The organism is Streptomyces iakyrus (assembly GCF_000717055.1).
In the GTDB taxonomy this organism is placed as follows: Bacteria; Actinomycetota; Actinomycetes; order Streptomycetales; family Streptomycetaceae; genus Streptomyces; species Streptomyces iakyrus.
Genome location: NZ_JNXI01000020.1, coordinates 222,504 through 276,479, shown reverse-complemented (window position 1 = coordinate 276,479; position 53,976 = coordinate 222,504). Strand labels below are relative to the sequence as shown.

The window sequence follows — 53,976 nt, the reverse complement described above, 5'->3', positions numbered from 1 at the left end:
CGGCGGCGCCACCGATCCGTTCGCGGCGGCCGAGGTGCTGCTCGGGACGCGGACGGCGGCGTACGTGGGCAGGACGGAGGTCGCGGGCACCGGAGTGCGGCACTACCGGGGGACGGCGGACCTCGGGGACGCGGCCCGGCGCGCCTCGGACGGGAACGAGGACTCCCTGAGGGCGGCGGCCGACGGGTTCGCCACCGCCGCGGTGCCGTTCGACGCCTACCTCGACGACGAGGGGCGCATCCGCAAGGTCAGGCACCGCTTCAGCTTCCTGAACGGGCAGCAGAAGAGCCCGGTGGCCGTCGCCTCGACCACGCTGCTCTACGATTTCGGGGCCCCGGCGCGCGTACGGCTGCCCGCGGCCGACGACATCTACGCGGGCAAGATCGCCGAGGAGTGACCGGCGTGAACTAGCCCGTCCGTGCCATGCGCGGTGTGTAGGCCGCTCCCTACTCTAGGAAGCCGGTGACGGCAGAGACGAGGTGATGCACGTGGCTCCGGTCGGCGGTACGGCAGTTCAGGACCACGTGGCCCTCGCCGAGATCGAGCTGTGCGGAGAGCTGATCATCGCGGCCTCGGCCGCCCAGGAGCGGCTCAGCCTGGAAAGCATCGACGAGGTGCTGAAAGTCGCCGAGGAGCGGGACTCCTCCAGGCGCTGATCACCGGCTCGGGGGACCGGTTCACGTCCGCAGCATGCGGGCGATCGCCTGGGTGGCCTCCTTCACCTTCGCGTCGATCTCGTCACCGCCCTTGAGGGCCGCGTCGGCGACGCAGTGCCGCAGGTGCTCCTCCAGGAGCTGGAGCGCGAAGGACTGCAGGGCCTTGGTGGAGGCGGAGACCTGCGTGAGTATGTCGATGCAGTAGACGTCCTCGTCGACCATGCGCTGCAGGCCGCGGATCTGGCCCTCGATGCGGCGCAGGCGCTTGCGGTGTTCGTCTTTCTGCTGGTGGTACCCGTGCACGCCGTGGTCGTGATCGGCCGCCACGTCCGCCCCGGCGGTGTCGGCGGTGCCGGGGGTGACATGTGCGACATCTGTCGTGTCGGTCACGTCCGTCATCGCTTCCTCCTGGTGGACAGTGGGTGAACTGATACCCCTGGTGGGTATATGGTACCGAACTTTGCCGGGTATACGGCCCTGGGAACCGCCCCCGTGCTCATCACTGTGCCCGATGGGCGACACTGGTGGGCGGCCCGATAGCCGTGGCCGGATGATGCGCCTAGCATCAGCCTGACCGAAGCCGAAACACCCCGAGGACCCCACGTGCGCTTTCGTCTGACCCCCAGGGAGACGAGCTTCTACGACATGTTCGCCGCCTCCGCGGACAACATCGTCACGGGCTCGAAGCTCCTGATGGAACTGCTCGGGGCGGACACCGCCGGCCGGGCCGAGATCGCAGAGCGTATGCGGGCAGCGGAACACGCAGGTGACGACGCCACGCACGCGATCTTCCACCAGCTGAACTCCTCCTTCATCACGCCGTTCGACCGCGAGGACATCTACTCCCTCGCCTCGTCCCTTGACGACATCATGGACTTCATGGAGGAGGCCGTCGACCTGGTCGTCCTCTACAACGTCGAGGAACTGCCCAAGGGCGTCGACCAGCAGATCGAGGTGCTGGCGCGCGCGGCCGAGCTCACGGCCGAGGCCATGCCGCACCTGCGGACGATGGAGAACCTCACCGAGTACTGGATCGAGGTCAACCGGCTGGAGAACCAGGCCGACCAGATCCACCGCAAGCTGCTCGCGCACCTCTTCAACGGCAAGTACGACGCCATGGACGTCCTGAAGCTGAAGCAGATCGTGGACGTGCTGGAGGAAGCGGCGGACGCGTTCGAGCACGTGGCGAACACGGTGGAGACCATCGCCGTCAAGGAGTCCTGAGCCCTTCATGGACACCTTTGCTCTGGTCGTGACCATCGCGGTCGCGCTCTTCTTCACGTACACCAACGGTTTTCACGACTCGGCGAACGCGATCGCCACGTCCGTCTCGACGCGGGCGCTGACGCCGAAGGCCGCGCTGGCCATGGCGGCGGTGATGAACCTCGCCGGTGCCTTCATGGGCTCCGGGGTCGCCAAGACCGTCAGTGAGGGGCTGATCCAGACGCCGACCGGGTCGAAGGGGATGGGCATCCTCTTCGCCGCGCTGGTGGGCGCGATCGTCTGGAACCTCATCACCTGGTACTTCGGGCTGCCGTCCTCCTCCTCGCACGCGCTGTTCGGCGGCATGGTCGGGGCGGCGCTGGCCGGGGGGACGACGGTCTACTGGCACGGCGTGCTGGAGAAGGTCGTCATCCCGATGTTCGTGTCTCCGGTGGTCGGGATGCTGGCCGGCTACCTCGTGATGACCGCGATCCTGTGGATATTCAGGAAGGCGAACCCGCACAAGGCCAAGCGCGGGTTCCGCATCGCGCAGACCGTCTCGGCGGCCGGCATGGCGCTGGGGCACGGTCTGCAGGACGCGCAGAAGACCATGGGCATCGTGGTGATGGCGCTCGTCATCGCCGATGTCGAGGACTACGGCGATCCGATTCCGATCTGGGTCAAGGTCGCCTGTGCGGTGATGCTGTCGCTGGGGACGTACGCCGGCGGCTGGCGGATCATGCGCACGCTGGGGCGGAAGATCATCGAGCTGGACCCGCCGCAGGGATTCGCGGCGGAGACGACGGGTGCGTCGATCATGTTCACCACGGCGTTCCTGTTCAAGGCGCCGATCTCCACGACGCATGTGATCACCTCGGCGATCATGGGCGTGGGGGCGACCAAGCGCGTGAACGCGGTGCGCTGGGGTGTCGCCAAGAACATCATCCTGGGGTGGTTCATCACGATGCCGGCCGCGGCGCTGGTGGCTGCGGCTTCGTTCGGGATCGTGAATCTGGCGTTTCTGTAGACCGGCAAGAACCGCCGCACGCGAAAAGGCCCGCCCCTGGGAGAGGGGCGGGCCCTTTTTCGGCCTCGCGGTGGCACCGCCATGCAGCACCGCGAGGAGTCGGCGGGGTCCGGCTCAGCCGAAGCGGCCGGAGATGTAGTCCTCCGTGGCCTGGACCGACGGGTTGGAGAAGATCCGCTCCGTGTCGTCGATCTCGATGAGCTTGCCGGGCTGGCCGACCGCCGCGAGGTTGAAGAACGCCGTGCGGTCGGAGACGCGGGCCGCCTGCTGCATGTTGTGCGTCACGATGACGATCGTGAAGCGCTCCTTGAGCTCGCCGATCAGGTCCTCGATCGCGAGCGTGGAGATCGGGTCGAGCGCCGAGCAGGGCTCGTCCATGAGCAGGACGTTCGGCTCCACCGCGATCGCCCGCGCGATGCACAGACGCTGCTGCTGGCCGCCGGAGAGGCCCGAGCCGGGCTTGTTCAGCCGGTCCTTGACCTCGTTCCAGAGGTTCGCGCCCTTGAGGGAGCGCTCGACGATGTCCGCCAGCTCGCTCTTCTTGTAGTCGCCGTTCAGCCGCAGGCCCGCCGCCACGTTGTCGAAGATCGACATCGTGGGGAAGGGGTTCGGCCGCTGGAACACCATGCCGACCTCACGGCGGACCGACACCGGGTCGATGCCCGTGCCGTAGAGGTCCTCGTCGTCGAGGAGCACCTTGCCCTCGACCCGGCCGCCCGAGGTCACCTCGTGCATCCGGTTCAGCGTGCGCAGGAACGTCGACTTGCCGCAGCCGGACGGACCGATGAACGCCGTCACCGAGCGCGGCTCGACGGTCATCGAGATGTCCTCGATCGCCTTGTGGGAGCCGTAGTAGGCGGTCAGTCCGCTTACGTCGATTCGCTTGGCCATGATTACTTCACTTCCAGACAGTCAGATCAGTCGCTGTGGCCGCGTCAGCGACCGGTCTTCGGGGCCTTCCAGCGGGCGATGCCGCGGGCCACCAGGTTCAGGAGCATCACGAAGGCGATCAGCGTCAGGGACGCCGCCCACGCACGGTCGTACGCTGTGACCTCGCCCGATCCGTACTGCTGGTAGATGTACAGCGGGAGCGACGCCTGCGCACCCTCGAAGGGGTTGGCGTTGATGAACTTGCTGCCGAACACCAGCAGCAGCACGGGCGCGGTCTCACCGGCGATACGGGCGATGGACAGCATGATGCCGGTCGTGATGCCGCCGATGGAGGTCGGCAGGACCACCTTCAGGATGGTGCGCCACTTCGGGACGCCCAGTGCCAGCGAGGCCTCGCGCAGCTCGTTCGGGACGAGCTTGAGCATCTCCTCCGTGGAGCGGACGACGACCGGCATCATCAGGATCGCGAGGGCGAGCGAGCCGGCGAAACCGAACGGCTCCATCTCGAACATCAGCATGAGGCTGAGGATGAACAGGCCGGCGACGATCGACGGGATGCCGGTCATGACGTCGACGAAGAAGGTGACGGCCCTGGCGAGGTTGCCGCGCCCGTACTCCACCAGGTAGATCGCGGTGAGCACGCCGACCGGCGCTGCGATCAGCGTGGCGAGGCCGACCTGCTCCAGCGTGCCGAGGATGGCGTGGTAGATGCCACCGCCCGTCTCCGAGTCGGCGACCACTCCCATCGAGTGGGTCAGGAAGTAGACGTCGAGGACCTTCACGCCGCGTTGGACGGTCGACCAGACCAGCGAGGCCAGTGGCACCACGGCGAGCAGGAACGCGACCCACACCAGCGAGGTGACCACGCGGTCCTTGGCCTGGCGGCGGTTCTCGACCTTGGCTGCGATGACATACGTGCCGAGGACGTGCAGGATCGCGGCGATCAGGGCCCACTGGATGCTGCTGTGCAGGCCGGCGGCGGCGCTGATGCCGATGCCGAGGGCGACGGATCCGGCGGCGATGGCCCACGGGGCCCACTTGGGCAACTGGCCGCCGCGCAGGGTGCTGGGGCGCTTCGGGGTGACGGTTGCGGTGCTCATGCGTTGGCCCCCGAGTACTCCTTGCGGCGGGCGATGATCGCGCGGGCCGCTCCGTTGACCAGCAGGGTGATGACGAACAGGACCAGACCGGAGGCGATCAGCGCGTCACGGCCGAATTCGGTGGCCTCGCTGAACTTGCTGGCGATGTTCTGGGCGAAGGTACCGCCGCCCGGGTCGAGCAGGCTGCTGTGGATCAGGAAGTCGGGGGAGAGCACGGTGGCGACGGCCATCGTCTCGCCGAGGGCGCGGCCGAGGCCGAGCATCGAGGCGGAGATGACGCCGGAGCGGCCGAAGGGGATGACCGCCATGCGGATCACTTCCCAGCGGGTGGCGCCGAGCGCCAGGGCCGCCTCCTCGTGCATCTGCGGGACCTGGCGGAAGACCTCGCGGCTCACGTTGGTGATGATCGGCAGGATCATGATCGCGAGCAGGATGCCCACGGTGAGCATGGAGCGGGCGGCGCCGCCCTGCCAGGAGAAGATGCCGGTCCAGCCGAGGTAGTCGTTGAGCCAGCCGAAGAGGCCGTTCATGTGCGGCACGAGGACCAGGGCGCCCCACAGGCCGTACACGATGGACGGCACGGCGGCGAGCAGGTCGATCACATAGGCGATCGGGCCGCGCAGCCGGCGGGGGGCGTAGTGGGTGAGGAACAGCGCGATGGCGACCGATACCGGGACCGCGATGATCATGGCGATGATCGAGGAGACGATCGTGCCGTAGGCCAGGACCGCGATGCCGAAGACCGGCGGGGTGACGCCGGTGTTCCATTCGAAGGTGGTGAGGAAGTTGCCCTCGTCCTCACTGATGGCGAGGACCGCGCGGTAGGTGAGGAAGCCCGCGATCGCGGCCATGATCACCAGCAGCAGGATGCCCGAACCACGGGAGAGACCGAGGAAGATCCGGTCTCCGGGCCGGGTGGCCCCGCGCGCGGCGCGCTTGTCGATGGCCGGCTGCGGAGCGGGTGGTGGTGTGTCGGTTATCTGTGTGGGTGTGCCCATCAGGTTCTCCGGTCTGCGGAGCCGTACGTGAGGTACGGCCACTGGCGGCGGTGCACCGGACGGTGCGGTCCGGTCTCCCTGGGGAGGCCGGACCGCACTCGGGTCAGCTCAGGCTCTCGACGGTCGTGCGGACCTTGGCGATGATGTCCTCGGGCATGGGCGCGTAGTCGTTCTCGGCGAGGATCTTCTGACCGTCCTCCGAGGCCGCGTAGCGCAGGAACGCCTTGACCGCGGGCAGGGTCTCGGCCTTGTTGCCCTTGTCGCAGACGATCTCGTACGTCACCAGGACCATCGGGTAGGCGCCGTCGGCCTTGGTCTCGTAGTTCAGCTTCAGCGCGAGGTCCTTGCCGGTGCCGACGACCTTGGCGTCCGCGATGGCCTTGGTGGCGTTCTCGACAGTCGCCTCGACGGGCTCGGCGGCACCGGTGTCGATGGCGACGGTCTTGATGCCGTCCTTGGCGTACGACAGCTCGAAGTAGCCGATCGCGCCGGCGGTCTGCTTGACCTGCGCGGCGACGCCCGAGGACTGCGGAGCGGACTGGCCGCCCTTGGCCTGCCAGGCCTTGCCGCCCTCGTACGGGAAGTCCTTCTTCGCGGTGGCGATCAGGTACTTGGTGAAGTTGTCCGTGGTGCCGGACTCGTCCGAGCGGTGGAACGCCTGGATCTTGAGGTTGGGCAGCTTCGCGTCGGGGTTCAGCTTCGCGATCGCGGGGTCGTTCCAGTTGGTGATCTTGCTGTCGAAGATCTTGGCGATCGTCGCGGAGTCCAGGACGAGCTTGTCGACCCCCGGCACGTTGTAGCCGACGGCGATCGGGCCGCCGACCATCGGCAGGTCGATGCCCTGGCCGCCGGAGCAGACCTTCTTGGAAGCCTCGACCTCTTCGGGCTTCAGGGCCGAGTCGGAACCGGCCCAGGGGACCTGGCCCTGCGTGAACGCGGTGACACCGGCGCCGGAACCGCCGGCCTTGTAGTTGATCTCCACCTTGCAGGCGGCGGAGAACTGCTTGACCCAGGCGTCGACCGCGTTCTTCTGAGCGGAGGAGCCGTCGGCGAGTACCTGGCCCGAAGCGTCGTCGCACTTGACGTTGCTCGGCGCGGCGGCGTTGGAGGAACCGCCGTTGGCGCCGCCGCCGGTGTCGTCGGAGCCGCACGCCGTGAGGGCCAGGGCGCCGGAGACGGCGAGAGCACCGAGAGCGAGGGCCCGCCGGTTCATGCGCTGAAGCTTCACTTGAGTTCCTTCCAGGAGCCGCCGTCCTGATCGGCGGCGTGCGAAGTCTGAGTGATGCGGACGCGGTCGCCCTCAGTGGGCGCGGCTCGCGTCGGTAAGGCCGAAATTAGGCAGATCAGGTGAAGCCGCCGATGGCCGCAAATGAACGCGGGGTGAACCCCTGCCTAAGGCCTGGTTAGGTCACGGAATGCTCACGGGGAGAGCACGTCGGCATTCCGCTTTTGCTGACGAAAGGGGATCTTCCGGTCAGCCGGCCGTCCGGGGCAGGCGCAGGACGGCGAGCAGCTCGTCCACCAGGGGCCGGTCGTGGGCCTGGGTGAGGCGCTCCCGGGCGGCGGCGGGAGTCAGCCACAGGACCCGGTCCACCTCGGATGTCGGGGAGAACGCGCAGGACACGGCCTCGGCCGCCCAGTAGCGGACCTTCTTGGGTCGGCCGTTGGCCCGATAGCGCTGGGTGGACAGCTCGGGGCCGGGAACCGCCCGGCAGCCCGTCTCCTCCGCCACCTCGCGCAGCGCGCCCGCGAGTGCCTCCTCGCCGCGCTTCAGTTTCCCCTTCGGCCACGACCAGTCGTCGTATTTCGGCCGATGGATGAGGCAGAGCTCCGGCTCGCCGGTGGCGCGGGGGCGGCGCCACAGCACGCAGCCCGCCGCCTGAACCGTGGTGTCCTTGGGGGTGCTCACCGGTTTCACCGCCTCCTGGTGCCGGGCCCGGTCATGACGCGCCGACGGTCTCCTTCTGCCAGGCCTGCTGGAACGCGAAACGCGCCGCCTCCACCTCGTGCCGCTGGTCGGCGTGGAGCACGCCGAGGGCGTAGGCCGTGGCCGGGGCGATGCGCGGGGTGCGGGCGGCCTGGGCCGCCGACGCCGACGCCTCCGAGGCGTCGCGGTGCCGGTTCAGGGCCTGGCCGGCGGCGAGCAGCCGCAGGTCGACCACGGTGTTGCCCTGGGGGCCGCTGACCGCCTCGCGGGCGTAGCGGTGCAGGCGCAGCAGCAGGCGGACCTGGTGCCACGGGGCGTCCTGCGGGTGCGGGACGGTGTCCGGGGACAGGCCGTGGACCAGGGCCGCGGCGTTGTACGGGTGCCCCGCGACGACGAGGGGCAGCGCGGTCACGGCGTCGGCGAGACGGTCCTGGGCCGCGATGGAGAGGGGGCGCAGGTCGGTGGTGCCGGCGGTCTTGGCGAGCGGGACCTCGCTGGCCAGCACCGCGACCTTGTCCGCGACGGCGTGGAAGCGGCTGCTCCCGAGGGCCTGCAGGGCCGTGGAGTGGGCCCGGGTGCGGGCGAGTGTCAGCTGCCGGTCGAGCAGGGCACCCGCCTTGGCCGCTCCCACCGTCAGGTTGCCGCGTTCCTGGGCGGGCGCGCCGGCCTTGGGAGACGGTGCCGCCGTCGCCCGGGCACCGCTCTGGGGCGGGAACGCCGCCGAGCCCGACAGCCGGTGCAGGGCGGCCAGCAGGCGTTCCAGGCGTGCCGTGTACGCGTGCTCCATCGCCAGCGTCCCCGACACCCACGCCAGTTCGGGGCGCATCGCCTCGCACCAGTCCGAGTCCAGGAGGGGCTGGAAGGTGTGCAGGCTGGCGCTGATGCGGCGGGCCGAGCGGCGCAGGGCGCGGGCCGCCTCGGCGGAGCTCTCCGAGCCGTTCGCCCCGGACCCCGTCTCCCGGTGCAGGCGCAGTGCCCGGAGGAACTCCGTGGCCTGGGCCCGCAGATAGCCCGCGAGGGCGTCACCGGTGGGGACGGGCCCGGCGTGCCTGGACCGGGGATCGGTCGGGTCAAGGTGTTGCTGTGCCACGCCGGCGCCTCCGGGCGTCTATGAGCATCTCCTGGACGTTGCGCAGGGGCTGTCCGTCCGCGTCGGTCGCATGCCGGGTCCAGTCGCCGTCCGGGCCGAGGTGCCAGGAGGCGGTGGAGTCGGACATGCCGGTCTCCAGCAGCCGGTTCAGGGCCGCCCGGTGGGCCGGGTCGGTGACCCGGACGAGGGCCTCTATCCGGCGGTCGAGGTTGCGGTGCATCATGTCGGCGCTGCCGAACCACACCTCGGGCTCGCCGCCGTTGCCGAAGGCGAACACCCGGGAGTGCTCCAGGAAACGGCCGAGGATCGAGCGGACCCGGATGTTCTCCGACAGGCCGGCCACGCCCGGGCGCACCGCGCAGATGCCGCGCACCCAGATGTCCACCGGCACGCCCGCCTGGGCCGCGCGGTAGCAGGCGTCGATGACGGCCTCGTCGACCATCGAGTTGACCTTGATGCGGACGTAGGCGGGCCGCCCCGCGCGGTGGTGCTGGATCTCCTTGGTGATCCGCGAGACCAGGCCGTCGCGCAGCGACTTGGGCGCCACGAGCAGCCGGCGGTAGGTCTCCCGGCGCGAGTAGCCGGACAGGCGGTTGAAGAGGTCCGAGAGGTCCGCGCCGACCTGCGGGTCGGCCGTGAGCAGGCCGAGGTCCTCGTAGAGGCGGGCCGTCTTCGGGTGGTAGTTGCCGGTGCCGACGTGGCTGTAGCGGCGGAGCGTCTCGCCCTCCTGGCGGACCACCAGCGACAGCTTGCAGTGGGTCTTCAGCCCGACCAGGCCGTAGACCACGTGGCAGCCGGCCTCCTCCAGCTTGCGCGCCCACTTGATGTTGGCGTGCTCGTCGAAGCGGGCCTTGATCTCGACCAGGACCAGGACCTGCTTGCCGGTCTCGGCGGCCTCGATGAGCGCGTCGACTATCGGGGAGTCGCCCGAAGTGCGGTACAGGGTCTGCTTGATGGCGAGGACGGCCGGGTCGCCGGCCGCCTGCTCCAGGAAGGCCTGGACGGAGGTGGAGAACGAGTCGTACGGGTGGTGCAGCAGGACGTCCCGCTCGCGCAGCGCGGCGAAGATGTCCGGCGGGGACGCCGACTCGACCTCGGCGAGGTCGCGGTGGGTACCGGCGACGAATTTGCGGTACTTGAGCTCCGGCCGGTCCAGGGAGGCGATCCGGAACAGGCCCGTCAGGTCCAGCGGCCCGGGCAGCGGGTAGACCTCGGCCTCGCTGATCTTCAGCTCGCGCACCAGCAGGTCCAGGACCTCGCGGTCGATGGACTCCTCGACCTCCAGGCGCACCGGCGGCCCGAAGCGGCGCCGCATGAGCTCCTTCTCCAGGGCCTGGAGGAGGTTCTCCGCGTCGTCCTCCTCGACCTCCAGGTCCTCGTTGCGGGTGAGGCGGAAGGCGTGGTGCTCCAGCACCTCCATGCCCGGGAACAGCTCCTCCAGGTGGGCGGCGATGACGTCCTCGATGGGGACGTAGCGGCCCGGGGAGCTCTCCAGGAAGCGGGACAGCAGCGGCGGCACCTTGACCCGGGCGAAGTGCTTGTGGCCGGTGACCGGGTTGCGCACGACGACGGCCAGGTTCAGCGACAGGCCGGAGATGTACGGGAAGGGGTGCGCCGGGTCGACCGCCAGCGGGGTCAGCACGGGGAAGATCTGGTGCCGGAACAGGGTGAACAGGCGGGCCTGCTCCTTCTCCTGGAGCTCGTTCCAGCGGACCAGGTGGATGCCCTCCTCCGCGAGGGCGGGGGCGACGTCCTCGTGGTAGCAGGCGGCGTGCCGGGCCATCAGCTCACGGGAGCGGGCCCAGATCATCTCCAGCACCTCGCGGGGCTGGAGGCCGGAGGCGGAGCGGGTGGCCACGCCGGTGGCGATGCGGCGCTTCAGACCGGCCACCCGGACCATGAAGAACTCGTCCAGGTTGCTGGCGAAGATCGCGAGGAAGTTGGCCCGCTCCAGCAGGGGCGTGTTCGGGTCCTCGGCGAGTTCGAGCACGCGCTCGTTGAACGCGAGCCAACTGCGCTCCCGGTCGAGGAAACGGCCCTGCGGCAGCTCGGGCCCGTCGTACGGCGACTCCTCGTACGCGTCGAGGTCGGCGTCGATGTCCGGTTCCAGATCGGAGACCACCGCCGCCACCGTGTGGGGGCGGTGGGCTGCGATGGAGCCCACGGAGGGCTGCGCGTGCTGGACCTGTGCCTGGGTGTTCGGCTGGCTCATGGACCCATTCTTCCGCGCCGCGAGCATCACGGGCGCGTCGGACAGCGCGGGCGGGAGCTGAGGTGTCACATGAGTGCTCCCGTTTCCCTCGGGACCCTCACGGGGCGGGGAAGGCTCTGGCACGGCGGGATTCATTGGCCGAGCTTCGCAAGCTCGTCTGAATCAATGGTTACGGCGACATGACGTGCGGGACACCGGGGGGCGGCTCGCGAGGGGTCCGGGGGAGGGTCCGCGCGTCCATCCCCCCGTGGAAGGACGCACGGACCGGGTTCAGGGGAGGCGGCGGGCCAGCAGGACGAAGGCGGCGGCCGTCGCGGTGGCGGCCACGGCCAGGAGCAGCCCGGTCTCCACGTATTGCAGGGGCCAGAAGTGGGACTCGGGGTGGAAGGTCGCGCGAGTGACCGGGACGCCGTTCACGGGGGAGTCGGCCCAGGCGACCTGGAGGGCCGAGCGCGGCAGTTCGAAGCTGCCGGCCTCGGTGCGGGTGACGGACGGCCAGAGGTCCTCGCGGTGGCGTTCCAGGAGGCTGTGCAGGAGCAGGGAGGCCGCGAGGGCCACTCCTGCGGCGGGCAGGGCCCGGCGCCACACCAGTCCGGCCAGGGCTCCGAGGGCAAGACCCGCCAGGGCGTAGGCCACGGCCACCGGGCCGGTCGACACGAACACGTCCGGGTAGTACCAGTCGCCGGCCAGGTTGGGATTGCTGTCCCCGCGCGCCCAGACGTTCACCAGGACCAGCCCGCCCGTGCCGGCGGTGAGCAGCGCGGCGGGGGCGGCCAGCTTGGCGGCCAGCCAGCGCAGTGGGCCGACCGACTGCGTCCAGGCGAGCTGGGCGGTGCCGCTCTCCAGCTCGCGGCCGACCAGGGCGCCGCCCGCCCAGGCCGCCACCGGGAACATCACCCAGGACAGCACCGTGGCGATCACCGCGAGGCCGCTCGCGTACGTCTCGTCGACGGTGATCGCCTCAACGGCCGCGCAGGACGGCAGCCCGTCGGTCGGGGGCGTGGCGCAGGCGCGGTTTCCTGCCCGGGCCTCGTCCCCGAGGGAGTGCAGCCAGGCCAGCGCCGCCGTCGCGGTGGCCAGGACCAGGAGGGTCAGCACGAGGGCCGTGCGGTGCGTCCGCGCGACCGTACGGACCAGGCCGCCCGGAGGGACCGCGGGTGCCGTCGCCGTGCCGAGGGCGGTCATACGGCCGCTCCCGTCCGGCGGCGCAGCAGGACGAAGGCGGTCGCGGCGGCCAGGGCGGCGACGGCGAGGAGGAGGCCGGTCTCCATGAGCTGGAGGGGCCAGAAGTGGGAGGCCGGGTGGTAGTCGGCGTAGTAGTGGGTGATGCCGGTCCTGGCGTCGCAGCCGGGCTCACCCGAGCACGACGGGATCGGGACGCGGGCACCGGAAGCGGTCATGGCGCCGGTCTCGACGATCATGCTGTCGATGCCGGGGGTGCCGTCGTCCAGGCTCGTCACGACCGTCTTCACCGGCCACAGGTACGGGCGCAGGGCGTCGAGGACGTAGACGAGTGACATGACGGTCAGGACCGCGACGCCGAGGGCGGGCAGCGTCCGGCGCAGCAGCATCCCCGCCAGGACGCCGAGGGCCAGGGCGGCGAGGGCCTCGGCGGCGGCGATGGTGCCGTTGACCTCGAAGACGCCGGTGTCGTGCCACGCGCGCCAGCCCATGACATTGATCGCGGCCCCCCGGTCCGCCGACCACAGCATGCGGTGCAGCAGCGTCAGTGTGAGCGTGCCCGTCACGAGCAGCAGGGCCGGGACCGCGAGCTTGGCGGCCAGCCAGCGGGCCGGGCCGACCGACTGGGTCCAGGCGAGCTGGGCGGTGCCGTTCTCCAGCTCGCGACCGATGAGGGCGCCGCCCGCCCAGGCCCCGGTGAGCAGCGGCAGGAGCCTGACGAGGCCGATGGCGACCGTCACGGCCGTCTGGTACCGGCTGTTCGCGGGGCCGGGGGAGTCGCAGCCCAGGTTCGGGGCGGCCTGGTCGCAGCCCAGGTCCGTGTACTCGGCCCAGGCGGCGTCCGCGCCCGGGCCCATCGCCCACAGGAGCGCCCCAGCGGCCACCACCACCAGCCCCAGCCAGAACAGCAGCGCCGTGCGGTGCAGCCGGAGCATGGCCAGGACCAGGCCGCGCGACGGCGAGGTGTGCCGGGTGACGGCCGGTGCCGTCACGGTGTCGAGGGCGGTCATACGGCGGCCCCCCGCCGGTCGAGCAGGAGCGGCGGGGCGTCGGGGGAGCGCAGGTGGGCCAGGACGACTTCTTCCAGGGACGGGCGGTCGCTCTGGAATCCGTCGCCGAGGGGACCCGCGGGCCGGACCAGGGCGGTCAGCTGGCGGCCGGTGGCGCGCGACTCGACCACCGTGTGCGGGTCGAGGGCCTTGCCCGCCCGGCCGGTGACCAGGGTGTGCGCGGCGAGCAGGTCGTCGAGCGGCCCGGCGAGCCGGACGCGGCCCGAGCCGAGGAGCAGCAGGTGGTCGCAGGAGCCCTCCAGCTCCGCGACGACGTGCGAGGACATGACAACCGTGGTGCCGTGGTCGGCGGCGTCGGCCATGAGCGTGGCCGTCAGCTGGTGCCGGGCGAGCGGGTCGAGGTCGGCCATCGGCTCGTCCAGCAGCAGCAGTTCGGGGCGCTTGCCGAGGGCGAGGGCGAGCGCGACGCGGGTGCGCTGGCCGCCGGAGAGCGCCCGGATTTTCGTGTCGGGGTCGAGGCCGCCCTCCGCGACGATCCGCTCGGCGACCCGGGCGTCCCAGCGCCGGGGGTTGAGGTCACGGCCCAGCCGCAGGGTCCCGGCGATGGTCAGCTGCGGGTGCAGGGGCTTGTGCTGGGCGACGTAGGCGAGGCGCTCACGGGCCGCGGCCGGGGTCGTGCCGAGCACCGTGATGCCGCCCTCGGTGGGGCGGAGCAGCCCGGCCGCCAGGGCGAGCAGGGTGGACTTGCCGGCGCCGTTGGGGCCGGTGAGCGCGCAGACGCGGCCCGCGGGGAGCCGGAAGGTACAGCCGTCCAGGGCCGGAGCGCGGCGTCGCCCGAACCTCCTGCCCAGTCCGGCCGCCTCGATGGCGGTGTCGGTCATGCGTCCCCCTTGAAGTCAGCGAAATGCGCGTCGAGTACGGAAGTGAAGAGGGCGGCCACGTCCTCGCGTTCCAACCCGGCCTCGCGGGCCCGGGCCGCCCAGGCGTCCAGGTCGGCGCGCAGCGGGGAGTCGGCGGGGGCGGTGCTCAGGGCTTTGCGGACGAACGTGCCCAGTCCGCGGCGGGCCTCGACCAGGCCCTCGCGCTCCAGCTCCCGGTAGGCCTTGAGGACCGTGTTGGGGTTGATGGCGGTGGCCTCCACCACCTCACGGGCCGTCGGGAGCTTGTCGCCCGGCTCCAGCAGGCCCAGGCGCAGGGCCTGCTTGGTCTGCTGGACGATCTGGACGTAGGTGGCCACGCCGCTGCGCCGGTCGATGCGGTACTCGACCATTGCTTGAACCACCCTTTCACTAATTGAGTAGTGAAAGGGTGGTGGAACGGGCCGGCAAAGTCAAGCGTGCTTTCGTGAACCGTTCGGGCCGGGCCGTCCGATGAGGAGACGTGAGCGATACGAGAAGCGACGGGGAGCTGCTGCGGGCCATAGCCGCGGACGCCGACCGGCATGCCTTCGAGGAGCTGTACCGGCGCTACGCGCCCTGGCTCCGGGCCCGGTTGCGGGGACGGTGCGCCGACCTCGGGGTCGTCGACGACGTCGTGCAGGAGACGTTCCTCGCGGTGTGGCGGGGCAAGGCCCGCCACCGGGAGGAGGCCGGTTCCGCGGACGCGGCCGGGTGGCTGTGGCGCATCGCGTCGCGGCGGCTGGTGGACGCGCTGCGCGGCGACGGGGCGCGGGGGCGGCTGCGGCAGGCCCTGGCGCGGCTGCGGCACCGGGACGAGGCGTCGGCGGAGGAACGCGTGCTCGCGGGGGTGGAGCACGGGGACCTCGCCGGAGCGCTGGTCCGGCTGTCGCCGGAGCTGCGGGCGGTGCTCCAGGCGACCGTCATCGACGGGCTGACCACGCGTGAGGCGGCGGTGCTGCTCGGGATACCGCCCGGGACGGTCAAGACACGGGCGATGCGGGCCCGCAAGCAGTTGAGGGAGGCGTTGGCATGAGCTGGCACGTGCCGGAAGAGGACCTGCGGGCCTACGTCCGAGGGGAGCTGGCGGCTCCCGCGCTCTGGTCCGCCGACGCGCATCTGACCTCCTGCGCCCGGTGCCGCGGGGCACTGGCCGAGGTCGGCGACCCGGTCGCTCTCGACGCCGGGTGGGAACGGCTCGACGCAGAGCTGGACGCGCCCCGGACGGGGCTTCTGGAGAAGCTGCTCGTGCGGATGGGCGTGGCCGGGCACACCGCGCGGCTGCTGGCGGCGACGCCGGTGCTGCGGCGGTCCTGGCTGGGGGCCGTCGTCGCCGTGCTGCTCCTGAGCGTGGCGGCCGGGCACTCGGTGCGCACCGGGGAGTTCCCGACGCTGTTCCTGGCCCTGGCGCCGCTGCTGCCGCTGGCGGGCGTGGCGCTGTCGTACGGGCCCGCGCTGGACCCGACGTACGAGATGGCCGTCGTTGCGCCGATGCACGGGTTCCGGCTGCTGATGATCCGGACGGTGGCCGTGCTCGCCGTCGTGCTCGCGCTGAACGGTCTTGCGACCCTCGCCCTGCCCGCCTACGGGCTGCGGGCGCTGGCCTGGCTGCTGCCCGGGCTGGCGCTGACGGCGACCGGGCTCGCGCTGATGCCCCGGCTGGGGCCGGTGCTCGCGCCGTCCCTGGTGGGCGGGGCGTGGGCCGGGCTGCTGCTGGCGGCCGATGTGCTGCGGGCGGGGGCGGACGTGCCGCTCGCGCCGTTCACCGTGGCCGGGCAGGGCGTGGCGGCGGTGGTCGCCGCGCTCGCCGCCGGGCTGCTCTTCCTGCTCCGTGACCGATTCGACCTCTTCCAGGGACGTGCCGTATGACCCCGACCGTGTCCGCCTCCGGGCTGAGCCTCCGCTACGGCGGCACCCGGGCCCTCGACGAGGTGTCGCTGCGGCTGACCGCCGGCGTGACCGGGCTGCTCGGGCCCAACGGCGCCGGCAAGACCACGCTGCTGCGGGTGCTCGCCACGGCCCTGCCCGCCGACCAGGGCGCCTTCACCGTGCTCGGGCACGACCCCGCCACCGCCCGCGGCCGGCAGGAGGTGCGGCGGCGGCTGGGCTATCTGCCGCAGACGCCGGGCTTCCACCCGGACTTCACCGCCTTCGAGTTCGTCGACTACGTGGCGATCCTCAAGGAGATCACCGACCGGGGCGCCCGGCACCGGGAGGTGCGGCGGGTGCTCGACGAGGTAGGCCTGGCGGACGTGCGGGGCAAGCGCATCCGCAAGCTGTCCGGCGGCATGCGGCAGCGCGTGGCCCTGGCGGCCGCCCTGGCCGGGGACCCCGGATTCCTGGTCCTCGACGAGCCGACCGTGGGCCTGGACCCCGAACAGCGCATGCGGTTCCGGGAGATGATCGCAGGGGCGGGGGAGGGGCGGACGGTCCTGCTGTCCACCCACCAGACGGAGGACGTGGCGATGCTCTGCCACCGCGTGATCGTCATGGCCGGTGGCCGGGTGCGCTTCGAGGGCACTCCGGCCGAGCTGACCGCGCGGGCCGCGGGGCGGGTGTGGAGCAGTACCGAGCGGGACTCCGGCGCGAGGGCGGGGTGGCGCACGGGCACCGGCTCCTTCCGGAACGTCGGCGATCCGCCGGCCGGGGCCGATCTCCTCGAACCCACCCTGGAGGACGGCTACCTGCTCACGCTCGACGACGCCGGAGCGGAGGTGACGGCATGACCACGCTCGTGGAGAAGCCGGCCGTGTCCGGGACACGGAACGAGCCCGGCGGGGCCTTCAAGGCCGTGCTCGCCCTGACCCTGTTCGAGTCCCGCCGCCTGCTGACCCGGATCCCGGTGCTCCTCGCCTTCACCGTGTACATCGGCTGGACCGTGTGGCGCGCCGGCAGGGCCTGGGGCGACTACCCGGCCCTCCAGGACGCCGACCGGGCCACCCAGGGCGCGCCGATGCTCGTCGGCCTCGCGGTCCTGCTGTCCGTCAACCAGGCCGCGCTGCGCTCCCGACGGCACGGCACCGAGCGGCACTTCGCGGTGCTGGTGCTCCCGCACTGGTGCCGTACGGTCGCCCACGCCCTGTCGGTCGCGGCCGCGGCCCTGGTCACCGCCGTGTGCGTGGCCGGGCAGTTCGGCCGGGAAGCGATGCGCCCCGGGGCGATCGGGCAGGGCTCGGTGGCCGAACTGCTCGTCGGCCCGCTGACGGTGCTGCTGTTCGGCCTGGCCGGACTGCTCGTGGCGGGGCTGGTGCGGTCCGCTCTCGTGGCGCCGCTGCTGGTGGTGCTCTTCCTGTTCCTGTTCCTGTTCTTCTCGGGCCTGGACTACGGGGGGAGGTGGCTGCTGCCGGCGGTCGAGGAGGCGACCTCCAACACCCTGCCGTCGGACCTGATGGGCCGGCCGGCCGCCTGGCACGCCCTGTACCTCGCCGGACTGGCCCTGCTCCTGGGCCTGGTGGCGGTCCTGGTCGCCGGTGGCCGCAAGCCGGCCGTCTTCGCCGGTGCCGCCGGGGCGCTGGCCCTGACGCTGGTGGGCGGAGTGGCCCAGTCGGCGGGCGACTCCCCCGAGCTGGTCAAGGCGCGCGAGCGCGCCACCGTGCACCCCGAGCAGGTGCAGTCCTGTGTGCGCCGGGACGGCTCCACCTACTGCGCGTTCCCCGAGTGGGGGCCGCGGGTCGGGGACTGGGCCGCGGTGGTGGACCGGGTCCGCTCCTTGGCCGGCGGTAGCGCCCATGAGCAGGACGTCGTCGTACGGCAGCGGGTCGACGCGCGCTACGGCCTCTCCGGTGACGCCGCTCTGGACCCCCTGAAACGCCCGCACGAAGTGACGGTGGGCACCCAGTGGGGCGGCAACCGCGTCCCCGAGTTCTCGGCCGCCGTGGCCGGTGTGCTCATCGCGGGCGACGAGAAGGCCGCCACCTCGATCTGCGACGGCCGCATCGTGCCTCTCATGTGGCTGGCCGTGGGCTGGGAGTCCGACCCGCTCGACGCGCTGCGCAGGGTCCGCCTCAACGACACCGTCACCGGCTCCGACTCCGTGCTCCAGCCCACGAACGGGCTGTACATGACCGAGGCCCAGACCGAGGTGCTGCGCGCGTTGCTCGACCTGCCCCGCGCCGAGGCCGGCGCACGGGTCGAGGACCGGTGGGACGAACTCACCGCACCGAAGATCACCGCGGCCCGGGCGGCCGGGCTGCTGGGCCTGCCCGCGCCCGAGGGGGAGGACAAGTGCCTCTCATGACCCGGCAGCTGGTGCTCCCCGTCCACCGGACGGTGCCGTGGGGCACGGTCGGCGCGGCCGGGGCGGCGGGACTGCTGCTCGCCGCGCTGACCCGGGCCGGCGAGACGGCGGAAGGACTCTCCCTGTACCTGCTGCGGGCCGCGGTCCTCGCCTTCGCGGTGGGCCTGGCCTTCCTCCTGGACGACCCCGCCCGGCACACCACGGCCGCCGTGCCGACCCCGCGCCCGGTGCGTATCGGCCTGCGCGTCGCGCTGGCAGTCCCGGCCGCGGCGGCCTGGTGGACGGTGGCCCTGCTGCTCGTGCCGCCGGGCGTGCGGCCCCCGGTCGGCGACATCACGCTGGAGGCCGCGGCCGCCGTCGTCCTGGCGGTGACCGGCGCGGCGGCCGCGGTGCGCTTCAGCGAGGTCACCCGGCCCGGACTGCCGGTCGCGGTCGGCCTGTTGGCCACGGCCGTCCTGGCCCTGCTGTTCTGGCCCGGCCGCTGGGCCCTGTTCGTGCCGGTGGAGGACGAGCGGTGGGCCGCGGCACACGACCGGTGGGCCGTGCTGCTGGCCGGGGCGGTGGTCCTCGGCGTGGTGTGCGCGGTGGAACCGGTGCGGCGGCGGATCCGGCTCTAGTACTCCGAGTGGTTGTGCAAGGAGGGTGGATTAAGCTTCCTCATGGGATTAGCCGGTCCCTCCGACAGCCACCCGTTGTGGCTACGCTGCCCCTCGTGGACCTCAAAGCCGTACGGGCCTTCGTCGCGATCGCCGACTCCGGGCAGTTCCAGAAGGCCGCCGTGGATCTGGGCCTCACTCAGCAGGCCGTGTCCAAGCGGATCGCCGCGCTGGAGAAGGACCTCGGGGTGCGGCTGCTGCTCCGGACGCCGCGCGGGGCGGAACTCACCATCGACGGGCAGGCCCTGCTGCCGCACGCCCGGGTCCTGCTCCGGGCCGAGGAGCGGGCGACGGCCGCCGTCCGGCCCGGGGACCGGGCGCTGCGGGTGGACGTCGTGGGACGCCGGGCCGCCACCGGCGGACTGGTGCAGCACTTCCACCGGGCCCACCCGGAGACCGCGCTGGACGTCGTCACGCTGTTCGACGTCGAGACGGCCGTGGTGGCCGTGCGGGACGGGGCCGTCGACGCCACCTTCCGGGCCGTCACCATGCCCGGGCAGCGGCTCCCCGAAGGCATCACGGCCACCCCGGTCCTCGACGAGCCGCTGCGGCTGTGCGTCGGCCCCGGCCATCCGTTCGCCCGGGCCGACAAGGTGACGACCGCGCAGCTCGCCGGACACCGGATCTGGATGCCGGGCAACGTGCCGGGGACCGAGTGGCACGCCTACTACGAGGAACTGGCCGCCGTCTTCGGGCCGGCCATCGACACCATCGGGCCCAACTTCGGTCTGGAGGCGCTCCTCGACACGATCGCCGGTTCCCCGACCGTGGCGACCTTCCTCAGCGAACGCACCCCGCACGTCTGGCCGGTCGGCCACGACCTGCGGCTCGTCCCGCTCGTGGATCCGGTCCCGGTCTACCCGCACTCGCTGCTGTGGCGGACGGACAACCCGCATCCCGGCCTGGCGGCCCTGCGCGACCACCTGGTGGCGACCCGGCCGCGACCGCCGGAGGGCGAGCTCTGGCGGCCGTCTTGGGCGCAACTCCCACCTAGCGGAGCCGCTTCTCCATCAGCGTGAAGGACTTGGGCGGCCCGCCCGGCTGCGGCTTGCCCGCCTTGTGTCCCACGACGCGGTAACCGGCGTCGGCGTAGTAGGCGTTGAGCTGCGCGTTGCCCGCGAGGCAGTCCAGGCGCACCCGGGTGCGCCCCGCCCCGGCCACCCGGCGCTCGGCGGCGTCCAGCAGCAGCCGGCCCGTACCGGGTGCGGTGACGGTCCGGTCCACCATCAGGCGGTGCACGTACCCGGCCACGGGCGGCTGCGGGCCCCAGGCGTCCTCGTCCTCCCACCACAGCTCCCAGGCACCCGCGAGGCGCCCGCCGGCCTCCGCGAGCCAGACCTCGCCGTGCGCCATGACCCGGCGGAAGTGGTCCTCGTCCAGCTCACCCGGCCGCCACTGCCCGGTGACACCACGGGCCAGCATCCACCGGGCGGCGTCGTCGCGCAGGCGCACGAGGTCGGTCAGGTCGGTCTCGGCGGCGGGGCGGACGCGCAGGTCACGGACCGGGAGCAAGCCTCAGGTCTCCGTCCGGTACATGAGGTCCACCTCGTGCGTGGTGAATCCCAGCCGCTCGTACACCGACACCGCCGCCTTGTTGTCGGCGTCGACGTACAGCATCGCCGTCGGCAGTCCCTGCCGCGCCAGGTGCCGCAGCCCGATCGTGGTCAGGGTCTTGCCGAGGCCGCCGCCCTGCGCGCCCGGCCCCACACCGAGGACGTACACCTCGCCCAGGCCCTCCTCGGCGTGCACCTTGGTCCAGTGGAAGCCCACGAGTTCGTCGCCGCGGAAGGCCAGGAAGAACCCCGCCGGGTCGAACCACGGCTCGGCCTTGCGGTCGTCGAGGTCGCGCTGGGTGAGGGAGCCCTGCTCGGGGTGGTGGGCGAAGGCGGCGGCGTTCACCGCGAGCCAGGCCGCGTCGTCGCGGCCCGGCTCGAAGGTCCGCACGGTGACACCCTCGGGAAGCACCGGCTCGGGTGCGTCGAAGTCGGTCAACGGCCGTCGCATCTGACGCAGTTCACGGAACAGCGTCAGGCCCAGGACCTGCGCGAGATGCCGGGCGGCGGAGTGCCCGCCGTGCGCCCACACCCGCAGCCGCTTGCCCGACGCGGCCAGCAGGGCCGAGCCGAGCGCGCGTCCGTGCCCGTGCCCGCGATGCCCGGGATGCACCACCAGCTCGGCGGCCGGCGGCTCCACCGGGTCCGTGTCCTCCAACTGGGCATAACCGACAAGTTCCCCGCCGGCGGTGAGCAGCAGATGGGACACGCCCTCGCGCTCGCCGCCCCGCAGCTGCAACCGGCCCTGTTCGGACACCGCCTGCTGCCCGTCGGTCCGGGCCGCCTCGTCGAGCAGCCCGAGAACGGCCTCGGTCTGCTCCGCGGAGAGCGCGGCAAGGGTCTCGATCGAGCGGGGGTGGCCTGGCCGTACGGTGTCGTCGCTGGTCATGCGTACGAGGGTACGGGGCGCCACCGGCAAAACGGCGGCAAAGAAGCAACCAGGTCGTAACCCGGAAAGGCCTGTCGCGCTACGCGCGTTGACTCTAGGCTGCGCCGGACGACATCACTGTCCCAGCAGACCCACAGGGGGGCGTATGCCAGCCACTTCACCGGCGCATCCGGAGCGCCGGAGACGTCGTACGAACCGTTTCGCCGCTCTCGCCGCCGGTGTCGTCACCGTCGGCGCGCTGGCCGCCGCCGGGCTGCCGGGTTCGGCGACGGCCGGCGAGGACCACCGTGAGGGCGGGCACTGGCCCGGCCGCTACCAGGACGTGCAGCTGCTGTCCTTCAATGACCTGCACGGCAACCTGGAGCCGCCGGCGGGCTCGTCCGGCCGGGTCACCGAGCACCAGCACGACGGCACGACGAAGACCATCGACGCCGGTGGTGTCGAGTACCTCGCCACGCACCTGCGCCAGGCCCGCAAGGGCGAGAAGTACTCCATCACGGCCGCCGGCGGCGACATGGTCGGGGCGTCCCCGCTGATCTCCGGGCTGTTCCACGACGAGCCGACCATCGAGGCGCTGAACAAGCTCGACCTCGACGTCACCTCGGTCGGCAACCACGAGTTCGACGAGGGCGCCAAGGAGCTGGCCCGCCTCCAGAACGGCGGTTGCCACCCGAAGGACGGCTGCTACACGGACCAGAAGTTCCAGGGCGCGGACTTCCCCTACCTCGCGGCCAACGTCCTCGACGAGAAGACGAGGAAGCCGATCCTCAAGCCCTACTGGGTGTGGAAGAAGAACGGCGTCAAGGTCGGCTTCATCGGCGTGACCCTGGAGGGCACCCCGGACATCGTCTCGGCCGAGGGCGTCAAGGGCCTGTCCTTCAAGGACGAGACCGAGACGATCAACAAGTACGCCAAGGTGCTCCAGAAGCAGGGCGTGAAGTCGATCGTCGCGCTCATCCACGAGGGCGGTTTCCCGGCGTCGACGTCGTACAACTACGACTGTGACGCGCCGGGTGCGGGGGACGGCATCTCCGGCCCGATCGTCGACATCGCCAAGAACGTCACGCCTCAGGTGGACGCGCTCGTCACCGGCCACACCCACAACGCGTACGTGTGCAGCATCGCCGACCCGGCGGGCAAGCCCCGCATGGTCACCTCGGCCGCGTCCTTCGGCCGCCTCTACACCGACACCACGCTGACCTACGACCGCAGGACCGGCGACATCGCCCGTACGGCGGTGAAGTCCGCGAACCGCGTGGTCACCCGGGACGTCCCCAAGGCGCCCGACATGACCGAGCTGATCAGCAAGTGGAACACGCTGGCCGCGCCCATCGGCAACAAGCCGATCGGCTACATCTCCGGCGACATCGGCAACACCGGCACCGAGTCGCCGCTCGGCGACCTCATCGCCGACGCCCAGCTCGCCCACGGCAAGAAGCTCGACCCGGAGACCGACCTGGCGCTGATGAACCCGGGTGGTATCCGGGCGCCCCTGACCTACGCGGCCAAGGCCGCCGAGGGCGACGGCGTCGTCACCTACGCCGAGGGCTTCACCGTCCAGCCGTTCGCGAACACCGTGAACCTCCAGGACTTCACGGGCGCGCAGCTGATCCAGGTGCTCAAGGAGCAGGTGACCGGCCCCAACGCGGCGGCCCCGAAGGTCCTCCAGGTCTCGTCCGGCCTGACCTACACGCTGGACCTCACCAAGTCCGGTGCCGACCGGGTGGTCACGGACAGCATCAGGCTGAACGGCTCGGCCATCGACCCGGCGGCCACCTACCGCGTCGCGACGAACAGCTTCCTCGCGGGCGGCGGCGACGGCTTCCCGACCCTCGGCCAGGGCACGAACGACGTCGTCGGCTCCGACGACCTGACCGCGCTGGAGCAGTACCTGACGGCCAACTCCTCGGCCGCGAACCCGATCGCACCGCCGAAGGCGGACCGCATCACGATCGTGAAGTAAGTCGCATACCGCGGGTTCGAGTTGCGGGACGGGGCGGTGCGCATGGTCGGATGAGACGATGCGCACCCCCCACCGCATGGACACGCATCATCCCGACGACCGCTCCGAGCAGCCCCGCAACCCCTACGAGGAACTCGGCGCACTCGACGACGGGCCTCTGGAGGCGACCCCTCTGGAGGACTTTCTCGGCGATGACGCCGAGCAGCGGCACGAGCCGGAGCCGGAGTGGTCGCCGCCCGACCACCGCCGCGGCGGCCGACGTCGAAAGAATCGTTTCGCCGGGCTGCCGCTCGCCGTGAAGGCGGTGGTCGGCCTGGTCGTCCTCGCCTCGTTCGCCGCCCTCGGCGACCGCTGGGCCGTGCTGTACGCCGAGCACCGGGCCGCGGACACCCTCAAGGACCGCCTGGACCTGGCCGCCGCGCCCGAGGTGGAGATCGGCGGCTTCCCCTTCCTCACCCAGCTCGCCGACAAGCGGCTGGAGTCGGTGAAGGTGACCGTCCCGGACGTCGCGGCCGACCGGGTCTCGCTGGCCAAGGTGTCGGCCACGGCCCACGACGTGACGCTCAACGCCGACGGCCTGACCTCCGTGCGCGGCGCCGACGTCCCGCGCTTCGACGGGGACGTCATGCTGTCCTTCGCGGACCTCAACCGCGAACTCGGCGCGTCCCAGGTGACGTTCAGCGGTGAGGGCCGGGACCGGGTGCGGGCGCGCGGCACCCTGCCGGTCGCCGGGCACAACCTGAAGCTGCGGGCCGAGGCCCGGATCCAGCGGCAGGGGGAGCGGGGCATCGCCACGGAGATCGGCGGCATGCGCCTGGACATCGGGAACCTGGCCACCTACCGCCCCGGCAAGCGCGCCTCGGAAGGCCTGCACCTGACGCCCGAGGCCTCCGCCGGCCTGGCCCGGGAGACCCGCAAGGCCAAGGCGCTGCTGTCGGTCCCGGCCATCGTGCAGCGCATGGGCGTGCCCGAGGCGACCGTGGACCAGGCTCTGGCCGACGACGGCAAGCTCGCCGAGCTGACCGGCTCCCCGCGCTTCGCCCGCCAGGCCCAGCGCCTGAACCTCATCGACCTCGCCCTGGACAACCCCGAGGTGCTCAGGCGCCTGGGACTCGACCCCGACCTCCTCGGCGAGCTCTCGGGCCTGACCCGCCCGGTCCTGGCCGACCGGCTGGCCCTGGCGTTCGAACTGCCGAAGCCGGAGCAGGGGGACGTGAAGCTGGAGGACGTACGGGTGGAGGAGGACGGCATCCGGGTGCGGCTGTCGGGCTCGGGGCTGACGGTGGGCGGCTGAGGAACGGCCCGGCCGGGAGCCCTGGGTGAAACTTTGTGTGCTGATGTGTTGACCTCTGTTCGAGTCTCCTTCTAGTTTCGTGCTCCACTGGGCGGTCCGTCTGTGGGCTGCTCACCTTCGCACATGCTCAGAAGGGGATGTCGTGTCTCACAAGACCCATCGCGGAACAGCGTGCGTGGGGGCGCTGCTGGCCTGCGTCACGGCATTCGGTGGAGCGCTCGCCTCCCCCGCCGCCGCCTCTCCCGCCCACCGCCCCGCCACTCCGCCGCCCGTCAGCGACTTCAAGGGCGTCAACTGGGCCGACCCGCGCGACAACTACGCCGACGACGCGGTCGTGCCCTCGGGCCTGTCCACCTCCGACAGCTACGCCACCACCTACGCCAAGTCCAAGGCGATCATCGGCGGGTTCTCCAAGCTCGGCGCCAACACCGTCCGCCTCCCGGTCAACCCGACCTCGGTCAACGGCCCGTTCTGGAAGTCGTACCGGGGCGCGATCGACGCCGCCACCGCCAAGGGCTTCAAGGTCATCCTGGGGTACTGGGAGGCCGACAACGCCAAGGACGGCAAGATCGACGACCAGGCGTCCTGGGACCGGATGTGGGCGCGGATCACCTCCGCCTACGCCGGCAACTCCAAGGTGTACTTCGAGCCGATGAACGAACCGTTCGGCTACACCGCGCAGGAGTGGACGGACATCGCGGCGAAGTGGGTGAGCACGCACCGCTTCATACCCCGCGACCGCATCCTGATCGGCGGCTACAAGTACAGCGAGGACGTCAAGCCGGTCTGCGCCGACCCGCGCCTGAAGGGCACGCGCCTGGCCCTGCACAACTACGGCTTCTGGCACACCGACTGGACCAGCGTCGACCAGTGGAAGGCCGACTTCAAGAGCCGCATCGGCGACTGCGCCTCCCGCACGATCCTCGACGAGTTCGGCGCCTCGATGACCACCGGCCTGGACTACAACGGCCCGGTGGGCACCTCCAACGAGATCGCCTACATCCAGGCCGCGACCGACACCATCCGGGAACTGGGCCTCGGCTCAGTCTACTGGCCGGGCCTGCGCAACGGTGACACCTACTCCCTCACCACGCTCCAGGGCACGGGCACGAACCTCAGCCTGACGGTGAACAACCAGAGCGGCCTGGACCGGCTGCACTACGCCTGGAAGCGGTAAGCACCCCTCAGGTGGTGGCCCTTCCGGGTCCGGCGCCGCTCGTCAGCCGGACCCGGAAGGGAGCCGTTCAGGACGCCGAAGGCGTCCAGCCCGCGAGCCAGTCCGCGACTTCCTGGTTCGCGGCCTGCGCGTCGCTCAGGTGGGGGCGGTCGGTGCTCGCCGACCCCGCACCCGCGCCGGAGTTCTTGTACTCGGCGAACCGGTCGTCCTTCCAGGAGAACCCGCTCATGTCGGTCCACGGGGTGGACTTGATCGCGTTGCTCAGGTTGGTGTTGCGGACGGTGGTCTGCGGATCGAGGGACGCGTCCCCGCCCGCATGCCAGGGCCGGCCGAGGTGGAAGCTCCCGGCCGAGACGTCGCCGTTCACGGTGGAGTTGGCGATCAGGATGCCCTTGCGGTTCGCCGCGGTGCTCGGTGCGGTGATGTACCCGGCCGAGGTGCCGTTCCAGCGCTTCTTCAGCGTGATGACGGACTTGTCGACCACGGCCGTGGCCCGGCCGAAGATGAAGTCGACGTTGCCGATCACGTAGGAGTTGCTGACGTAGACCCGGCCGAGGCGGTCCTTCGAGGCGGTGTCGAGCAGCAGCGTGTCCTGGTCCCCGCTGACGATGATCCCGTCCAGCAACACCTTGTCGGCGGCGGTCCGCAGGGCGACGGCCTGCTGGTCCTTGATGTTCTGGTTGGCCTTCTCGTCGAAGTCGTTGGAGATGGTCAGGTTGCGCGCCTGGAAGTCGTCGGCCTCGACGGCGACGGTCGCGCTGCCGCCGGTGCCGTACGTCCCGCCGCCGGGCTTCGGCGTGCCCGAGGCGTTGTTGTAGACGATCGTCGTGTCCTTGCGGCTGCCACCGGTCCCCTGGATGGTGACGTGCGGTTTGTTGGCGGCCACCTTCACCAGTTCCCGGTACGTCCCCGGCTTCACGGCGATCACGACGCGCGCGGGGTTGTTCGCCGGTACGGCGTTCACGGCGGCCTGCACGGTGCGGTACTGGCCGCTGCCGTCCTGGGCGACGGTGAGGGTGGTGGCGGCCGCGGCCTTGGTGGCGGCGGCGGTCGTCCCGATGGAGGCGCGGGGACCGGCACCGGCCTTGAGGACCGCCGGGAGGTCGGCGGCCTTGTCCAGGGTGTAGGGGTAGTACGACTTCGGGTCGAAGGCGGTCCCGCCGCTCTCGTTGCGACCGCTGGTGCCGGAGAAGGAGTTGCCGCGCTGGACGACGGCGGCCCCGCTGTCCTTGATGACGGGGTTCTTGACGCCCCGGAAGAGGGAGTTCTCCAGCACCATCCTCGTACCGCCGCGCGAGTAGTTCCCGTACGCGGACGTGATGGCGGTGCCCGGGGCGTCCTCCAGGAAGTTGTTGTAGAGGTGCGCGTGGGCGGCGTTGTCGGTGGACGGGTTGCGCTGCTCGGTCTCGCGGATCCAGTTGTGGTGGATCGTGATGTCGGTCTTGACGTTCTCGGTCCAGCCGATGCCGAAGGTCTTGTTGTTGTCGCTCAGCTTGTTCCAGGAGACGGTGACGTTCGTCGAGTCCTTGCGGACGTCGATGAGCCCGTCGGCCATGTGCCGCAGATCGTTGTGGTCGATCCACACGTGATGGGCGCCGTCCAGCTGGATCGCGTCGAAGTCGTGGTCCTTGTCGTTCCAGATCCCCTGGTACGCGTCCCGGATGGTCAGGTTCCGGATGATCACGTTGTGCACGCCCTGGCCGAGGAAGAACCCGCCGCCGACGATGTGCCCGGCGGTCCCCTGCCCCACGATGGTCTTGTCGGACTTGACCTTGATCTCTTTGCCGACGGGGTTCATCGTGATGGTGCCGGCGACGACGATGACGTAGGGCTCGGCCGCGGTCGCGTACTTCTCCAGATCGGCGAGCGTCTTGACGGTGACGGTCTTCCCGCCCCGCCCGCCGTACGTCCCGTTCTGCCCGAGGGAGTTGACGGAGGCGAAACCGTCGGCGGTGTCGGCCGCCCAGGCGGGTGCGGCGGCGGAGGCCTCCTGGACACTGCTGCCGAGGACACCGAGGTCGGCGCCGTAGGTGAAGGTGCCGGCGGCGGCCAGGGCCAGGGGGACCCCGACCGCCAGGGCGGTGCGGCTTCTGCGGCGACGGTGCTGGGCCTTGCTGCGCGGCTCACTCATACGGCGATCCGTTCCGTGTGGGGGAATGACCGCTGATCAGTCGCCGCCCCACACGGAAAGGTTGCCGCTCCAGGCGCCCTACTGGATGCAGGACTTGGGGTCGAGCTTCTCCTCGATCTTGTCCTCACGGCCGTCGGGCTGACCGCTGGGCAGGAGCTTGTCGGAGATGCCGTCGATGTAGTACCCGTGCGAGTAGATCGTCTCGTACCCGCGGTCACGCCAACTGTGCACGGTCCGCTCCCCGTCGCCCTTGTCCCACTGGTAGTCCTCGACGTGGAAGACGGGGTTCACGCGCACCACGCGCTGGTACGGCGTCCAGGTCACGGCGACCTGCCGGCACGGCGGAATCGTCTTCTCGCTCCGGGTCTCGAACCGGGACTCCTTCTCCCAGCCCCACTCGTAGCCGGCGCTGCCTCCCACGGTTCCGCTGAAGATGCTCTTGGCGAGGGAGAGACTGATCTCGCCGCCGACGCTCTTCTTCGCGAACGTCTTGGTGCTGTAGCTGCTGACGAAGGTCTCCTTGTCGTCGGCGGACCCCTTGTTCCCGATCCAGCGGGATGTGCGGACGGTCTCGCCCTTGACCGACCAGGTCGAGGCCTCGGCGTACCCGCACCAGCCGCGGAACAGCTCCCACGGCCCGGCCGGCTTCCACAGCCCGAAGACGTCCCGCAGGTACTCGTCCCGGGTCTTGAACTCACCGGTGTCGACGTTCAGGGCGCCGTACACGCCCGTGAGGCTCGTCTCCTGGCTACAGAGCCGCTCGATCATCCGGTCGGTGTCCCCGGGGTCGACACCCCGGATGTTCGTCGCCCCGGCGGGGCCGGCCGAGGCGGTCCCCGCGCCGGCCAGCAGACCGGTCACGGCGAGGGCGGCGGAGGCGGCAACGGCGCCGATTTTCCTGACAGTTGACGTGCGAATGAGACGCATGTGGGGGGCTCACTCCTGCTTGTCGTTCTGTGACGGCGATGAAGATGTCAGAACAGCGGCAGGAGTGTGCGCTACTGATGGGTATGACAGGACATCGACAGGTGCGCGGGGTGTATGTCCTGCCTTATCGGGTGCCGGCGCCGCGACCGACAGCGATCCGCAGCACGTCGCCCAGGGACTCCACGGCCCGCGCCAACGCGCAACGCACAGCGTGCTCACCGGCCTTGGGGTCGTGCAGTACGGCTCTGGCACCGGCGAGCACGGCCTCGGCGGACGCGAGCTGAGCGGCCTCGACGTCGTCGGCGAGTCGGGAGAGGGGGCTGTCGGGGTCGTCGGTGGAGAGGTAACAGGGTTTGCCGTCGGCCCCGGTCCAGGGGAGCAGCCTCATGCGTAGACCTCCAGGGCGCGGAGGTAGGGCCGGACGAGAGGGGTGTCGAGTTCCAGCGGCTCCGGCTGGAGGGGGCGCAGGAGCATCGGCGGGGGCAACGGCCGCGGCAGGGCGGGCTCGACGGCTCGATGCCGCCCTCGGGCGGGCAGCAGGAGCCGTACGCGGGTGAGGAGCAGTGACTCGCAGAGCTCGGCGGCGCGCAGGCGCAGGCGCATGGGTGTCCCTTCCGGGAGGCAGGCAGGGGTTTGACGAGCGGTGATTACCGTTCGTGCCTTCATCGTTACGGCTCGCACGTACGCTGCGGAAGAGGCCAGGTGTTGCCTGGCGCTCCAGGCAACGGTGAGGGGTGACGTGAGCGAAGTGGTTGACGGAGGACGGGCCGTGCTGGGGCGGACGCTGAGGTTTCTGCGGGAGAAGGAGGGCAAGTCGCTCGGGCAGTTGGCCGAGGACACCGGCTACGACAAGAGCTACTTGAGCCGCCTGGAGTCGGGCGAGCGACTGTCCAAGCTGGCGGTCATGGAGGACCTGGACAGCTATTACGGGTGCGGTGACCTGCTGGTTCACCACTGGAAGATCGCCCGGTACGACGCCTTCAAGGACAAGTACAAGAGGTACATGGCGCTGGAGGCGACGGCGCGTCTCCTGCGGGTGTACACACCGAACGTGCCTGGACTGCTGCAGACGGAGGAGTTCGCCCGGGAGGTGTTGTCTGGCCCTCAGACAACACCTGGCAGCACTGAGGAAGTCGAGGAACAGGTGGCCGCGCGCATGGGGCGGCAGCTTCTGTTGAGCAAGGACCCGGCACCCCATGCGCGCTTCGTCATCGACGAGTCGGCGTTGCGCCGCCCCTCGGCCAGCGCGGAGACGTGGAAGGGCCAGCTGTTGCGCATCGAAGCAGTCGCGCAGCGACCGAACGTCGTCGTCCAGGTGCTCCCCTTCTCCGCCGGGGTCCACCACCTCATGGGCAAGGGATCTCTGACCCTGCTGTGGCAGAAGGACACCAGCGCGGTGGCCTATACGGAGGGCCATAGCTTTGGCCTGTTGATGGACGATCCGGAGGAAGTCCTGGACCACTGCTTGTCCTACGATCGGTTGCGGGATCTGGCGTTGTCCCCGTCGGACTCGCTGGCGTTCATCAGGGACGTACTGGAGGAGCACGGATCATGATGCCCACCCTCGATCTCACCACTGCCGTCTGGCGCAAGTCGACCTACAGTGACGGCGGGGCCAACAACTGCCTTGAGGTCGCCGACAACTGCCCCGACGTAGTCCCGGTCCGAGACAGCAAGCTCCCGCACAGCCCGATACTCGTGTTCGGCGCGAGCCCCTGGGCGTCGTTCCTCACCCACGTCAAGAAGTAGGAGGATCCTCCGGCGGTGGAACTGCCGCCCCCGGCAGTCGTACCGTCGCCACCGTGCCTCCCCCGTCCGCCCGGGACAGCGACACCTCGCCCCCCGCCTGCTGGACCGTCCGGGCCACGATCGACAGGCCCAGGCCCGAGCCCGGCAGGGACCGCGCGCCGGGGGAGCGCCAGAAGCGGTCGAAGACGTAGGGGAGTTCGTCGGCGGGGATGCCCGGGCCGTGGTCGCGGACCGTGAGGACGCCCTCGGTCAGGCGGACTTCGATCAGGCCGCCCTCCGGGCTGAACTTCACCGCGTTGTCCAGGATGTTGACCACCGCCCGTTCCAGGGCGGAGGGTTCCGCGCGGACGAACCAGGGCTCGACGTCCGCCGTGATCGTCAGTTCCGGTCCGCGCAGCCGCGCTCGCCGCAGCGCCGACTCCACCGTGTCCTGCCAGGCCACGATCTGAGTCCGCTCCGAGTGCTGGCCGGGGTCCGGGCGGGACAGTTCCTGAAGATCGCCGATGAGCGTGGCCAGTTCCGTCATCTGTGCCTTCACCGACGCGAGCAGCGCCTTGCGGTCCGCCTCGGGGATGGGGCGGCCCGTTTCCTCGCTGCGGGTGAGGAGTTCGATGTTGGTGCGGAGGGAGGTGAGCGGAGTGCGGAGTTCATGGCCGGCGTCCGCGATCAGTTGCTGCTGGAGGTCACGGGAGCTGGCCAGGGCCGAGGTCATGGAGTTGAAGGAGTGGGACAGGCGGGCGATCTCGTCCTCGCTGTCGTCCTCCACGGGGATGCGGATGTTCAGATCCTCCGTGCGGGCCACGTGCTCGACGGCCTCGGTCAGCTTGTCGACGGGGCGCAGCCCGGCCCGGGCCACGGCCAGGCCGGCGGCTCCGGCGCCGAGCACTCCCACGCCGGAGACCAGCACGAGGATCAGCGCCAGTTCGTTGAGCGTGGACTGGGTTCCCTTGAGCGGCAGGGCGATGACGAGGGAGTAGTCCGCGGCCACCCCCTGCGTCAGGGGTCCGTCCTTGATGACGACCGCGGTGGTCAGGACGCGCAGCTTGTTGCCCTCGTTGTCGGTGCCGTCACGGATATGGCCCTGGTTCGGGTCGGGATCCTTGGCCACCGCCTTGTCATCGCCGCTGACCTGCACTTGTGCCGTGGAGCTCGGGAAAAGGCACACGTTGCCGTCGACCTCGACCAACTGCCCATAGCTCTTGGGCCGCGACCCCATGCCCAGCTCGTCGGTAGGCGTCTGACGGCAGTCTTGCGTGAGGCGCTGGAAGTCGTCCGAACGCAGCGGCCCGACCGACGACCTCAGGTCGTTGTCGATCTCGTCGTACAACTTCCCCTGCACGATGAACCAGCAGGTCACCGACACCGCCGCCACCGCGAACGCCACCGCCGCCGCCACCAGCAGGGCCAGTCGGGAGCGGATCGGCAGGGAGCGGAAACGCCGTACGGCCCTGCGCGTCCGGGAACTCACTCCGCGCCGCCCTGCCGCAGCACGTAACCGACGCCCCGGACCGTGTGGACCAGGCGCGGCTCCCCGCCCGCCTCGGTCTTGCGCCGCAGGTACATCACGTACACGTCGAGGGAGTTCGACGACGGCTCGAAGTCGAAGCCCCAGACGGCCTTGAGGATCTGCTCACGGGTGAGGACCTGGCGCGGGTGCGCCATGAACATCTCCAGGAGCGTGAACTCCGTCCGGGTCAGCTCCACTTGCCGACCGCCCCGCGTGACCTCACGCGTGGACAGGTCCATGCGCAGGTCGGCGAAGGTGAGCGCGTCCTCGTCGGCCGCGGCGGCCGCGCCCACGGCCGTCGCGTAGGTGCTGCGGCGCAGCAGCGCGCGGATGCGGGCGAAGAGTTCGTCGAGTTCGAACGGCTTGACCAGGTAGTCGTCAGCACCCGCGTCGAGGCCGGTGACCCGGTCGCCGACCGTGTCGCGGGCCGTGAGCATCAGGATCGGCGTGGTGTCGCCGGTGGCGCGGATGCGGCGCGCGGCTGTCAGACCGTCCATGCGCGGCATCTGGATGTCGAGGACGACCAGGTCGGGCCGGTAGGCCGCCGCCTTCTCCAGGGCATCCGCGCCGTCGACGGCGACCTCGGTCCCGTACCCCTCGAACGCGAGGCTGCGCTGGAGTGCTTCGCGTACGGCCGGTTCGTCGTCGACGATCAGGATGCGCTGCGGGTCGCGGTCGCCGTCTGCGGGGCTCATGGGTCGGGGTCCTCGGGTGTGAAGGGGGACGGGGGTGCTCTGACGGTCTCAGCGTCGCACGTCGGCGGGTGGTGCCGGGAGGAGCGTCAGCCCCGTACCGCGCGGCGCCGGGCCGGCGCGGCCCGGCCGCCGCGCCGGGGTGCCTTGGCCGGCACCTCCGGTGCCCGGCCGGCGGGCGCATGCAGGGCGTACGCCACCGCCAGGGCCAGCCCGACTGCCGCCGGGTCGGCGCCCGGCTCCGTGTGGACCATCTGCTGGATCATCGCCGTACTCCTCACGGTCAGGTGCTCGGACTCAGTCGGTCGAACCCGCCCGCAGCTTCGCCAGGTCGGCCTTGACGGTGTTGATCGGGATGGCGAAGCCCAGGCCGACGCTGCCCGCGTCGGAGGACGAGGAGGCCTGGCTCGTCGGCGAGTACATCGCGGAGTTGATCCCGATGATGTTGCCGTTCATGTCGATCAGCGCGCCGCCGGAGTTGCCAGGGTTGAGGGACGCGTCGGTCTGGAGCGCCTTGTACGTCGTGGTGTCGGAGCCGGTGTCGCCGTTGAACTGGCGTCCGCCGAACTCGAACGGCCACTGGTCGCCGTCCTGCCCCTGGCCCTGCCCCCACTGCTGCTGGCCCTGGTCCTGGCCCTCCTCGGTCGGGACGGTGACGTCACGGTCGAGGGCCGAGATGATGCCGCTGGTGACGGTGCCGGACAGCCCCTCGGGGGAGCCGATCGCCACGACCTGGTCGCCGACCTGGAGCCCTGCCGAGTCGCCGAGCGTGGCCGCCTTCAGGCCGGAGGCGTTCTCCAGCCTGATCAGCGCCAGGTCCTTCTTGCTGTCGGTGCCGACGACCTTCGCGGTGTACGACTTGCCGTCGCTGGTGGTCGCCTTGATCTGCGAGGCGCCGGCGACGACGTGGTTGTTGGTGACGATCTCGCCGTTGCTCGTGATGATCACGCCGGAGCCGGTGGAGGAGCCGGCGTTGGAGTCGGCGCTGATCTCGACGATGCTCGGGCTGACCGCCTTCGCGACCCCGGCGACCGTGCCCTTCTGGCTGGAAGGCACCACGGTGGTGCTGGTGGAGCTGGAGGCGACGGTGTCGTTGCCGGTCAGTTCCTGGATGCCGTAGGCGGTGCCGCCGCCTATCGCCGCCGCGACGATCGCCACGGCGGCGATCAGGGCGAGGGGGCCACGGCCGCGCTTCTTCGGATGCGGAGCATGTGCCGGGGCGTACGCCGGCGGGGGCGGCCACTCGGGGTTCACCGGGGCCTGCTGCTGACCCTCGTAAGGGTTCTCGTACTCGCCACTGCGGTGGAAGCTCTCGGTCATGGAACAGAGCTTGTCGCCCGACCATGAGAGCTTCCTGAGTGCTTGCTGAGAAGCCCGACAGAACCTCGTATGCCCGATATAAAGACGCCCGCCGCCTGAACCGCCGGAGGCTACGCGCAACCGCAGGAGTGCCGGGTCACCAGCCGCGACGGGAACACCTTCAGCCGCTCCCGCCGGGCCCCCGCGACCCGCAGCCCGTCGTCGAGGACGAGGTCGACGGCCGCCCGGGCCATCGCCGGACGGTCGGAGGCGACCGTCGTCAGGGGCGGGTCGGTGAGCGCCGCCTCCTTGATGTCGTCGAAGCCGGCCACCGCCAGCTCGCCCGGGACGTCGATGCGCAGCTCGCGCGCCGCCCGCAGCAGGCCGATCGCCTGGTCGTCGGTGGAGCAGAAGATCGCCGGCGGGCGCTCGGGGCCGGACAGGATCTTCAGGGCGGCCTGGTAGGCGTCGTAGCGGTTGTAGAGGGCCTCGAAGAGGCGGCCCTCGGTGGAGATCCCGGCCTCGTCCATCGCGCGGCGCCAGCCCTCGACGTGGTCGGAGACCGGGTCGCCGACCGCGGGCGTCTCGGCTATGCCGCCCATACAGGCGACGTACTCGTATCCGTGCTCCAGCAGGTGCCGGACGGCGAGCTCGGCGCCGCCCAGGTCGTCCGTGGTGACGGCGACGTCGTCGATGGCCTCGGGGCGTTCGTGCAGCAGCACCACGCGGGCGTCCCAGGCCTCGATCTCGGCGGCGGCCAGGTCGTTGAGCGCGTGGCTGACGAGGATCAGGCCGGAGACCCGCATGCCCAGGAAGGCACGCAGGTAGTGGACCTCGCGCTCGCCCACGTAGTCGGTGTTGCCGACGAGCACCATCTTCCCGCGCTCGGAGGCGGCCTGCTCGACCGCGTGCGCCATCTCCCCGAAGAAGGGCTGGCGGGCGTCCGGGATGATCAGGCCTATGAGGTCCGTGCGCCGGGAGGCCATCGCCTGGGCGACCCGGTCGGGCCGGTACCCCAGTTCCTTGATCGCGGCGAGGACACGCTCGCGCGTGGCCGGGGCGACCGGCCGGGGTCCGTTGTTGATGACATAGCTGACCACGGCAGTGGAAGTCCCTGCCAGCCGCGCCACATCATCCCGAGTCACCTTGGCCACGCGCGGAGTCTACGCGGATATACCGGCCGTGGGCAGGGCGTAAAGGAGGTTCTGTACGATATCCCGACCGCCGTCCGGGGCGCCCTGTGCGGGAAGCGATGCCCAGGTCGGCGCCCCAGTACGCCTGTCACGCCCTGGCGCGGGCCTCAGCGGCGTCCAGGGCGGCTGACTCGTCCGCCTTGTCCGTCTTTGCCTTGGCCTTCGCCTCCTCGGCGACCCGCTCCATCTTCTCCGGCTTCTCCGGCGTAACGAATCGATAACCGACGTTCCGGACGGTGCCGATCAGCGACTCGTGCTCGGGGCCCAGCTTGGCGCGCAGCCGTCGTACGTGCACGTCGACCGTGCGCGTACCGCCGAAGTAGTCGTAGCCCCAGACCTCCTGGAGCAGCTGGGCCCGGGTGAAGACGCGGCCGGGGTGCTGGGCGAGGTACTTCAGGAGCTCGAACTCCTTGAAGGTGAGGTCGAGGACGCGGCCCTTGAGCTTGGCGGAGTACGTCGCCTCGTCGACCGACAGGTCGCCGTTGCGGATCTCCATGGGGGAGTCGTCGCTGACGATCTGCTGCCGTCCCATGGCGAGGCGCAGCCGCGCCTCGACCTCCGCCGGGCCGGCGGTGTCCAGCAGGACGTCGTCGATGCCCCAGTCGGCGGTGACGGCGGCGAGACCGCCCTCGGTGACGACGAGGACGAGCGGGCAGCCCGGGCCGGTGGAGCGCAGCAGCTGGCAGAGGCTGCGGACCTGCGGCAGATCACGGCGGCCGTCGACGAGGATGACGTCGGCGCCGGGGGTGTCCACGAGGGCCGGGCCCTCGGCGGGGGCCACTCGCACGTTGTGCAGGAGCAGGCCGAGGGCGGGGAGCACCTCCGTCGACGGCTGGAGGGCATTGGTCAGGAGCAGCAGAGAACTCATACGTCTGGTTCCTCCTCGGTCCCTGCGAGGACGTTTGTTGGCACAGCACCGCTCTGCGATCCCGAAGGCCCCGTACACCTGCGGTTTCCCGCTTCGTATACAACGCTTCCGAAAGCACAAAAGGACCCGGGGGCTTCGCTGCCCGAGTCCTCTGCCCAGCAGAATAGCCCACATGAGCTCTGGTCGGGCAGGTGATGTGGCGCGTTCCACCGATCGTCCGCATTCCGAGACGGGCGGGGGAAGCCGTGTGCGGATGTCGTCGCGGGCGTTTTTGCGCACGTCCGACGGCGTCGCGATCGACGCCGTGTACGAGCCGGGAGCCGCTGGGCACGACATCTCCGGGACGCCTTCCGCTCATCCCGTGTTCGTCGTCGCCCACGGGTTCACCGGCGCGGTGGACCGCCCGCACGTGCGTCGGATCGCGGCGGCGTTCGCCCGGTACGGGGGTGTGGTCACCTTCTCCTTCCGTGGGCACGGGAGGTCCGGCGGGCACTCCACGGTCGGTGACCGCGAGGTGCTCGACCTGACGGCGGCGGTGGCCTGGGCGCGGAGCCACGGGCACGCGCGGGTGGTGACCGTGGGCTTCTCCATGGGCGGCTCGGTGGTGCTCCGGCACGCGGCGCTGCACCCGCGGCAGACCGACGCGGTGGTGTCGGTCAGCTCCCCGGCCCGCTGGTACTACCGGGGCACCGCGCCCATGCGGCGGCTGCACTGGCTGGTGACCCGGCCCGAGGGGCGGGTCGTGGGCCGTTACGGATTCCGTACGCGCATCCACCACCGGGACTGGGACCCGGTGCCCCTCTCCCCGGTGGAGGCGGTGCGCAGGATCGCCCCGACCCCCCTGCTGATCGTGCACGGCGATGCCGACGGCTACTTCCCCGTCGACCATCCGCGGATGCTGGCCGCGGCCGCCGGTGACCAGGGCGAACTGTGGCTGGAGCCGGGCATGGGGCACGCCGAGCACGCGGCGGGCGACGCGTTGCTGGCCCGGATCGGGGAGTGGGGCGTCGGCCGGGCGGGCTAGCCTGACGGGGTTGACCGCCGAATTCATTGAGGAAGCAGATGCCAAAGGTCACGGTGCGCTACTGGGCCGCCGCCAAGGCCGCGGCCGGGGTGGCCGAGGAGCCGTACGAGGCGGCCACGCTCGCCGAGGCGCTCGACGGGGTGCGTGAGCGGCACCCCGGAGAGCTGGAGCGTGTCCTGCTCCGGTGCTCGTTCCTCGTGGACGGCGACCCCGTGGGCACCCGCGGACATGAGACGGTACGGCTGGCCGACGGCGGCACGGTCGAGGTGCTCCCGCCGTTCGCAGGAGGATGACGATGAACGACCAGCCGAACCGGCCCCACCAGCCGTACGACCCCTACGGACAGCAGCCGCAGGCGCCACAGGCGTGGCCCGGGCAGGGGCACCAGGGCCACCAGGGGTACGAGGACCCGCAGGCCGCTCAGCAGTACACGCAGCAGTGGCAGGGGCAGACCTGGGAGACGCAGAACCACCAGGCGGTGCCGTCCGCGCAGGCGCAGGCGCAGGCGGCTGATCCGGAGACGGCGATCCTGACCCCCCAGTCCCCGCCGCGGCGATCCGCGGCCCCGGCCGGAGCCGACTCCCCGGCTCCCGGTTACGGCCCCGCCACCGTCGGCGGGAACACCCGCGTCACCGACGCGCAGCGGGCCCGGGCGGAGGGGCGGTCCCCGATCATCGAGCCCGGCATCCAGCCGGCCGCGCTGACGGCGCTGCTCGGACTGCTGCTGGCCGGTGCGGCGGCGGTCGGGACGTACGCGCTGCTCGTGCCGCTGGTGGTGCTCCAGGCCGTCACGGCGGCGGGCTGGTTCCGGCTGAACGGCATGTGGCCGGCCCGGCAGGGCATCGCGCTGGGCTTCGCGGGCGCCCTGGCCGCGGACGCGGCACTGCTGGCCTCGGACCGCTCCCCGGCGGCCATCCTCGGCACGCTCGGTGTATGGGTGCTGCTCGCGCTGGTCCTCCAGCTGCGGTCGCACGCCGACCCCGACGAGCGGATGTACGGCCTGATGGCGACGGTCGCGACCTCGGCGCTGGCGATCGTGGCCGGCGGGTACCTCGCGGCCGCCGCGGACGCGGTGACGGTGGGCGCGGTGGCCGTGGCGGTGGCCGTCCTGGCCCGCGCGCTGCCGCTGCCGACCCCGGCTTCGGTGGTGGTGTCCCTCCTCGCCGCGGCGGGCGGGGGCATCGCGGCCGGGCAGGTCACGGACCTCGGCACCTCCGGGGCGCTCCTCGGTGCGGGCGCCGCCGCCTGCGCCCTGATCGGCCACCGGGTCGCGAGCTACGACTACCCGTCCCGCTTCGTCCACTTCACGGCGGGCGTGGCCCTGCCGCTGGCCGCCGCGGCCCCTGCGGTGTACGTCCTGGGCAGGGCGCTGGCGTAGCGCCTGCGCCGAAGCCGCAAGGGGTCCTGTCACAAATGATCAACAATCCTCCGGTTCCTCTTCTCCGGAGGGTTACTCTCGCGCCAGGGACGGCCACCCGGTCGTCAGGGACCGCCGTCTAACCGACTGGGTGGGGGACACAACCGCATGCGCGCACTGCGAATACTGCTGATCTTCGTCGTGATCCTGGGCGGGCTCTTCGTGATCGCCGACCGCGTCGCGGTCAACTTCGCCGAGGACGAGGCCGCCGACCGGCTGAGGACCACCGAGAACCTGTCGGCGACGCCCGACGTGTCGATCAAGGGCTTCCCGTTCCTCACCCAGGTCGCGGGCGGTTCCCTGGACGACATCGAGGTCGGCATCAAGGACTACGAGGCCACCGCGGGCAACGGCGGCCAGAAGATCCGCATCGACGACCTCCAGGCCGACATGAAGGGCGTCGAGTTCTCCGGCGACTACAGCTCCGCCACCGCCTCCACCGCCACCGGCACCGCGACCATCGCCTACGACGAGCTGCTGAAGACGGCGAAGTCCGAGCCCACCCAGGTCGCCCCGGGCGTCACGGCCAACGTCGTCGGCCTCTCCGACGGCGGCAACGGCAAGATCAAGGTCACCGTCGAGGCCACGGTTCTCGGCACCAAGCTCCCGGAGCCGGTCTCCGTGCTCAGCTCGGTGAAGGTGGAGAACGGCACCGTCCGCGTGCACGCCGACGGCCTGCCCAAGTTCGGCGGTGTCGACATCGCCGAGGACCGCGTCCGGGCGATCACCGACTTCCAGCAGAAGATCGACGGCCTGCCCGGCGGCATCAAGCTCGACACCGTCCAGGCCGCCCCGGCCGGCGTCGAGATCACGGTGAAGGGTTCCGACGTCCGGCTGGCCGGGTAGGCAGGGCGCGCGGCGGCGGACCAGAGGTGTCCGGTGGGCGAGACGGTGACGTCCGTGGCTCAGCTGTGACGGCCGATACATCCGGTCACGGTCCGTATCCCGAGGTCTCTCGCAGCCCTGTGGTCCCACATCGCGGATCATCTCGTCTCAGTATGCGACACGCCGGTGACATGCCCGCCTGACCGTCCCTACGATCGACGCTATGAAGCGACAGGCGGACCTCACGAAGCGGCGGGCAGTAGACCTGTGCCGCGTCGCCGCCATGCTCTGTCGCACCTTCTGAGCGATCGCGTCGGCAGTCGCGCCGGCGCGCGCATCCCCGCAGCCCCGCATCACGGGCACCCGTGCGCCGCCCTGCCTCAAGGGCGCGCCCTGCAGACCTCGCACGCCCCGCCGTAACTGCCCCGGAGGAGAAGAAGCATGAGCCGCAGCGACGTCCTGGTCGACGCCGATTGGCTCCAGGAGCACCTGGACGACCCGACCATCGCCATCGTCGAGGTGGACGAGGACACGTCCGCCTACGAGAAGAACCACATCCGCAACGCCATCCGGATCGACTGGACCCAGGACCTCCAGGACCCGGTCCGGCGTGACTTCGTCGACCAGGAGGGCTTCGAGAAGCTCCTGTCCGACAAGGGCATCGGCAACGACCACACCGTGGTCCTCTACGGCGGCAACAACAACTGGTTCGCCTCGTACGCCTACTGGTACTTCAAGCTGTACGGCCACGAGAGCGTCAAGCTCCTCGACGGCGGCCGCAAGAAGTGGGAGCTCGACGCCCGCGAGCTGGTACCCGGCGACGAGGTGCCCGAGCGTGCGAAGACGGACTACAAGGCCAAGGCCCAGGACACGTCCATCCGCGCCTTCCGCGACGACGTCGTGGCCGCCATCGGTTCGCAGAACCTCGTCGACGTGCGTTCGCCCGACGAGTTCTCCGGCAAGCTCCTCGCCCCGGCCCACCTGCCGCAGGAGCAGTCGCAGCGCCCCGGCCACGTGCCCAGCGCCCGCAACATCCCGTGGTCCAAGAACGCCAACGACGACGGCACCTTCAAGTCGGACGACGAGCTCAAGGAGCTCTATGCCGAGGAGAGCGTCGACCTGGCCAAGGACACCATCGCCTACTGCCGCATCGGTGAGCGCTCCGCGCTGACCTGGTTCGTGCTGCACGAGCTCCTCGGTGTGGAGAACGTCAAGAACTACGACGGCTCCTGGACCGAGTACGGCTCCCTCGTGGGCGTGCCGATCGAGCTCGGCGCCAACAAGTAACCCTCCCCGACCGACCTTTCCAGACTTCAGGAGTACGACATGTGCGGTGCGAAGGCCGGCGGCCCCGACGCCTCGACGATCAAGCCCGGTGAGACCACCATCCAGGGTCAGGTGACCAAGGACGGCGAGCCCGTGGTGGGCTACGTGCGTCTGCTGGACTCGACCGGCGAGTTCACGGCCGAGGTGCCGACCTCGGCGACCGGACAGTTCCGCTTCTACGCGGCCGAGGGCACCTGGACCGTCCGTGCCCTCGTGCCCGGTGCCACCGCCGACCGCACGGTCGTCGCCCAGCAGGGCGGACTGGCGGAGGTCGCGATCGCCGTCTGACGGCGACCGGATCGCGAAGGGCCGCACCCCCCGGGTTGGACGCCTGGGGTGCGGCCCTTCGGCCTGCCCGGACCTACCCTGGACACATGTACGCACGCCGGCGTCACACGTACTTCGCGATGATGGGCCTCTGCATCGGCCTCTTCGTGCTGGCCTGGGGTGTCGTGCGGCTGTGGTCGATCCCCGTGGCCGTGGGTATGTGTGTGGTGGCCATGGTCATCCCGCCCGTCGCGGCCATGGTCGCCAACCGGCGCGGGCCGGAGGACCGGTGGTGGGACGACCCCTCCGGGGATCCCCAGTCCGACGCGTGGTGGGACGAACTGGACGGCAAGAAGCGCCGGCAGTGAAACCGGCCGGGGGGAGGAACCATGCGCTTGGCGGCGGCGACGCTGGACGCGCCGGACGCGCGTGAGCTGGCGGAGTTCTATCTGCGGCTGCTGCCGGGCTGGTGCGTGTGGCGGGGGGAGGAAGGGCCGGACTGGGTGCACATCAGGCCGCCCGACGGCGGTACGGGACTGTCCTTCCAGACCGAACCCGCCTACCGCCCGCCCACCTGGCCGGGCGCCGCGGACCGGCAGCAGATGATGATCCACCTCGACATCGAGGTCGACGACCTGGAGCGGGAGACCGCGCGGGCCGTCGCGGAGGGCGCGCGGCCCGCGGAGTTCCAGCCGCAGGACGACGTACGGGTGCTCCTGGACCCGGCGGGCCACCCGTTCTGCCTCTACACGGAAACGCCTCAGTAGACGAGCGCCTGCGTCCCGTCCGCCAGCGACTCCTGGACGAAGACCTGCGCGCCCGCGATCCGGACACCCTTGATGACATCCTGCTCCGTGATCTCGCGGCGGGCCGCGCACTGCGTGCACAGGGTGACGCGGCCGCCCGCGAGGAGGGAGTCCAGCAGGTCGGGCAGGGGAGCCGCGTGCGGCAGCTCGAACTCGGCGGCCCGGCCGGGCAGGGCGAACCAGGCGGACTCGCCGGTCAGCCACAGGGAGACGTCGACGCCGCTGGCCACGGCCACCGCCGCCACCGTGAACGCCTGGGAGCACCGCTCGGGGGCGTCGGCCCCCGCCGTCACCTTGATCACCAGCTTCTTCGCCATAGCCGGAATCGTAGTGCCGAAAGGGCCCGCGTAAGCTGGGCTCGGCCCTGTGCACCCATTCGCACCCCGCTCAAGGAGCACCCCGTGGAGATCTTCTTCGAAATCCTGTTGGTCCTGGTCGCCGTCGGCGTCCTCGCCTTCGCCGGACTGACCGTGAAGAAGCTGTACCAGGGCCAGCGCTGACCCACGTCTAGGAAGTTCCCATGATCGAGATCCCGTCCGACCTCCACAAGGACCTCGTCCCGCTCGCCTTCCTGCTCGGCGACTGGGCGGGCGCCGGCGTGCACGACTTCCCCGGCTCCGAGAAGTGCAACTTCGGGCAGGAGGTCTCCTTCACCCACGACGGCCGGGACTTCCTGGAGTACCGGTCCCACAGCTGGGTGCTGGACCAGGACGGCAACAAGGTCCGTCCCCTGGAGTCCGAGCACGGCTTCTGGCGGATCGACGCCGCCCGCAAGGTCGAGGTGACGATGACCCGCGACGACGGCGTCATCGAGATCTGGTACGGCGAGCTGGCCGACAAGAAGCCGCAGATCGACCTCGTGACGGACGCGGTGGCCCGCACGGCCGCCTCCCAGCCCTACACCGGCGGCAAGCGCCTGTACGGCTACGTCAAGAGCGATCTGATGTGGGTCGGCGAGAAGCAGACCCCCGAGGTCGAGCTGCGCCCGTACATGTCCGCCCACCTCAAGAAGGTCGTCACCCCGGAGGAGGTCGAGCGCTGGGCCAAGGCCCTGCCCGACGACATGCCGGACGACGGGATCGCTTTCTTCAAGTAGTCCTAGACTGGCCGGTGTGGTGAGCACCGACTGGAAGAGCGATCTGCGGCAGCGCGGCTACCGGCTGACCCCGCAGCGGCAACTCGTGCTCGAAGCCGTGGACACCCTGGAGCACGCGACCCCCGACGACATCCTCGTGGAAGTGAGGAAGACGGCGTCGGGGGTCAACATTTCCACGGTGTACCGGACGCTGGAGCTCCTGGAGGAGCTCGGTCTGGTCAGTCACGCGCATCTGGGGCACGGGGCGCCGACGTACCACCTCGCGGACCGGCACCACCACATCCACCTGGTCTGCCGCGACTGCCAGAACGTGATCGAGGCGGACGTCTCCGTGGCCGCCGAGTTCACGGCCAAGCTGCGGGAGACGTTCGGCTTCGACACCGACCTGAAGCACTTCGCGATCTTCGGCCGGTGCGAGGACTGCACTCTCAAGGCTTCAACTACCGAGTCGTAGGCTTAGGCATATGAAGAGCCCCCTGCTGACCCTGCCCGGCGCCGTCCCCGCCGAGGGCGTGGACGAAGGCGTCGCCGCCCACTACGGCGACCTGTTCCGTGAGCAGCGTGCCCTCGCCGACGGCACCGGATTCGTGGACCTCTCGCACCGGGGAGTCGTCGCCGTCACCGGCGAGGACCGGCTGGCCTGGCTGCACCTGCTGCTCACCCAGCACGTCAGCGACCTCCCGGCGGGCCGGGCCACCGAGGCCCTGATCCTCTCCGCCAACGGCCACATCGAGCACGCGCTGTACCTCGTCGACGACGGCGGAACGGTCTGGGCCCATGTGGAGCCGGGCACCCAGGAGGCGCTGATCGCCTACCTGGAGTCGATGAAGTTCTTCTACAAGGTCGAGGTCGCCGACCGCACGGCGGACACCGCGGTCGTGCACCTCCCGGCCGGCTCCATCGCCGAGGTCCCCGAGGGCGTCGTCGTACGGGAGACGCCGCACGGACGGGACCTGTTCCTGCCGCGCGCCGACCTGGAGGCCTACGCCGCGCAGGCCGGGCCGCCCGCCGGGATCCTCGCCCACGAGGCGCTGCGCGTGGAGCAGCACCGGCCCCGGCTCGGCTTCGAGACCGACCACCGCACCATCCCGCACGAGCTGGGCTGGATCGGCTCGGCGGTGCACCTGCAGAAGGGCTGCTACCGGGGGCAGGAGACGGTCGCCCGGGTGCAGAACCTGGGCAAGCCGCCGCGCCGGCTGGTCTTCCTGCATCTGGACGGCAGCGAGGTCCACCTGCCGGCGGCCGGCACCGAGCTCCGCCTCGCGGAGGACTCGCCCGACGGCCGGAAGATCGGCTTCATCACGACCTCCGCACGCCACCACGAGCTCGGGCCGGTCGCCCTCGCCCTGGTGAAGCGGAACGTGGCCGTGGACGCGCCGCTGGTGGCCGGGGACACCGCCGCCGCCCAGGAAGTCGTCGTCGCGCCGTAGGACTTGTAGACCTTTCGGGTCAGATTTCGATCTGCACGGTGAACGGGCCGTCGTTCGTCAGCGATACCCTCATCGCCGCTCCGAAACGGCCCGTGGCCACCGTCGCGCCCAGCGAGCGCAGCTGGGCGACGACCTCGTCGACCAGCGGCTCGGCGACGTCCCCGGGGGCGGCGGCGTTCCAGGTGGGGCGGCGGCCCTTGCGGGCGTCGCCGTAGAGCGTGAACTGGCTGATCACCAGGAGCGGGGCGTCGACGTCGCTGCACGACTTCTCGTCGTGCAGCATGCGGATCGACCAGAGCTTGCGGGCCAGCTGGGCCGCCTTCTCCTTGGTGTCCTCGTGGGTGACGCCGACGAGGACGCACAGCCCCTCGCCCTCGATCGCGCCCACCGTCTCGCCGTCCACGACGACGCTCGCGCCGTCCACCCTCTGCACCACAGCTCGCATGCGTCCATCATGCAGGGCGGTGACATCGGCGCCGCGGGCGGTCGGCGCATGGCCCGAAAGGGTGGTTTGCACGGGCACCAACAGCCCCTGCACGGCCGTATTTTGCTGCTATACCGCCCATCTGGGGTCTATCGGGGGCACTCGTTCCCATAGCGGCCACTTGGGGTGGCACGATGCTTGCACACACCGGTCGAGGGGACGGTTGAGGCACATGAGCACATCAAGCACCGGACAGCAGCAGGCGGCTTTCCGGTCGACGTACACGGGGATCGGCGCGTCGGAGTACCACCGGCCGCCCACACAGCGCACGGACAGCCCGCGGCTGCCCTCGGACACCTCCGAGCCCGGGCTCACCGCGCTGAGCCTGCCCGACCTGCGCACGCTGCGCCGCAAGGCCCAGCGCGACGAGGCCGACCTCAGCTATCTGCGGCGGCTGCTCCAGGGACGGATCGACATCCTGCGCGCCGAGGTCGCCCGGCGCACGCCGGGGGGCGGGGCCTCCGTGGCCGGGCCCGACGAGGGCTCGGTGGTGGAGCGGCTGGCGGAGATCCTGCGGGACGGCCCGGCCCGGCACCGCTCCTCGGCCCGCCACCTGACCCTGGGCACCCCGCAGGGCGAGGAGTACCGGCGGCTGGCCGCGGAGATGCTTGCCGAGGTCGAGCTGTCCGACCTGGACGCGCGCACGGCCCAGGAGCTGACCGCGGCGATGGGACGGCTCGAACGCCACGAGCAGCAGGTCTCCCGCCGCCGCCGGCGGCTCCAGCGCACGGCCGACGAGTGCAGCGCGGAGATCGCGCGCCGGTACCGCGAGGGGGAGGCGCAGGTCGACGACCTGCTGGTGTGAGCCGTCCCGGGGCGGGCCCGGGGGAGGGCCGGCGGTCGGTTATTCACGCGACACCGACCGGCCCTCCGCCTAGCGTGAGTTCATGACCTCCGTGTCCCGTGCCGACGACATCGACGTACGCCCGATCACCGCGTCCGAGTTCACCGACTGGCTGCGTGCCGTGAACACCGGCTTCCTGCGGGTGCCGGCGCTCACGGAGGAGGAGATCGAGGGCCGGCGCGCGAAGTTCGTCGAGGGCCGCTACCTCGGAGCCTTCGACCACGGCAGGTGTGTTGCGACCTTCCGGTCGTTCGGCCAGGAGCTGACGGCCGTGGGCGGCGCGAGTGTCCCGGCGGACGCGATCTCGGGCGTCACCGTCACCGCCACCCACCGCCGCCGCGGGCTGCTCAGCCGGATGATGGCGCGGGACCTGGCGGCCGCGAAGGAGCGCGGGGACGTCGTCGCGACGCTGATCGCCGCCGAGTACCCGATCTACGGCCGCTACGGCTTCGGGCCGGCGACGTGGATGGCGGAGTGGACGGTCGACGTGCCGCGCGCCGGCCTCGACGCCCGCCGCGCGGGCCCGGCGGACGGCGGGCGGATCGACCTGGTGGAGGGCGAGGACGTCCGCAAGCTCGGCCCCGAGCTGCACGAGCGGCTCTGCCGCCGCCAGCCCGGCGCCATCGACCGCGACGAGCTGTGGTGGAAGTGGAACACCGGCGCCGTACGGATCGACCCGTCCTGGAAGGACCCCTTCTACGCGGTGTACCGCTCCGCGTCCGGCGATGTCGAGGGCATGGCCGCCTACGACGTGGACGACACCTGGGGTGACGCCAAGCAGCCGTTGAACACGGCGACCGTGCGGTGGCTGTTCGGCGTGACACCGGCCGCGGAACGCGCGCTGTGGGAGTACCTGTGCTCCATCGACTGGATCGTGAAGGTGAAGAGCGGCTGGCGGGCGCCCGACGACCTGCTCCCGCACGTCCTGCCCGACCCGCGGGCGGCCCGGATCACCACGCTGGCGGACTGGCTGTGGGTCCGGATCCTGGACGTCGTACGGGCGCTGGAGGCGCGGACGTACGAGGGGAGCGGGGAACTGGTGCTGGAGATCGCCGGGGTGGACGGGCTGACCGGCGGGCGCTACCGGCTGGAGGCCTCACCCGAGGGGGCGTCCTGCACGCCGACCACCGAGAGCGCGGAACTCGCACTGGGACTGGGCGAGTTGGGTGCGCTGTGGCTCGGGGACGAGTCGGCGGTGCGGCTGGCGGCGCTGGGGCGGGTGCGCGAAGAACGAGCGGGCGCCGCCCGGAAGGCCGACGCCCTGCTGCGTACGCCCAGGCGGCCGTGGTGCCCGGACATGTTCTGAGCCGCTCCCTCCTGCCGGTGTGCTGGGACCCGCATCCGTAGCGAGCTGTTCAGTTGTGGTTGTCGTGCGGCCGGGCCGGCCGGGCGGGACTCCCGGCTCCCCTCCGGAAGGGAGTCCCTGAGCGGGTGGCCAACCCCCTGGAGGTCTGACCATGTTCCCCAAGTTGGTTACCAACTTCACTGTTCTTATCTCCGCTTGGAAGCGGCTCATAACCACCTTTCCGTGAACTGCCGCAAGATGGCGAGAAGTTGTACTGTGCAGTTGTGGACCCGGAACACGACTCCGTCACTGGGCGGAAGAGGTCGCAGCGGCCACAGAGAACACATCACGAGGTGGCCGACGCGCTGCGCGCCCGGATCAGGTCAGGGGCGCTGCGCCCGGGTGAGCGCATGCCCACCCAGGCTCAGCTGGCCCACGAGTTCGGTGTCGAGCGCGGGGCGGTGCGGCAGGCGCTGCGCCTGCTCCAGTCCGAGCGGTTGCTCACCAACGTGTCCAAGGGCAGCCCGGCGACCGTCGCCCCCGATCCCGTCGGCGCGCTGACCGGCCCGCAGGCCCCGCCGCTGCCCACCACGGTGGCTCTCGCGCCCCGGATAGCGACGGCGTTCGCGGCGGAGCACGTGGAGATCGACGCCGTGTGCCTGACGTCCATCTCCCTCACGCTCGCGATCGGCGAGCCGCTGCGGCAGATCCACGCCGGACGGCTGAAACCGGCCAAGGTCGACGTGCGGGTGCTGCTGCCGAGCCGGGACATCGACCTGGCCTTCCCGGTGCCGGTCGAGGGGGGCGGCGACGACTGGGTGCACGAGCGGTGGCTGGCGATGCGCAACGCCCAGGGGCAGGTCCTCCAGCACAATCTGCTGGCCCTGCGCGCCACCCATGGCATCGATGTGCAGGTCACGTTCCGGGCGCTGCCCTTCACCCCGCCGGTGAAGCTGTACCTGCTCAACGGCACGGAGGCGCTGTTCGCGTACTACACGCTGACGCGCCGGGAGGCCGAGGCCGATCACGAGCAGCCGGCGCTGTACGACGCCCAGGGCACCCGGTCCATGCTGTTCGCCTTCCGGCAGGGCGCCGGGCTGCGGGACACGACGTTCGTGGAGCAGTCGCACCTGTGGTTCAACGCATTGTGGGAGACGATCAGTTCGGAGCTGGTGCTCACGAGCTGACGTCTCCCACGGGTCGTTCCGGGGTGGCGCGGTGACTCATCGGGCGGGCCCCGTCATCAGCAGCGCGAGCACGACCGCTCCCGCGGAGCTGACGGCCGGGCTCTTGGCCTTGACGCCCACGGTGAGAAGGATCAGGCCCACGATGCCGGCCGGACCGTACTTCCACTGGACGAGCTGCTCGAAGGCGACGACGAAGGCGGCGGAGAGGAGAGCGAGGGCGGGCATCGGTGTTCCCCCTTCGGAAGTCCGGAAGCAAAACTTCCGCCAACTCCGAGAAGTTGGCAACCAACTCTGATTGAGTTGTCCCCACTTGGCCCCTAGTTATAAACAACCTTCAAACAACTCCCGCCAGATGGATCAGAGTTGTAGCGTTTTGGTCGTGACCCAGGAGAGCGTGGCGGAGAACGTGGCAGTGAACGGCAGCAGAAGGTCATCGCCCCAGGAGATCGCCGACAGCCTGCGGGAACGCATCCGGGCCGGCGAGCTCAAGCCCGGGGACCGCCTGCCCACCCAGGCGGAACTGGCCGAGGAGTTCGGCGTGGAGCGCGGCGCGGTCCGCCAGGCCCTGCGGGTGCTCCAGGAGGACGGTCTGCTCACCAACGTCAGCAAGGGCAGCCCGCCACGGATCGCCGCCCCGGCCCCGGCCCGGGGGGAGCCCCAGCCGACGATGGTGGGCCTGGCGCCGCGCCTGGTGGAGGCGTTCTCGGCGCGACAGGTGCGCGCCGATGTCGTCTGCCACACCGCGGAGACACTGATGGTCGCCCTCGGCGAGCCGCTCCGTCTGATCCACGAGGGGCGCATCCGCCCCGAGTCGATCGACGTCCGCATCCTGGTCCCGTCCCGGGACATCGAACTGGCCTTCCCGGTCCCGGTCGAGGCCCACGGCGAGGACGACTCCGTCCACCAGCGCTGGCTGGCCATGCGCAACGCCCAGGGCCAGGTCCTGCAGCACAACCTGCTCGCCCTGCGCTCCACCCACGGCATGGACGTCCGGGTCCGTTTCCGGGCGCTGCCGTTCACCCCGCCGGTGAAGCTGTACCTGCTCAACGAGGAAGAGGCCCTGATGGGCTACTACATGCTGACCAGGCGGGAGGAGGAGTGGGGGAGCCGGACGCTGGACATGTACGACGTCCTGGGCTCGAAGTCCCTGCTGTTCTCCTTCGCCCGGAGGTCCGGCCGGCGGGACGCGGCGTTCGTGGAGGAATCCCAGAAGTGGTTCAACGCCCTCTGGGAAACCATCACGACGGACCTGACACTCTCCTCGTGACTCCTGATACGGCGCAGACTGGTGCGGTGACAATCGAGACCGAGAACGATCCGTACGAACTCCGCGATCTGACCAGACGCGCGCGTGTCGTGCTCTGGGACTTCGACGGGCCCATCTGCCGCCTGTTCGCCGGACACTCGGCGGAGCAGGTGGCGAGCGACCTGGTCTCCTGGCTCGAGGGCCGGGGCCTGCACGGCCTGCTCACCGAGGCCGAGCGGGAATCCCTCGACCCGCACGTGGTGCTGCGTGCCGTGGACCGCCGGCACCCCGGCAGCGACCTCGTCGCCGAGCTGGAGGAGCGTCTCACCCAGGAGGAACTGCGGGCGGCGTCCTCGGCTTGGCCGACCGCTTACGCCGACCCGCTGATCCGCACCTGGACCGCCGTGGGCGCGCGCCTGGCCATCACCACGAACAACTCGCCACGGGTGGTCCGCAAGTACCTCGCGGGGCGCGGCCTCGCCGACTGCTTCGCCCCGCACATCTACGGCCGCACCCAGGAACTGCACCACCTGAAGCCGGATCCGCACTGTCTGAACCGGGCGCTGAGCGCGATGGGGGCGGCGCCGGGCGATGCCCTGATGATCGGCGACACGCCGTCCGACCACGAGGCGGCCGGGCGGGCAGGGGTGCCCTTCCTCGGTTATGCGCGCAACGGAAGGAAGGCCAAGCTCCTGAGGGTGGCCGGGGCCGACGTGGTGCTGGAGTCCCTGGAGCCGTTGCTGAGGCTGCTGCGCGCTTAGGTGCCGGCCCTAGTGCTGGGCGAGTAACAGGCCGAGGAGGACGGCGGCTATGGTCAGACAGGTCGGGTTCCGGGTGCGCAGGCCGACTCCGATGAGGAACAGGCAGAGCATCCCGGACGTACCGTAGCGGGTCTCGATCACGCGCTCGAAGGTCAGACCGAGGAGTGCGGACAGCAGTTGTACGAGTTTCATGGCGCCCCCAGCTACCACTTCCCGTGAAGCGATCAACTTGCAGTCCAATTGGACTGGTTGTCGCAGTGTGGTTCTGCCCTGGGCTGCTGATCCCTTAACTCGTCGCCAAGTTGACTGCCCGAGTTGACTGAAGGCGGTTTGACCGTCTGGGTGAAGAGGTACGGTCGCGGTGTGAGTGAGGGGCACACCGGCGAGGGCGGCGGCAGATCATTCGAGCGCGTCGCGGGCGAGTTGCGGGAGCGCATGGCCAGCGGCCGCTACCCGCTGAACTCCCTCCTGCCGCCGCAGCGCGAGCTGGCCGACGAGTTCGGCGTCTCCCGTGACACCGTTCAGCGCGTCCTCAAGGAGCTGAAGAGCGAGGGCTGGATCGAGTCCCGGCAGGGGAGCGGGTCCAAGGTGATCAAGTCCCAGCGGATCCACTCGCCGACGAGCAGTCAACGGCCCGACCGCGTGATCACGCTCGGCCCCCTCATCAGCGCCGCGTTCGAACGGCCGGAAGTCACCCTGGACGCCTACACGTTGACGTCCGAGTCGCTGGACGTCCACATCCGGCTGCAAGCCGAGCGGATCCGTTCCGGTGTCATCGCGCCCGAGCGCATCGCCCTGCGCATACTGCTGCCGTCGGCGTCGATGGAGCTGCCCTACCCGCGCGCTGTGAGCGGCGGGGACGCTCCCCGCCTGAGGGACCGCTTCCGCACCATCACCCGGCGGAGCACCGAGTCCCTGAACCATGTGCTGAGGGACCTGGAGGCGGCGAAGCTGGTCCCGTCCGTGGAGCTGGAGATCCGGCACGCGCCTCTGACCCCGGCGTTCAAGCTGTACGTGATCAACGGGGTCGAGGTGCTGCACGGCCCGTACCTGGTCGAAGAGCGGGAGCTGGTCCTGGACAGCGGGGAGCAGGTGCGTGCACTCGACGTCCTGGGCCTCGGCGCCACGCTGACGCACCACGTGGAGGACGACGACCCGGACTCGGCCGGAAGCGTCTTCGTGGACAGCATGCGCAAGTGGTACGAGTCCGTCTGGGACCTGTTGTCCGAGCGCCCTGAGTAGCGAAAAGGCGCTCAGGGAAGCAGGAGAGGGCCGAGGGGCGGGTGGGTGTAGCATTCCCGCACCGTGCACCGACTGAGTCGATCGCCCGCCCTCGTTCGTATGTGAAGGCCGACCGGCCGATCGAACAAGCTCGCGCAGGCTCATACAGATGAGTGGCAAACCACCCGTATCGGCTCACTCCGCCATGCGCGGCCCCCGCCGCGAACCTACGGTTTGCCTTACCGTCCCCCTTCTCGTACTTCCGGAGCGGCCAGTGGGCGCACCCCCTCTTCCCCGTCCTCTTCTCGGGGAGCGCGCCTCGCACGACGCCACCTGCCGGGCTTTCGTGAAACGGGCCGCCGAGCTGGGGCAGGCGACCAGCGGCCACCACAACTGGAACTACGTCCTCCCGCTCACGGAGGGGATGGCCCGCCTGGTCGGACGGGAGCCAGGGACGTCGGTGACCGTCCGGGGGCGGCGTCCGGACGCGCTGCCCGTGGTCATCCGGACGTGGCAGAACGAGGCGGAGATCCTCGACGCCGTCCGGGGCGTCCTGCCGCACGCGCCGGAATGCCTGCTCAAGCACGACGGGTTCGCCGTCCACAGCTTCGTGGAAGGCGTTCCGCTCTCCAGCGTCTGCGGCAACGGCAAGCCCGTCGACCACCTGCTCGTCCAGGCCCTGGCGGGGCTGCTCGCCCAGATGACGCACGTACGGCGTGGAGCGCTGCCGGCCCTCCCTCCCGTCTGGCCCCGCAACCACACGGACAGTCAGGGCTTCCTCCAGACGTTGGTACACCTGGCCGACCGGCAGATCCGGCGGCCCAACTGGACATCGTTCGGCGGGTTGTTCGCGGCGCTCGGCATCCCCGAGGACGCGCTCGCCGAGCTGGCCGGGCGGGTTCCGGCGATGGCGCGGCGGCCGTACAGCCTGCTCCACGCCGACCTGCACCGCGACAACGTGATCGTGTCGTACGCGGGTGACCCGCCCCTCATCTGCGTCGACTGGGAGCTCGCCACCTACGGCGACCCGCTGCACGACCTCGCGACCCACCTCGTGCGCATGCGGTACCCGGCCGACCAGTGGGCCGACGTGGTCGACGCATGGGCCGGGGCCATGCAGGAGATCCGTCCGGCCGCCGTCAACGGCCTGGCCAGGGACCTCCGGCACTACCTGGCCTTCGAGCGGGCCCAGTCCGTCTTCCCGGACGTGATGCGGGCCGCCCGGTCCTTGGGGGAATCGTTCACGCAGACGAGCCTGGACGAGGCGACCGCGGAGGTGTGGCGGGCCCTGGAGGCGGCGGCGGAGCCGCTGCGCCTCACGAGGGTGCCGCGTGAGGGCGAGATCAGGCGGGTCCTGTTCCGATGGCTGGTGTCGCGCATGAACGGGACCTTCAGCGGCCGGGCCTGGATCGCGAAGGCGTTCGAGTGGAGGCCCGACCGGCGGGTGCCGGAGCGCCCCGACTTCCCGCCGGCCGCGGTGCGGGAGGCGCTGCTGGCGGAGGGAGCCGCTCCCGCGGGGAGGGTGTTCAAGGGGACCGCCCACCTGAACACCGTGGTGACCGTGCCGGGCGTCGACTCGCCCGTCGTCGTCCGGCGGAAGCTGCCCGACGTGTGCCGGCGGGAGCGGGGATTTCTCAGCGAGCACGCGGTGCTGAGGGCGATCGAGGAATCGTCCATCGACGTGGCGGCGCCGAGGGTGCTCGCACTGGGCGAGACGTTGCAGAGCGACACCTTCGCCTTGCACACCTACGTCGGGCCCCGAGACGTCGGCCGGCCCCCCGACCACCCCGTCCACGGCCTGTTGCCGCACGAAGCCGACAGTCTGGTGGACCAGCTCTGCGCCCTGACGCGCGTGCGGTATGGACAGGTCGATCCGACGGCCGGTGAGGGCCGGTTCCACCGCTGGTTGCAGGAGCAGCTCATCGCCCTGGTGCGGGGCCTGCCGAAAGAGTCCCGGCAACTGGCCCGGCATCTCGGACTGCCCGACGCGGACCGCTTGCGGCTGATCCTCTCCCGTCACGAGCTGAGCGAGCGTCAGCCCGCCCTGCTGCACGGGGACCTCAACCCCTGGAACCTCGTACGCCGCGACGACCACCTCGCGCTGACGATCATCGACTGGGAGATGGCCGTGGTCGGCGACCCCCTGTACGACCTCGTCCGGCACATGCACCTCACGCCGACCCGGCCGGAGATCAGGGACCGGATGTTCCGCCGCTGGGAGCGTCGGCTGCCGGCCGAGTACACCCACGACTGGCGCAAGGACTGGCAGGTGTACCGCTGGCTGGAGATCGTGCGCTCCGCCTACGTCGACCTGGACCGCATCGTCACCGGAGCGAGCCTGGACGCCCCGAACGTCCGCAGGGCGGTGGACTCCTACGCGGTGACCCTCGCCGCCGCCACCGCCTCCCTCGGCCTCCCCACGCGTTCCAC

General features: G+C 70.9%; 62 protein-coding genes (2 of these 62 running past the window's edge). 34 read left to right on the top strand and 28 right to left on the bottom strand.

What is annotated here, in order from left to right:
- Both OO68_RS30525 and OO68_RS46970 read left to right on the top strand, forming a co-directional pair.
- Window positions 1–397, top strand: the final stretch of a protein-coding gene (locus OO68_RS30525) for an SCO4651 family lipoprotein (RefSeq protein WP_033312380.1). The gene continues 455 nt to the left of window position 1, outside the view; only the last 397 of its 852 coding nucleotides appear in the window; the start codon falls outside the window, past its left edge; its stop codon occupies window positions 395–397.
- 91 nt (window positions 398–488) lie between these two features.
- Window positions 489–656 (top strand): hypothetical protein, encoded by a 168-nt coding sequence (locus OO68_RS46970; protein WP_167345922.1) that lies wholly within the window; start codon window positions 489–491, stop codon window positions 654–656.
- Window positions 657–677: 21 nt separating this feature from the next.
- On the opposite strand, the gene OO68_RS30520 is transcribed toward OO68_RS46970, so the two are convergent.
- Window positions 678–1,055, bottom strand: coding sequence for a metal-sensitive transcriptional regulator (locus OO68_RS30520; RefSeq protein ID WP_051814860.1), 378 nt, complete (start codon window positions 1,053–1,055; stop codon window positions 678–680).
- 204 nt (window positions 1,056–1,259) lie between these two features.
- Here OO68_RS30520 and OO68_RS30515 point away from each other — a divergent pair, with 204 nt between their 5' ends.
- Together OO68_RS30515 and OO68_RS30510 are read left to right on the top strand one after the other, a co-directional pair.
- Entirely contained in the window at window positions 1,260–1,880 is a 621-nt protein-coding gene (locus OO68_RS30515; protein WP_033312379.1) for a DUF47 domain-containing protein, read from the top strand.
- A gap of 7 nt (window positions 1,881–1,887) precedes the next feature.
- Entirely contained in the window at window positions 1,888–2,886 is a 999-nt protein-coding gene (locus OO68_RS30510) for an inorganic phosphate transporter (RefSeq protein ID WP_033312378.1), read from the top strand.
- Window positions 2,887–3,000: 114 nt separating this feature from the next.
- Here OO68_RS30510 and pstB read toward each other — a convergent pair whose 3' ends face one another.
- From pstB to OO68_RS30455, 11 genes are all read right to left on the bottom strand, one after another.
- Window positions 3,001–3,777, bottom strand: coding sequence for a phosphate ABC transporter ATP-binding protein PstB (gene pstB / locus OO68_RS30505; RefSeq protein ID WP_033312377.1), 777 nt, complete (start codon window positions 3,775–3,777; stop codon window positions 3,001–3,003).
- Between the two features lie 44 nt (window positions 3,778–3,821).
- Entirely contained in the window at window positions 3,822–4,877 is a 1,056-nt protein-coding gene (gene pstA, locus OO68_RS30500) for a phosphate ABC transporter permease PstA (protein WP_033312376.1), read from the bottom strand.
- The gene (gene pstC, locus OO68_RS30495) at window positions 4,874–5,875 is read right to left on the bottom strand and encodes a phosphate ABC transporter permease subunit PstC (RefSeq protein ID WP_033312375.1); all 1,002 of its coding nucleotides are present in this window, start codon (window positions 5,873–5,875) and stop codon (window positions 4,874–4,876) included. The genes pstA and pstC overlap by 4 nt, the downstream gene beginning before the upstream one ends.
- 103 nt (window positions 5,876–5,978) lie before the next feature.
- On the bottom strand, window positions 5,979–7,103 hold the full coding sequence (gene pstS / locus OO68_RS30490) for a phosphate ABC transporter substrate-binding protein PstS (protein WP_033312374.1): 1,125 nt from the start codon (window positions 7,101–7,103) through the stop codon (window positions 5,979–5,981).
- A 246-nt stretch (window positions 7,104–7,349) separates the two neighbouring features.
- Window positions 7,350–7,784: an NUDIX hydrolase gene (locus OO68_RS30485; protein WP_033312373.1), complete on the bottom strand. Its 435-nt coding sequence runs from the start codon at window positions 7,782–7,784 to the stop codon at window positions 7,350–7,352.
- 31 nt (window positions 7,785–7,815) lie between these two features.
- A complete protein-coding gene (locus OO68_RS30480) occupies window positions 7,816–8,892 on the bottom strand; it encodes a CHAD domain-containing protein (protein ID WP_033312372.1) in 1,077 nt (358 codons plus the stop codon).
- Window positions 8,873–11,239, bottom strand: a complete 2,367-nt coding sequence (locus OO68_RS30475; protein WP_106974461.1) for an RNA degradosome polyphosphate kinase — start codon at window positions 11,237–11,239, stop codon at window positions 8,873–8,875. The genes OO68_RS30480 and OO68_RS30475 overlap by 20 nt, the downstream gene beginning before the upstream one ends.
- A 135-nt stretch (window positions 11,240–11,374) precedes the next feature.
- On the bottom strand, window positions 11,375–12,289 hold the full coding sequence (locus OO68_RS30470) for an ABC-2 membrane transporter-related protein (protein ID WP_033312371.1): 915 nt from the start codon (window positions 12,287–12,289) through the stop codon (window positions 11,375–11,377).
- Entirely contained in the window at window positions 12,286–13,296 is a 1,011-nt protein-coding gene (locus OO68_RS30465) for an ABC-2 membrane transporter-related protein (RefSeq protein ID WP_033312370.1), read from the bottom strand. The genes OO68_RS30470 and OO68_RS30465 overlap by 4 nt, the downstream gene beginning before the upstream one ends.
- The gene (locus OO68_RS30460) at window positions 13,293–14,177 is read right to left on the bottom strand and encodes an ABC transporter ATP-binding protein (RefSeq protein WP_033312369.1); all 885 of its coding nucleotides are present in this window, start codon (window positions 14,175–14,177) and stop codon (window positions 13,293–13,295) included. The genes OO68_RS30465 and OO68_RS30460 overlap by 4 nt, the downstream gene beginning before the upstream one ends.
- Window positions 14,174–14,566, bottom strand: a complete 393-nt coding sequence (locus tag OO68_RS30455) for a GntR family transcriptional regulator (protein ID WP_033312368.1) — start codon at window positions 14,564–14,566, stop codon at window positions 14,174–14,176. The genes OO68_RS30460 and OO68_RS30455 overlap by 4 nt, the downstream gene beginning before the upstream one ends.
- Before the next feature lie 110 nt (window positions 14,567–14,676).
- On the opposite strand from OO68_RS30455, the gene OO68_RS30450 reads away from it, so the two are divergent.
- The 6 genes from OO68_RS30450 to OO68_RS30425 all read left to right on the top strand — a co-directional run bounded on the left by OO68_RS30450 (window position 14,677) and on the right by OO68_RS30425 (window position 20,104).
- The gene (locus OO68_RS30450) at window positions 14,677–15,228 is read left to right on the top strand and encodes an RNA polymerase sigma factor (protein WP_033312367.1); all 552 of its coding nucleotides are present in this window, start codon (window positions 14,677–14,679) and stop codon (window positions 15,226–15,228) included.
- Entirely contained in the window at window positions 15,225–16,061 is an 837-nt protein-coding gene (locus tag OO68_RS30445) for a membrane protein (RefSeq protein ID WP_033312366.1), read from the top strand. The genes OO68_RS30450 and OO68_RS30445 overlap by 4 nt, the downstream gene beginning before the upstream one ends.
- Window positions 16,058–16,918, top strand: coding sequence for an ABC transporter ATP-binding protein (locus tag OO68_RS30440; RefSeq protein ID WP_033312365.1), 861 nt, complete (start codon window positions 16,058–16,060; stop codon window positions 16,916–16,918). Before OO68_RS30445 ends, OO68_RS30440 begins: the two co-directional genes overlap by 4 nt.
- Entirely contained in the window at window positions 16,915–18,429 is a 1,515-nt protein-coding gene (locus OO68_RS30435; protein WP_033312364.1) for a hypothetical protein, read from the top strand. The genes OO68_RS30440 and OO68_RS30435 overlap by 4 nt, the downstream gene beginning before the upstream one ends.
- On the top strand, window positions 18,426–19,046 hold the full coding sequence (locus OO68_RS30430) for a hypothetical protein (protein ID WP_033312363.1): 621 nt from the start codon (window positions 18,426–18,428) through the stop codon (window positions 19,044–19,046). Before OO68_RS30435 ends, OO68_RS30430 begins: the two co-directional genes overlap by 4 nt.
- Before the next feature lie 95 nt (window positions 19,047–19,141).
- Window positions 19,142–20,104, top strand: a complete 963-nt coding sequence (locus OO68_RS30425; protein WP_033312362.1) for a LysR family transcriptional regulator — start codon at window positions 19,142–19,144, stop codon at window positions 20,102–20,104.
- Here OO68_RS30425 and OO68_RS30420 read toward each other — a convergent pair.
- Complete coding sequence (locus tag OO68_RS30420) at window positions 20,076–20,597, bottom strand: GNAT family N-acetyltransferase (protein ID WP_033312361.1); 522 nt, start codon at window positions 20,595–20,597, stop codon at window positions 20,076–20,078. The genes OO68_RS30425 and OO68_RS30420 overlap by 29 nt on opposite strands.
- A 3-nt stretch (window positions 20,598–20,600) precedes the next feature.
- On the bottom strand, window positions 20,601–21,527 hold the full coding sequence (gene mshD / locus OO68_RS30415; RefSeq protein WP_033312360.1) for a mycothiol synthase: 927 nt from the start codon (window positions 21,525–21,527) through the stop codon (window positions 20,601–20,603).
- 145 nt (window positions 21,528–21,672) lie between these two features.
- On the opposite strand from mshD, the gene OO68_RS30410 reads away from it, so the two are divergent.
- From OO68_RS30410 to OO68_RS30400, 3 genes are all read left to right on the top strand, one after another.
- On the top strand, window positions 21,673–23,490 hold the full coding sequence (locus tag OO68_RS30410; protein WP_033312359.1) for a bifunctional metallophosphatase/5'-nucleotidase: 1,818 nt from the start codon (window positions 21,673–21,675) through the stop codon (window positions 23,488–23,490).
- A 58-nt stretch (window positions 23,491–23,548) separates the two neighbouring features.
- On the top strand, window positions 23,549–24,784 hold the full coding sequence (locus OO68_RS30405) for an LmeA family phospholipid-binding protein (protein WP_033312358.1): 1,236 nt from the start codon (window positions 23,549–23,551) through the stop codon (window positions 24,782–24,784).
- Window positions 24,785–24,926: 142 nt separating this feature from the next.
- Window positions 24,927–25,961 (top strand): glycoside hydrolase family 5 protein, encoded by a 1,035-nt coding sequence (locus OO68_RS30400; protein ID WP_033312357.1) that lies wholly within the window; start codon window positions 24,927–24,929, stop codon window positions 25,959–25,961.
- A 67-nt stretch (window positions 25,962–26,028) separates the two neighbouring features.
- On the opposite strand, the gene OO68_RS30395 is transcribed toward OO68_RS30400, so the two are convergent.
- The 4 genes from OO68_RS30395 to OO68_RS30380 form a co-directional block, all read right to left on the bottom strand.
- Complete coding sequence (locus OO68_RS30395; protein WP_033312356.1) at window positions 26,029–28,092, bottom strand: pectinesterase family protein; 2,064 nt, start codon at window positions 28,090–28,092, stop codon at window positions 26,029–26,031.
- Between the two features lie 78 nt (window positions 28,093–28,170).
- Window positions 28,171–29,019, bottom strand: coding sequence for a hypothetical protein (locus OO68_RS30390; RefSeq protein WP_033312355.1), 849 nt, complete (start codon window positions 29,017–29,019; stop codon window positions 28,171–28,173).
- Window positions 29,020–29,143: 124 nt separating this feature from the next.
- A complete protein-coding gene (locus tag OO68_RS30385; protein WP_033312426.1) occupies window positions 29,144–29,407 on the bottom strand; it encodes a hypothetical protein in 264 nt (87 codons plus the stop codon).
- A complete protein-coding gene (locus OO68_RS30380) occupies window positions 29,404–29,622 on the bottom strand; it encodes a hypothetical protein (protein WP_033312354.1) in 219 nt (72 codons plus the stop codon). The genes OO68_RS30385 and OO68_RS30380 overlap by 4 nt, the downstream gene beginning before the upstream one ends.
- Window positions 29,623–29,758: 136 nt before the next feature.
- On the opposite strand from OO68_RS30380, the gene OO68_RS30375 reads away from it, so the two are divergent.
- Entirely contained in the window at window positions 29,759–30,574 is an 816-nt protein-coding gene (locus tag OO68_RS30375) for a helix-turn-helix domain-containing protein (protein WP_245237219.1), read from the top strand.
- Window positions 30,571–30,768: a DUF397 domain-containing protein gene (locus OO68_RS30370; RefSeq protein ID WP_033312353.1), complete on the top strand. Its 198-nt coding sequence runs from the start codon at window positions 30,571–30,573 to the stop codon at window positions 30,766–30,768. Before OO68_RS30375 ends, OO68_RS30370 begins: the two co-directional genes overlap by 4 nt.
- Here OO68_RS30370 and OO68_RS30365 read toward each other — a convergent pair.
- The 6 genes from OO68_RS30365 to OO68_RS30345 form a co-directional block, all read right to left on the bottom strand.
- Window positions 30,758–32,236: a sensor histidine kinase gene (locus OO68_RS30365; protein ID WP_033312352.1), complete on the bottom strand. Its 1,479-nt coding sequence runs from the start codon at window positions 32,234–32,236 to the stop codon at window positions 30,758–30,760. The two genes, OO68_RS30370 and OO68_RS30365, sit on opposite strands and share 11 nt — an antisense overlap.
- Entirely contained in the window at window positions 32,233–32,970 is a 738-nt protein-coding gene (locus OO68_RS30360; protein WP_033312351.1) for a response regulator transcription factor, read from the bottom strand. Before OO68_RS30360 ends, OO68_RS30365 begins: the two co-directional genes overlap by 4 nt.
- 86 nt (window positions 32,971–33,056) lie before the next feature.
- Entirely contained in the window at window positions 33,057–33,233 is a 177-nt protein-coding gene (locus OO68_RS46965) for a hypothetical protein (RefSeq protein WP_167345927.1), read from the bottom strand.
- A gap of 31 nt (window positions 33,234–33,264) precedes the next feature.
- Window positions 33,265–34,287, bottom strand: a complete 1,023-nt coding sequence (locus tag OO68_RS30355) for a S1C family serine protease (protein ID WP_033312350.1) — start codon at window positions 34,285–34,287, stop codon at window positions 33,265–33,267.
- A gap of 110 nt (window positions 34,288–34,397) precedes the next feature.
- Window positions 34,398–35,420, bottom strand: coding sequence for a LacI family DNA-binding transcriptional regulator (locus OO68_RS30350; protein ID WP_078625532.1), 1,023 nt, complete (start codon window positions 35,418–35,420; stop codon window positions 34,398–34,400).
- A gap of 127 nt (window positions 35,421–35,547) precedes the next feature.
- Complete coding sequence (locus OO68_RS30345; RefSeq protein ID WP_033312348.1) at window positions 35,548–36,327, bottom strand: response regulator transcription factor; 780 nt, start codon at window positions 36,325–36,327, stop codon at window positions 35,548–35,550.
- Between the two features lie 172 nt (window positions 36,328–36,499).
- Here OO68_RS30345 and OO68_RS30340 point away from each other — a divergent pair, with 172 nt between their 5' ends.
- From OO68_RS30340 to OO68_RS30305, 9 genes are all read left to right on the top strand, one after another.
- Window positions 36,500–37,351, top strand: coding sequence for an alpha/beta hydrolase (locus OO68_RS30340; RefSeq protein WP_209442633.1), 852 nt, complete (start codon window positions 36,500–36,502; stop codon window positions 37,349–37,351).
- Window positions 37,352–37,389: 38 nt separating this feature from the next.
- Window positions 37,390–37,644, top strand: coding sequence for a MoaD/ThiS family protein (locus OO68_RS30335; protein WP_031143391.1), 255 nt, complete (start codon window positions 37,390–37,392; stop codon window positions 37,642–37,644).
- Window positions 37,645–37,646: 2 nt separating this feature from the next.
- Window positions 37,647–38,729, top strand: coding sequence for a hypothetical protein (locus OO68_RS30330; protein ID WP_033312346.1), 1,083 nt, complete (start codon window positions 37,647–37,649; stop codon window positions 38,727–38,729).
- Window positions 38,730–38,876: 147 nt separating this feature from the next.
- Window positions 38,877–39,614 carry an LmeA family phospholipid-binding protein gene (locus tag OO68_RS30325; protein WP_033312345.1) on the top strand — a complete coding sequence of 246 codons (738 nt, stop codon included), beginning with the start codon at window positions 38,877–38,879 and terminating at the stop codon, window positions 39,612–39,614.
- Between the two features lie 202 nt (window positions 39,615–39,816).
- Window positions 39,817–39,897 carry a putative leader peptide gene (locus OO68_RS48625; RefSeq protein WP_350310325.1) on the top strand — a complete coding sequence of 27 codons (81 nt, stop codon included), beginning with the start codon at window positions 39,817–39,819 and terminating at the stop codon, window positions 39,895–39,897.
- Between the two features lie 137 nt (window positions 39,898–40,034).
- Window positions 40,035–40,880, top strand: a complete 846-nt coding sequence (locus tag OO68_RS30320; RefSeq protein WP_033312344.1) for a sulfurtransferase — start codon at window positions 40,035–40,037, stop codon at window positions 40,878–40,880.
- Window positions 40,881–40,919: 39 nt separating this feature from the next.
- Entirely contained in the window at window positions 40,920–41,207 is a 288-nt protein-coding gene (locus tag OO68_RS30315) for a DUF1416 domain-containing protein (RefSeq protein WP_003991226.1), read from the top strand.
- Between the two features lie 86 nt (window positions 41,208–41,293).
- A complete protein-coding gene (locus OO68_RS30310; protein WP_033312343.1) occupies window positions 41,294–41,554 on the top strand; it encodes a DUF3099 domain-containing protein in 261 nt (86 codons plus the stop codon).
- Between the two features lie 21 nt (window positions 41,555–41,575).
- Window positions 41,576–41,953: a VOC family protein gene (locus OO68_RS30305; protein WP_033312342.1), complete on the top strand. Its 378-nt coding sequence runs from the start codon at window positions 41,576–41,578 to the stop codon at window positions 41,951–41,953.
- Here the strand turns inward: OO68_RS30305 and OO68_RS30300 are convergent.
- Window positions 41,947–42,309, bottom strand: coding sequence for a DsrE family protein (locus OO68_RS30300; protein WP_033312341.1), 363 nt, complete (start codon window positions 42,307–42,309; stop codon window positions 41,947–41,949). The genes OO68_RS30305 and OO68_RS30300 overlap by 7 nt on opposite strands.
- Window positions 42,310–42,512: 203 nt before the next feature.
- Between OO68_RS30300 and OO68_RS30290 the strand changes: the two genes are divergently transcribed.
- From OO68_RS30290 to ygfZ, 3 genes are read left to right on the top strand one after another with little or no spacing between them, the layout of a single operon-like run.
- On the top strand, window positions 42,513–43,088 hold the full coding sequence (locus OO68_RS30290; protein WP_033312340.1) for a heme-binding beta-barrel domain-containing protein: 576 nt from the start codon (window positions 42,513–42,515) through the stop codon (window positions 43,086–43,088).
- Window positions 43,089–43,104: 16 nt separating this feature from the next.
- A complete protein-coding gene (locus OO68_RS30285; RefSeq protein ID WP_030849015.1) occupies window positions 43,105–43,542 on the top strand; it encodes a Fur family transcriptional regulator in 438 nt (145 codons plus the stop codon).
- Window positions 43,543–43,552: 10 nt separating this feature from the next.
- Window positions 43,553–44,518 carry a CAF17-like 4Fe-4S cluster assembly/insertion protein YgfZ gene (ygfZ, locus tag OO68_RS30280; protein ID WP_033312339.1) on the top strand — a complete coding sequence of 322 codons (966 nt, stop codon included), beginning with the start codon at window positions 43,553–43,555 and terminating at the stop codon, window positions 44,516–44,518.
- A gap of 19 nt (window positions 44,519–44,537) precedes the next feature.
- Here ygfZ and dtd read toward each other — a convergent pair whose 3' ends face one another.
- Window positions 44,538–44,963, bottom strand: a complete 426-nt coding sequence (gene dtd / locus OO68_RS30275; protein ID WP_003991219.1) for a D-aminoacyl-tRNA deacylase — start codon at window positions 44,961–44,963, stop codon at window positions 44,538–44,540.
- A gap of 211 nt (window positions 44,964–45,174) precedes the next feature.
- Between dtd and OO68_RS30270 the strand changes: the two genes are divergently transcribed.
- The 3 genes from OO68_RS30270 to OO68_RS30260 all read left to right on the top strand — a co-directional run bounded on the left by OO68_RS30270 (window position 45,175) and on the right by OO68_RS30260 (window position 48,318).
- Window positions 45,175–45,807 (top strand): RsiG family protein, encoded by a 633-nt coding sequence (locus OO68_RS30270; protein ID WP_033312338.1) that lies wholly within the window; start codon window positions 45,175–45,177, stop codon window positions 45,805–45,807.
- 82 nt (window positions 45,808–45,889) lie between these two features.
- A complete protein-coding gene (locus tag OO68_RS30265; RefSeq protein ID WP_033312337.1) occupies window positions 45,890–47,152 on the top strand; it encodes a GNAT family N-acetyltransferase in 1,263 nt (420 codons plus the stop codon).
- Window positions 47,153–47,400: 248 nt separating this feature from the next.
- Window positions 47,401–48,318 carry a winged helix-turn-helix domain-containing protein gene (locus tag OO68_RS30260; protein ID WP_078625531.1) on the top strand — a complete coding sequence of 306 codons (918 nt, stop codon included), beginning with the start codon at window positions 47,401–47,403 and terminating at the stop codon, window positions 48,316–48,318.
- A 36-nt stretch (window positions 48,319–48,354) separates the two neighbouring features.
- Here OO68_RS30260 and OO68_RS30255 read toward each other — a convergent pair whose 3' ends face one another.
- Window positions 48,355–48,543: a hypothetical protein gene (locus OO68_RS30255; RefSeq protein ID WP_031143363.1), complete on the bottom strand. Its 189-nt coding sequence runs from the start codon at window positions 48,541–48,543 to the stop codon at window positions 48,355–48,357.
- Window positions 48,544–48,691: 148 nt separating this feature from the next.
- Here OO68_RS30255 and OO68_RS30250 point away from each other — a divergent pair, with 148 nt between their 5' ends.
- Entirely contained in the window at window positions 48,692–49,585 is an 894-nt protein-coding gene (locus OO68_RS30250; protein WP_033312335.1) for a winged helix-turn-helix domain-containing protein, read from the top strand.
- Between the two features lie 26 nt (window positions 49,586–49,611).
- Window positions 49,612–50,325 carry an HAD family hydrolase gene (locus tag OO68_RS30245; protein ID WP_033312334.1) on the top strand — a complete coding sequence of 238 codons (714 nt, stop codon included), beginning with the start codon at window positions 49,612–49,614 and terminating at the stop codon, window positions 50,323–50,325.
- A 9-nt stretch (window positions 50,326–50,334) separates the two neighbouring features.
- On the opposite strand, the gene OO68_RS30240 is transcribed toward OO68_RS30245, so the two are convergent.
- Window positions 50,335–50,517: a hypothetical protein gene (locus tag OO68_RS30240; protein WP_033312333.1), complete on the bottom strand. Its 183-nt coding sequence runs from the start codon at window positions 50,515–50,517 to the stop codon at window positions 50,335–50,337.
- Between the two features lie 171 nt (window positions 50,518–50,688).
- Here OO68_RS30240 and OO68_RS30235 point away from each other — a divergent pair, with 171 nt between their 5' ends.
- Both OO68_RS30235 and OO68_RS30230 read left to right on the top strand, forming a co-directional pair.
- Window positions 50,689–51,567: a winged helix-turn-helix domain-containing protein gene (locus tag OO68_RS30235; RefSeq protein WP_033312424.1), complete on the top strand. Its 879-nt coding sequence runs from the start codon at window positions 50,689–50,691 to the stop codon at window positions 51,565–51,567.
- A gap of 253 nt (window positions 51,568–51,820) precedes the next feature.
- Window positions 51,821–53,976: the 5' portion of a phosphotransferase family protein gene (locus OO68_RS30230; RefSeq protein WP_033312332.1), read on the top strand. Its footprint extends 34 nt past the window's final position; the window shows 2,156 of its 2,190 coding nt (coding positions 1–2,156); the start codon lies at window positions 51,821–51,823; its stop codon lies off the right edge, out of view.

What these genes read in the sequence shown, in the direction of transcription:
- OO68_RS30520 (WP_051814860.1), bottom strand. Translation starts at nt 1,055, where the DNA reads ATGACGGACGTGACCGACACGACAGATGTCGCACATGTCACCCCCGGC.
- OO68_RS30510 (WP_033312378.1), top strand. Translation starts at nt 1,888, where the DNA reads ATGGACACCTTTGCTCTGGTCGTGACCATCGCGGTCGCGCTCTTCTTC.
- pstB (WP_033312377.1), bottom strand. Translation starts at nt 3,777, where the DNA reads ATGGCCAAGCGAATCGACGTAAGCGGACTGACCGCCTACTACGGCTCC.
- pstA (WP_033312376.1), bottom strand. Translation starts at nt 4,877, where the DNA reads ATGAGCACCGCAACCGTCACCCCGAAGCGCCCCAGCACCCTGCGCGGC.
- pstC (WP_033312375.1), bottom strand. Translation starts at nt 5,875, where the DNA reads ATGGGCACACCCACACAGATAACCGACACACCACCACCCGCTCCGCAG.
- OO68_RS30475 (WP_106974461.1), bottom strand. Translation starts at nt 11,239, where the DNA reads ATGAATCCCGCCGTGCCAGAGCCTTCCCCGCCCCGTGAGGGTCCCGAG.
- OO68_RS30470 (WP_033312371.1), bottom strand. Translation starts at nt 12,289, where the DNA reads ATGACCGCCCTCGGCACGGCGACGGCACCCGCGGTCCCTCCGGGCGGC.
- OO68_RS30465 (WP_033312370.1), bottom strand. Translation starts at nt 13,296, where the DNA reads ATGACCGCCCTCGACACCGTGACGGCACCGGCCGTCACCCGGCACACC.
- OO68_RS30460 (WP_033312369.1), bottom strand. Translation starts at nt 14,177, where the DNA reads ATGACCGACACCGCCATCGAGGCGGCCGGACTGGGCAGGAGGTTCGGG.
- OO68_RS30455 (WP_033312368.1), bottom strand. Translation starts at nt 14,566, where the DNA reads ATGGTCGAGTACCGCATCGACCGGCGCAGCGGCGTGGCCACCTACGTC.
- OO68_RS30445 (WP_033312366.1), top strand. Translation starts at nt 15,225, where the DNA reads ATGAGCTGGCACGTGCCGGAAGAGGACCTGCGGGCCTACGTCCGAGGG.
- OO68_RS30440 (WP_033312365.1), top strand. Translation starts at nt 16,058, where the DNA reads ATGACCCCGACCGTGTCCGCCTCCGGGCTGAGCCTCCGCTACGGCGGC.
- OO68_RS30435 (WP_033312364.1), top strand. Translation starts at nt 16,915, where the DNA reads ATGACCACGCTCGTGGAGAAGCCGGCCGTGTCCGGGACACGGAACGAG.
- OO68_RS30430 (WP_033312363.1), top strand. Translation starts at nt 18,426, where the DNA reads ATGACCCGGCAGCTGGTGCTCCCCGTCCACCGGACGGTGCCGTGGGGC.
- mshD (WP_033312360.1), bottom strand. Translation starts at nt 21,527, where the DNA reads ATGACCAGCGACGACACCGTACGGCCAGGCCACCCCCGCTCGATCGAG.
- OO68_RS30410 (WP_033312359.1), top strand. Translation starts at nt 21,673, where the DNA reads ATGCCAGCCACTTCACCGGCGCATCCGGAGCGCCGGAGACGTCGTACG.
- OO68_RS30405 (WP_033312358.1), top strand. Translation starts at nt 23,549, where the DNA reads ATGCGCACCCCCCACCGCATGGACACGCATCATCCCGACGACCGCTCC.
- OO68_RS30395 (WP_033312356.1), bottom strand. Translation starts at nt 28,092, where the DNA reads ATGAGTGAGCCGCGCAGCAAGGCCCAGCACCGTCGCCGCAGAAGCCGC.
- OO68_RS30390 (WP_033312355.1), bottom strand. Translation starts at nt 29,019, where the DNA reads ATGCGTCTCATTCGCACGTCAACTGTCAGGAAAATCGGCGCCGTTGCC.
- OO68_RS30385 (WP_033312426.1), bottom strand. Translation starts at nt 29,407, where the DNA reads ATGAGGCTGCTCCCCTGGACCGGGGCCGACGGCAAACCCTGTTACCTC.
- OO68_RS30380 (WP_033312354.1), bottom strand. Translation starts at nt 29,622, where the DNA reads ATGCGCCTGCGCCTGCGCGCCGCCGAGCTCTGCGAGTCACTGCTCCTC.
- OO68_RS30370 (WP_033312353.1), top strand. Translation starts at nt 30,571, where the DNA reads ATGATGCCCACCCTCGATCTCACCACTGCCGTCTGGCGCAAGTCGACC.
- OO68_RS30360 (WP_033312351.1), bottom strand. Translation starts at nt 32,970, where the DNA reads ATGAGCCCCGCAGACGGCGACCGCGACCCGCAGCGCATCCTGATCGTC.
- OO68_RS46965 (WP_167345927.1), bottom strand. Translation starts at nt 33,233, where the DNA reads ATGATCCAGCAGATGGTCCACACGGAGCCGGGCGCCGACCCGGCGGCA.
- OO68_RS30355 (WP_033312350.1), bottom strand. Translation starts at nt 34,287, where the DNA reads ATGACCGAGAGCTTCCACCGCAGTGGCGAGTACGAGAACCCTTACGAG.
- OO68_RS30345 (WP_033312348.1), bottom strand. Translation starts at nt 36,327, where the DNA reads ATGAGTTCTCTGCTGCTCCTGACCAATGCCCTCCAGCCGTCGACGGAG.
- OO68_RS30340 (WP_209442633.1), top strand. Translation starts at nt 36,500, where the DNA reads ATGAGCTCTGGTCGGGCAGGTGATGTGGCGCGTTCCACCGATCGTCCG.
- OO68_RS30335 (WP_031143391.1), top strand. Translation starts at nt 37,390, where the DNA reads ATGCCAAAGGTCACGGTGCGCTACTGGGCCGCCGCCAAGGCCGCGGCC.
- OO68_RS30330 (WP_033312346.1), top strand. Translation starts at nt 37,647, where the DNA reads ATGAACGACCAGCCGAACCGGCCCCACCAGCCGTACGACCCCTACGGA.
- OO68_RS30325 (WP_033312345.1), top strand. Translation starts at nt 38,877, where the DNA reads ATGCGCGCACTGCGAATACTGCTGATCTTCGTCGTGATCCTGGGCGGG.
- OO68_RS48625 (WP_350310325.1), top strand. Translation starts at nt 39,817, where the DNA reads ATGAAGCGACAGGCGGACCTCACGAAGCGGCGGGCAGTAGACCTGTGC.
- OO68_RS30320 (WP_033312344.1), top strand. Translation starts at nt 40,035, where the DNA reads ATGAGCCGCAGCGACGTCCTGGTCGACGCCGATTGGCTCCAGGAGCAC.
- OO68_RS30315 (WP_003991226.1), top strand. Translation starts at nt 40,920, where the DNA reads ATGTGCGGTGCGAAGGCCGGCGGCCCCGACGCCTCGACGATCAAGCCC.
- OO68_RS30310 (WP_033312343.1), top strand. Translation starts at nt 41,294, where the DNA reads ATGTACGCACGCCGGCGTCACACGTACTTCGCGATGATGGGCCTCTGC.
- OO68_RS30305 (WP_033312342.1), top strand. Translation starts at nt 41,576, where the DNA reads ATGCGCTTGGCGGCGGCGACGCTGGACGCGCCGGACGCGCGTGAGCTG.
- OO68_RS30300 (WP_033312341.1), bottom strand. Translation starts at nt 42,309, where the DNA reads ATGGCGAAGAAGCTGGTGATCAAGGTGACGGCGGGGGCCGACGCCCCC.
- OO68_RS30290 (WP_033312340.1), top strand. Translation starts at nt 42,513, where the DNA reads ATGATCGAGATCCCGTCCGACCTCCACAAGGACCTCGTCCCGCTCGCC.
- ygfZ (WP_033312339.1), top strand. Translation starts at nt 43,553, where the DNA reads ATGAAGAGCCCCCTGCTGACCCTGCCCGGCGCCGTCCCCGCCGAGGGC.
- dtd (WP_003991219.1), bottom strand. Translation starts at nt 44,963, where the DNA reads ATGCGAGCTGTGGTGCAGAGGGTGGACGGCGCGAGCGTCGTCGTGGAC.
- OO68_RS30270 (WP_033312338.1), top strand. Translation starts at nt 45,175, where the DNA reads ATGAGCACATCAAGCACCGGACAGCAGCAGGCGGCTTTCCGGTCGACG.
- OO68_RS30265 (WP_033312337.1), top strand. Translation starts at nt 45,890, where the DNA reads ATGACCTCCGTGTCCCGTGCCGACGACATCGACGTACGCCCGATCACC.
- OO68_RS30255 (WP_031143363.1), bottom strand. Translation starts at nt 48,543, where the DNA reads ATGCCCGCCCTCGCTCTCCTCTCCGCCGCCTTCGTCGTCGCCTTCGAG.
- OO68_RS30240 (WP_033312333.1), bottom strand. Translation starts at nt 50,517, where the DNA reads ATGAAACTCGTACAACTGCTGTCCGCACTCCTCGGTCTGACCTTCGAG.